Source organism: Bacillus sp. LL01 (genome assembly GCF_001037965.1).
In genome coordinates, this window is the sequence record NZ_LFEL01000003.1 from 517,274 (window position 1) to 574,944 (window position 57,671).

General features: G+C 41.4%; 62 protein-coding genes (2 of these 62 running past the window's edge). All 62 read left to right on the forward strand.

Annotated features, from left to right (window positions below):
* On the forward strand, window positions 1–200 hold the 3' portion of the coding sequence (gene rpsP, locus AB685_RS12090; RefSeq protein WP_047970845.1) for a 30S ribosomal protein S16. It extends 73 nt beyond the left edge of the window; the window shows 200 of its 273 coding nt (coding positions 74–273); its start codon lies off the left edge, out of view; it ends in the stop codon at window positions 198–200.
* An 8-nt stretch (window positions 201–208) separates the two neighbouring features.
* Entirely contained in the window at window positions 209–439 is a 231-nt protein-coding gene (locus AB685_RS12095) for a KH domain-containing protein (protein ID WP_047970846.1), read from the forward strand.
* 110 nt (window positions 440–549) lie between these two features.
* A complete protein-coding gene (locus AB685_RS31700; protein ID WP_047970847.1) occupies window positions 550–759 on the forward strand; it encodes a hypothetical protein in 210 nt (69 codons plus the stop codon).
* Window positions 760–792: 33 nt separating this feature from the next.
* On the forward strand, window positions 793–1,311 hold the full coding sequence (rimM, locus tag AB685_RS12105) for a ribosome maturation factor RimM (protein ID WP_047970848.1): 519 nt from the start codon (window positions 793–795) through the stop codon (window positions 1,309–1,311).
* A 1-nt stretch (window position 1,312) separates the two neighbouring features.
* Window positions 1,313–2,062, forward strand: coding sequence for a tRNA (guanosine(37)-N1)-methyltransferase TrmD (gene trmD / locus AB685_RS12110; protein WP_047970849.1), 750 nt, complete (start codon window positions 1,313–1,315; stop codon window positions 2,060–2,062).
* Window positions 2,063–2,183: 121 nt separating this feature from the next.
* Window positions 2,184–2,528 carry a 50S ribosomal protein L19 gene (rplS, locus tag AB685_RS12115; RefSeq protein WP_047970850.1) on the forward strand — a complete coding sequence of 115 codons (345 nt, stop codon included), beginning with the start codon at window positions 2,184–2,186 and terminating at the stop codon, window positions 2,526–2,528.
* 244 nt (window positions 2,529–2,772) lie between these two features.
* Window positions 2,773–3,324 carry a signal peptidase I gene (lepB, locus tag AB685_RS12120; RefSeq protein WP_047970851.1) on the forward strand — a complete coding sequence of 184 codons (552 nt, stop codon included), beginning with the start codon at window positions 2,773–2,775 and terminating at the stop codon, window positions 3,322–3,324.
* Window positions 3,325–3,386: 62 nt separating this feature from the next.
* Window positions 3,387–4,247: a ribosome biogenesis GTPase YlqF gene (gene ylqF, locus AB685_RS12125; protein ID WP_047970852.1), complete on the forward strand. Its 861-nt coding sequence runs from the start codon at window positions 3,387–3,389 to the stop codon at window positions 4,245–4,247.
* 54 nt (window positions 4,248–4,301) lie between these two features.
* Window positions 4,302–5,072 (forward strand): ribonuclease HII, encoded by a 771-nt coding sequence (locus AB685_RS12130; RefSeq protein ID WP_047970853.1) that lies wholly within the window; start codon window positions 4,302–4,304, stop codon window positions 5,070–5,072.
* 15 nt (window positions 5,073–5,087) lie between these two features.
* The gene (locus AB685_RS12135; protein ID WP_047970854.1) at window positions 5,088–6,413 is read left to right on the forward strand and encodes a hypothetical protein; all 1,326 of its coding nucleotides are present in this window, start codon (window positions 5,088–5,090) and stop codon (window positions 6,411–6,413) included.
* Window positions 6,410–6,706 carry an EscU/YscU/HrcU family type III secretion system export apparatus switch protein gene (locus AB685_RS12140; protein WP_047970855.1) on the forward strand — a complete coding sequence of 99 codons (297 nt, stop codon included), beginning with the start codon at window positions 6,410–6,412 and terminating at the stop codon, window positions 6,704–6,706. The genes AB685_RS12135 and AB685_RS12140 overlap by 4 nt, the downstream gene beginning before the upstream one ends.
* 226 nt (window positions 6,707–6,932) lie before the next feature.
* A complete protein-coding gene (gene sucC, locus AB685_RS12145) occupies window positions 6,933–8,093 on the forward strand; it encodes an ADP-forming succinate--CoA ligase subunit beta (RefSeq protein WP_047970856.1) in 1,161 nt (386 codons plus the stop codon).
* An 18-nt stretch (window positions 8,094–8,111) separates the two neighbouring features.
* Window positions 8,112–9,014 (forward strand): succinate--CoA ligase subunit alpha, encoded by a 903-nt coding sequence (gene sucD, locus AB685_RS12150; RefSeq protein ID WP_047970857.1) that lies wholly within the window; start codon window positions 8,112–8,114, stop codon window positions 9,012–9,014.
* A 90-nt stretch (window positions 9,015–9,104) separates the two neighbouring features.
* A complete protein-coding gene (gene dprA, locus AB685_RS12155; protein WP_047970858.1) occupies window positions 9,105–9,986 on the forward strand; it encodes a DNA-processing protein DprA in 882 nt (293 codons plus the stop codon).
* 508 nt (window positions 9,987–10,494) lie between these two features.
* On the forward strand, window positions 10,495–12,573 hold the full coding sequence (gene topA, locus AB685_RS12160) for a type I DNA topoisomerase (protein ID WP_047970859.1): 2,079 nt from the start codon (window positions 10,495–10,497) through the stop codon (window positions 12,571–12,573).
* A gap of 172 nt (window positions 12,574–12,745) precedes the next feature.
* Window positions 12,746–14,047 carry an FADH(2)-oxidizing methylenetetrahydrofolate--tRNA-(uracil(54)-C(5))-methyltransferase TrmFO gene (gene trmFO, locus AB685_RS12165; protein WP_047970860.1) on the forward strand — a complete coding sequence of 434 codons (1,302 nt, stop codon included), beginning with the start codon at window positions 12,746–12,748 and terminating at the stop codon, window positions 14,045–14,047.
* 64 nt (window positions 14,048–14,111) lie between these two features.
* Window positions 14,112–15,020: a tyrosine recombinase XerC gene (gene xerC, locus AB685_RS12170; RefSeq protein WP_047970861.1), complete on the forward strand. Its 909-nt coding sequence runs from the start codon at window positions 14,112–14,114 to the stop codon at window positions 15,018–15,020.
* A 21-nt stretch (window positions 15,021–15,041) separates the two neighbouring features.
* Window positions 15,042–15,584, forward strand: a complete 543-nt coding sequence (hslV, locus tag AB685_RS12175; RefSeq protein WP_047970862.1) for an ATP-dependent protease subunit HslV — start codon at window positions 15,042–15,044, stop codon at window positions 15,582–15,584.
* Window positions 15,585–15,601: 17 nt separating this feature from the next.
* Entirely contained in the window at window positions 15,602–17,002 is a 1,401-nt protein-coding gene (gene hslU / locus AB685_RS12180; RefSeq protein WP_047970863.1) for an HslU--HslV peptidase ATPase subunit, read from the forward strand.
* 24 nt (window positions 17,003–17,026) lie between these two features.
* Window positions 17,027–17,806, forward strand: a complete 780-nt coding sequence (codY, locus tag AB685_RS12185; protein WP_047970864.1) for a GTP-sensing pleiotropic transcriptional regulator CodY — start codon at window positions 17,027–17,029, stop codon at window positions 17,804–17,806.
* Between the two features lie 265 nt (window positions 17,807–18,071).
* The gene (gene flgB, locus AB685_RS12190; RefSeq protein WP_047970865.1) at window positions 18,072–18,461 is read left to right on the forward strand and encodes a flagellar basal body rod protein FlgB; all 390 of its coding nucleotides are present in this window, start codon (window positions 18,072–18,074) and stop codon (window positions 18,459–18,461) included.
* Window positions 18,461–18,913 (forward strand): flagellar basal body rod protein FlgC, encoded by a 453-nt coding sequence (gene flgC, locus AB685_RS12195; RefSeq protein WP_047970866.1) that lies wholly within the window; start codon window positions 18,461–18,463, stop codon window positions 18,911–18,913. The genes flgB and flgC overlap by 1 nt, the downstream gene beginning before the upstream one ends.
* A 15-nt stretch (window positions 18,914–18,928) precedes the next feature.
* Complete coding sequence (gene fliE / locus AB685_RS12200; protein WP_047970867.1) at window positions 18,929–19,225, forward strand: flagellar hook-basal body complex protein FliE; 297 nt, start codon at window positions 18,929–18,931, stop codon at window positions 19,223–19,225.
* A 114-nt stretch (window positions 19,226–19,339) separates the two neighbouring features.
* Window positions 19,340–20,932 carry a flagellar basal-body MS-ring/collar protein FliF gene (fliF, locus tag AB685_RS12205; protein WP_047970868.1) on the forward strand — a complete coding sequence of 531 codons (1,593 nt, stop codon included), beginning with the start codon at window positions 19,340–19,342 and terminating at the stop codon, window positions 20,930–20,932.
* 21 nt (window positions 20,933–20,953) lie between these two features.
* Window positions 20,954–21,973 carry a flagellar motor switch protein FliG gene (gene fliG / locus AB685_RS12210; protein WP_047970869.1) on the forward strand — a complete coding sequence of 340 codons (1,020 nt, stop codon included), beginning with the start codon at window positions 20,954–20,956 and terminating at the stop codon, window positions 21,971–21,973.
* The gene (gene fliH / locus AB685_RS12215) at window positions 21,966–22,742 is read left to right on the forward strand and encodes a flagellar assembly protein FliH (protein ID WP_047970870.1); all 777 of its coding nucleotides are present in this window, start codon (window positions 21,966–21,968) and stop codon (window positions 22,740–22,742) included. Before fliG ends, fliH begins: the two co-directional genes overlap by 8 nt.
* Entirely contained in the window at window positions 22,742–24,052 is a 1,311-nt protein-coding gene (gene fliI / locus AB685_RS12220; protein WP_047970971.1) for a flagellar protein export ATPase FliI, read from the forward strand. Before fliH ends, fliI begins: the two co-directional genes overlap by 1 nt.
* 9 nt (window positions 24,053–24,061) lie before the next feature.
* Window positions 24,062–24,511 (forward strand): flagellar export protein FliJ, encoded by a 450-nt coding sequence (fliJ, locus tag AB685_RS12225; RefSeq protein ID WP_047970871.1) that lies wholly within the window; start codon window positions 24,062–24,064, stop codon window positions 24,509–24,511.
* Window positions 24,512–24,518: 7 nt separating this feature from the next.
* A complete protein-coding gene (locus tag AB685_RS12230; protein ID WP_047970872.1) occupies window positions 24,519–25,097 on the forward strand; it encodes a hypothetical protein in 579 nt (192 codons plus the stop codon).
* A 14-nt stretch (window positions 25,098–25,111) separates the two neighbouring features.
* Window positions 25,112–26,290: a flagellar hook-length control protein FliK gene (locus AB685_RS12235; RefSeq protein ID WP_047970873.1), complete on the forward strand. Its 1,179-nt coding sequence runs from the start codon at window positions 25,112–25,114 to the stop codon at window positions 26,288–26,290.
* Complete coding sequence (flgD, locus tag AB685_RS12240; RefSeq protein ID WP_047970874.1) at window positions 26,287–26,940, forward strand: flagellar hook assembly protein FlgD; 654 nt, start codon at window positions 26,287–26,289, stop codon at window positions 26,938–26,940. Before AB685_RS12235 ends, flgD begins: the two co-directional genes overlap by 4 nt.
* Before the next feature lie 31 nt (window positions 26,941–26,971).
* A complete protein-coding gene (locus tag AB685_RS12245; protein ID WP_047970875.1) occupies window positions 26,972–28,453 on the forward strand; it encodes a flagellar hook-basal body complex protein in 1,482 nt (493 codons plus the stop codon).
* A gap of 38 nt (window positions 28,454–28,491) precedes the next feature.
* A complete protein-coding gene (locus AB685_RS12250) occupies window positions 28,492–28,710 on the forward strand; it encodes a flagellar FlbD family protein (protein ID WP_047970876.1) in 219 nt (72 codons plus the stop codon).
* The gene (fliL, locus tag AB685_RS12255; protein WP_047970877.1) at window positions 28,697–29,128 is read left to right on the forward strand and encodes a flagellar basal body-associated protein FliL; all 432 of its coding nucleotides are present in this window, start codon (window positions 28,697–28,699) and stop codon (window positions 29,126–29,128) included. Before AB685_RS12250 ends, fliL begins: the two co-directional genes overlap by 14 nt.
* Window positions 29,129–29,164: 36 nt before the next feature.
* On the forward strand, window positions 29,165–30,163 hold the full coding sequence (gene fliM, locus AB685_RS12260; RefSeq protein WP_047970878.1) for a flagellar motor switch protein FliM: 999 nt from the start codon (window positions 29,165–29,167) through the stop codon (window positions 30,161–30,163).
* Window positions 30,153–31,379, forward strand: a complete 1,227-nt coding sequence (fliY, locus tag AB685_RS12265; RefSeq protein WP_047970879.1) for a flagellar motor switch phosphatase FliY — start codon at window positions 30,153–30,155, stop codon at window positions 31,377–31,379. Before fliM ends, fliY begins: the two co-directional genes overlap by 11 nt.
* Before the next feature lie 18 nt (window positions 31,380–31,397).
* Entirely contained in the window at window positions 31,398–31,760 is a 363-nt protein-coding gene (locus AB685_RS12270; protein WP_047970880.1) for a response regulator, read from the forward strand.
* Between the two features lie 11 nt (window positions 31,761–31,771).
* Window positions 31,772–32,443, forward strand: a complete 672-nt coding sequence (locus AB685_RS12275; RefSeq protein ID WP_047970881.1) for a flagellar biosynthetic protein FliO — start codon at window positions 31,772–31,774, stop codon at window positions 32,441–32,443.
* Complete coding sequence (fliP, locus tag AB685_RS12280) at window positions 32,440–33,105, forward strand: flagellar type III secretion system pore protein FliP (RefSeq protein ID WP_047970882.1); 666 nt, start codon at window positions 32,440–32,442, stop codon at window positions 33,103–33,105. The genes AB685_RS12275 and fliP overlap by 4 nt, the downstream gene beginning before the upstream one ends.
* 13 nt (window positions 33,106–33,118) lie before the next feature.
* Window positions 33,119–33,388 (forward strand): flagellar biosynthesis protein FliQ, encoded by a 270-nt coding sequence (gene fliQ, locus AB685_RS12285; RefSeq protein ID WP_010193366.1) that lies wholly within the window; start codon window positions 33,119–33,121, stop codon window positions 33,386–33,388.
* 4 nt (window positions 33,389–33,392) lie between these two features.
* Window positions 33,393–34,169 (forward strand): flagellar biosynthetic protein FliR, encoded by a 777-nt coding sequence (gene fliR / locus AB685_RS12290; protein ID WP_047970883.1) that lies wholly within the window; start codon window positions 33,393–33,395, stop codon window positions 34,167–34,169.
* A complete protein-coding gene (flhB, locus tag AB685_RS12295) occupies window positions 34,170–35,258 on the forward strand; it encodes a flagellar biosynthesis protein FlhB (protein ID WP_047970884.1) in 1,089 nt (362 codons plus the stop codon).
* Window positions 35,259–35,288: 30 nt separating this feature from the next.
* Window positions 35,289–37,328, forward strand: a complete 2,040-nt coding sequence (flhA, locus tag AB685_RS12300; RefSeq protein ID WP_047970885.1) for a flagellar biosynthesis protein FlhA — start codon at window positions 35,289–35,291, stop codon at window positions 37,326–37,328.
* Window positions 37,325–38,470: a flagellar biosynthesis protein FlhF gene (flhF, locus tag AB685_RS12305; protein WP_047970886.1), complete on the forward strand. Its 1,146-nt coding sequence runs from the start codon at window positions 37,325–37,327 to the stop codon at window positions 38,468–38,470. The genes flhA and flhF overlap by 4 nt, the downstream gene beginning before the upstream one ends.
* Window positions 38,467–39,342: a MinD/ParA family protein gene (locus tag AB685_RS12310; protein WP_047970887.1), complete on the forward strand. Its 876-nt coding sequence runs from the start codon at window positions 38,467–38,469 to the stop codon at window positions 39,340–39,342. The genes flhF and AB685_RS12310 overlap by 4 nt, the downstream gene beginning before the upstream one ends.
* Before the next feature lie 27 nt (window positions 39,343–39,369).
* On the forward strand, window positions 39,370–40,452 hold the full coding sequence (locus AB685_RS12315; RefSeq protein ID WP_047970888.1) for a chemotaxis response regulator protein-glutamate methylesterase: 1,083 nt from the start codon (window positions 39,370–39,372) through the stop codon (window positions 40,450–40,452).
* Between the two features lie 11 nt (window positions 40,453–40,463).
* Complete coding sequence (locus AB685_RS12320) at window positions 40,464–42,497, forward strand: chemotaxis protein CheA (protein WP_047970889.1); 2,034 nt, start codon at window positions 40,464–40,466, stop codon at window positions 42,495–42,497.
* 198 nt (window positions 42,498–42,695) lie between these two features.
* The gene (locus tag AB685_RS12325; RefSeq protein ID WP_047970890.1) at window positions 42,696–43,145 is read left to right on the forward strand and encodes a chemotaxis protein CheW; all 450 of its coding nucleotides are present in this window, start codon (window positions 42,696–42,698) and stop codon (window positions 43,143–43,145) included.
* Window positions 43,146–43,155: 10 nt separating this feature from the next.
* The gene (locus AB685_RS12330; RefSeq protein WP_047970891.1) at window positions 43,156–43,782 is read left to right on the forward strand and encodes a chemotaxis protein CheC; all 627 of its coding nucleotides are present in this window, start codon (window positions 43,156–43,158) and stop codon (window positions 43,780–43,782) included.
* Window positions 43,782–44,282: a chemotaxis protein CheD gene (locus tag AB685_RS12335; protein ID WP_047970892.1), complete on the forward strand. Its 501-nt coding sequence runs from the start codon at window positions 43,782–43,784 to the stop codon at window positions 44,280–44,282. The genes AB685_RS12330 and AB685_RS12335 overlap by 1 nt, the downstream gene beginning before the upstream one ends.
* Window positions 44,283–44,319: 37 nt before the next feature.
* Window positions 44,320–45,084, forward strand: a complete 765-nt coding sequence (locus AB685_RS12340; protein ID WP_047970893.1) for a FliA/WhiG family RNA polymerase sigma factor — start codon at window positions 44,320–44,322, stop codon at window positions 45,082–45,084.
* 67 nt (window positions 45,085–45,151) lie between these two features.
* Window positions 45,152–45,625 (forward strand): hypothetical protein, encoded by a 474-nt coding sequence (locus AB685_RS12345; protein ID WP_047970894.1) that lies wholly within the window; start codon window positions 45,152–45,154, stop codon window positions 45,623–45,625.
* 157 nt (window positions 45,626–45,782) lie between these two features.
* A complete protein-coding gene (rpsB, locus tag AB685_RS12350) occupies window positions 45,783–46,490 on the forward strand; it encodes a 30S ribosomal protein S2 (RefSeq protein WP_047970895.1) in 708 nt (235 codons plus the stop codon).
* Window positions 46,491–46,750: 260 nt separating this feature from the next.
* Window positions 46,751–47,632 carry a translation elongation factor Ts gene (tsf, locus tag AB685_RS12355; protein ID WP_047970896.1) on the forward strand — a complete coding sequence of 294 codons (882 nt, stop codon included), beginning with the start codon at window positions 46,751–46,753 and terminating at the stop codon, window positions 47,630–47,632.
* Between the two features lie 150 nt (window positions 47,633–47,782).
* On the forward strand, window positions 47,783–48,505 hold the full coding sequence (gene pyrH / locus AB685_RS12360; RefSeq protein WP_047970897.1) for a UMP kinase: 723 nt from the start codon (window positions 47,783–47,785) through the stop codon (window positions 48,503–48,505).
* A gap of 2 nt (window positions 48,506–48,507) precedes the next feature.
* Window positions 48,508–49,065, forward strand: coding sequence for a ribosome recycling factor (gene frr / locus AB685_RS12365; protein ID WP_047970898.1), 558 nt, complete (start codon window positions 48,508–48,510; stop codon window positions 49,063–49,065).
* A gap of 130 nt (window positions 49,066–49,195) precedes the next feature.
* Window positions 49,196–49,969, forward strand: a complete 774-nt coding sequence (locus tag AB685_RS12370) for an isoprenyl transferase (RefSeq protein WP_047970899.1) — start codon at window positions 49,196–49,198, stop codon at window positions 49,967–49,969.
* A gap of 18 nt (window positions 49,970–49,987) precedes the next feature.
* A complete protein-coding gene (locus tag AB685_RS12375) occupies window positions 49,988–50,779 on the forward strand; it encodes a phosphatidate cytidylyltransferase (protein ID WP_047970900.1) in 792 nt (263 codons plus the stop codon).
* A 43-nt stretch (window positions 50,780–50,822) separates the two neighbouring features.
* Window positions 50,823–51,974: a 1-deoxy-D-xylulose-5-phosphate reductoisomerase gene (gene dxr, locus AB685_RS12380; protein WP_047970972.1), complete on the forward strand. Its 1,152-nt coding sequence runs from the start codon at window positions 50,823–50,825 to the stop codon at window positions 51,972–51,974.
* 13 nt (window positions 51,975–51,987) lie between these two features.
* Entirely contained in the window at window positions 51,988–53,247 is a 1,260-nt protein-coding gene (rseP, locus tag AB685_RS12385; RefSeq protein WP_047970901.1) for an RIP metalloprotease RseP, read from the forward strand.
* Between the two features lie 553 nt (window positions 53,248–53,800).
* On the forward strand, window positions 53,801–55,489 hold the full coding sequence (locus AB685_RS12390; protein ID WP_047970902.1) for a proline--tRNA ligase: 1,689 nt from the start codon (window positions 53,801–53,803) through the stop codon (window positions 55,487–55,489).
* 102 nt (window positions 55,490–55,591) lie between these two features.
* Window positions 55,592–57,671 carry the start of a PolC-type DNA polymerase III gene (locus AB685_RS12395; protein WP_047970903.1) on the forward strand. It continues 2,258 nt past the right edge of the window, so 2,080 of the gene's 4,338 nt are visible here — the first part of the coding sequence; it begins with the start codon at window positions 55,592–55,594; its stop codon lies off the right edge, out of view.

Here is a 57,671-nt window from a genome sequence, read left to right on the forward strand (position 1 = left end):
CTCGTTCTCCTCGTGATGGACGTTTCATTGAAACAGTTGGAACTTACAACCCTGTATTACAACCAGCTGAAGTTAAAATCAATGAAGAACTAGCTCTTAAATGGTTACAAGATGGCGCAAAGCCTTCTGACACAGTTCGTAACCTTTTCTCTAACGAAGGCATTATGGAAAAATACCACAATGCTAAATTAGGCAAGTAAGAGGCAAAATGACAGAATTAATCCAAACAATTGTGACGTCGTTGGTAGATCATCCAGAAAATGTAGTGGTTACGGAAAAGGAAACAGGTAATGCTGTCACGTACCAACTTACTGTGCATCAAGATGATTTAGGGAAAGTGATCGGCAAGCAGGGTAGAATTGCTAAAGCAATCAGGACAGTCTTGTTCGCTGCTGCCTCTCACGAGAATAAACGAGTGCAATTAGAGATTATGGAGTAGGGGAGGCTTTAGAGCTTCCCTTTTTCTTATGGTTGAACGGTGTTTGGGAATGTGCAGCTTCACGTCAAAATAGGGTACTTGATTGTCTGTCTTCGTGTCTATTCCCTATAATGGATACAACACATCAGTTGATTGAAGTGGAAGGCGCGAAGACTCCTGTGGGAGGAAGGGACAAGGGAGACCCCGCAAGGCTCCCGGACCGCCCACTGGAAAGCGAAGCGCCTGGAACTGAAATCAACCGCTTTAAGACAACCATGGAAAGAATAGAAAAGAAAAGAAGATTTAAGGGTATCCGTCAAGGGTACTCTATTGATACATAGAAAAGATAAATGCTGCGCGTGGAGGTGCAAGATATGTCAAAGTGGTTTAACGTTGGAAAGCTTGTCAACACACATGGTATCAAAGGCGAAGTGCGTGTTGTTTCCAGAACCGATTTTCCGGACGAGCGTTATAAAAAAGGAAATCTCCTTTATCTATTTTTACCGAATGAGAAAGAACCAGTGGAAGTGAAAGTGGCATCAAGACGTGTACACAAGTCTTTCGATCTTCTCACGTTTGAAGGCTACCATAATGTAAATGAAGTGGATAAATTTAAGGGTGCAATTGTCAAAGTTCCAGAAGATCAGCTTGGTGATCTGGAAGAAGGTGAATATTATTTCCATGAAATCGTAGGCTGCAAAGTTATTTTGCAAGAGGGCATGGAAGAGCTGGGAATGGTAAAGGAAGTATTGACCCCAGGTGCAAATGATGTGTGGGTTGTCCAGGTGAAAAAGGGTAAAGATATTTTAATCCCTTATATAGACCAAGTAGTGAAAAAAGTGGATGTTAAGGAAAAAACAATCATTATAGAGCCGTTAGAAGGGCTGTTCTAAAATGAAGATCGATATTCTATCCATTTTTCCTGAAATGTTTAAAGGGGTGCTAGAATCTTCAATTTTGAAGAAAGCGTCGGATAAGGGTGCTGTTGAATACAGTGTGACCGACTTCAGAACGTTTGCAGACAACAAACATAGGACAGTCGATGACTATCCATACGGAGGAGGGGCAGGGATGGTGTTAAAGGCCCAGCCCATCTTTGATGCCGTTTCTTTCCTTACAGAAGGCCAGCCCCCTGCCAAGAAACCAAGGGTTATCCTCATGTGTCCTCAAGGCGAACGTTACACGCAGAAAAAAGCGGAGGAGCTTGCAAAAGAAGAGCATCTAATTTTCATCTGTGGTCATTATGAAGGATATGATGAACGGATTAGAGAGAATGTTGTCACAGATGAGATATCTATAGGTGATTATGTTCTCACTGGTGGTGAGTTGGCATCGATGGTGATTGTGGACAGTGTGGTCCGATTATTGCCAGATGTGTTGGGGAAGGCTGCATCCCATGAACAGGACAGCTTCAGTACTGGTCTTCTAGAACACCCCCACTATACAAGACCGGCTGATTTTCGCGGGATGAAAGTTCCGAATATTTTACTATCAGGGAATCATGCCCATATCGATGAATGGCGGACAAAAGAGTCGCTGAAAAGGACATGGAGCAGAAGGCCCGATCTATTGGATGAATTCCCGTTGACCGAAGAACAACAAATGTGGCTGGAAGAGATAAAAAAAGAGGATAAGTCGTATTGATTTTTTTTATCCAATATGCTATTATATTCTTTGTGACTTAGCTATTGCTATGTCTAAAAACGATGTTCCGCTGCATCAAACAAGTATGGTATGAGCATCTGTGGAAAAGGAGCAGAAAACTATGCAAAAATTAATTCAAGATATTACTCAAGAACAGTTGAAGACTGATCTTCCTTCTTTCCGTCCTGGTGACACTGTACGTGTTAACGTTAGGGTTGTAGAGGGTACTCGTGAGCGTATTCAGGTGTACGAAGGAGTAGTAATCAAACGTCGTGGCGGCGGAATCAGCGAAACATTCACAGTTCGTAAGATTTCTTACGGAGTTGGTGTTGAGCGTGCATTCCCACTTCATTCCCCTAAAGTTGAGGGTATTGATGTTGTTCGTCGTGGTAAAGTACGTCGTGCGAAACTTTACTACCTACGTGCATTACGTGGTAAAAAAGCGCGTATTAAAGAGATTCGATAATCAATGGGGGAGCTTGGAGACAAGCTCTCTTTTTTAATAGGCTCTTTTCTCAAACAGCAAAGATAATATCTGTTGATATAAAAATACGAAAAAACAACAATTTTTACGAAAACAGCCCTTTGATAAAAACATAAAAAAGGTTATTAATTTTCCATCTAGAAAAACTAAGTATATAATAGAAGTAATGATACATATAGATTCTCGGTTTTACGAGAAACATAATGGAAATGGCGGAGGAACCAATATGGCACGTTCTAAAAATGAGCTGTGGGAATGGATCAAAGCTTTGGCTATCGCGGTAATTCTTGCAGCAGCAATTCGTTACTTCTTTTTTGCACCGATTGTGGTGGATGGTGACTCGATGTTGCCGACCCTTCATAATCAGGACAGAATGATTGTAAACAAAATTGGCTATAAAATAGGTGACCCTGAGCGATTTGATATTGTCGTCTTTCATGCCACAGTGGATAAAGACTATATCAAGCGTGTCATCGGCTTGCCTGGTGACGAAGTCGAGTATCGGGATGATGTTCTTTATATTAACGGAAAAGCGTATGATGAGCCGTATTTGGATGCCTATAAAGCACAATATCCAGATGGGCCTTTAACAGAAGATTTTACGTTGGAAGAAAAAACAGGTCACAAAGTGGTCCCAGACGGGCACATCTTTGTATTGGGCGATAACCGCAGATTTAGTAAAGATGGTCGTCATATCGGAACCGTACCGCAAGAAGAAGTATTGGGTAAGACTAATGTCGTCTATTGGCCGATATCAGATTTAAGAATGGTAAAGTAAGGTGCTTAATCACAGTTTTTTACAATAAACGTTTTTTGCAAGGACTTCAGGAGGCAATATTCATGACAATACAGTGGTTTCCAGGGCACATGGCAAAAGCCCGCAGACAGGTGACAGAAAAGCTTAAATTAATTGATATCGTCTACGAATTAGTGGATGCACGAATTCCTGTTTCATCCCGGAATCCGATGATAGACGAAATAATTTCTAATAAACCAAGAATTATTTTATTGAACAAAGCGGATATGGCGGATGCAAAAGTGACGAGGGAGTGGCTGGAGTATTTTAATCTGCCTGGCTCCACCACCACAAAAGCGATTGCAATTGATTCGCAGACAGGTAAAGGGATACAGCAGATTGCAACATTATCAAAAGAACTTCTAAAAGAGAAGTTCGATAAAATGCAATCCCGAGGAATCAGACCAAGAGCAATCAGGGCGTTGATAGTCGGTATTCCGAACGTAGGGAAATCCACGCTGATCAACAGACTTGCCAAGAAAAACATTGCTCAAACAGGAGATAGACCCGGTGTGACGAAAGCTCAACAATGGGTGAAAGTTGGTAAGGAACTTGAATTGCTTGATACACCCGGAATTCTTTGGCCAAAATTTGAGGATCAGGTAGTTGGTTACCGCTTAGCTACGACAGGTGCCATCAAAGACACGATTATTAACCTTCAGGATATTGCTGTATTCGCTTTAAGATTCCTGACGGACGCATACCCGGAACGGTTGAAGGAACGATATGGACTGGAGGAGATTCCGGAAGATATTGTAGAACTTTTTGACGCGATAGGTTCCAAGCGAGGATGTAAGATGAGCGGGGGTCTGATTGATTATGATAAGACCGCTGAACTTATTATACGGGAAATTCGTTCTGAGAAGCTGGGGAAACTCAGTTTGGAAAAACCGGAAAAACTTTAGAAAAAGGCTGTCTATTGTGCAGCCTTTTTCTTTTGGGGAAATGGAGTTAAAAACATGGAAAAGAAGTCGATAAAAGATATAGAGAGAATGTTAGCTGAAATTGAAAGTGAAAATGATCCGTTTATCCTGTCTATTAAAGAGGACAAGCGAAAGGGTGTTCAGACGCTTCTAAAGAGATGGGGAAAGAGAAGACTGGAACAACATCAACTTCTGGAACAGTTTAAAGAGATGCAAAAATATGAACGTTCCCTTTGGACTAGAGGCTGTCAGCTTATTGCTGGCATTGATGAAGTGGGGCGCGGTCCTTTGGCTGGGCCAGTGGTTGCCGCAGCGGTCATTCTTCCTGAAGATTTCCATCTGCCCGGCTTGACTGACTCCAAGAAACTCAGTCCCCTGAAAAGGAAGCACTTTCTACATTATATAAAAGAGCATGCTATCAGCTTTGGGATAGGAGTGGTGGATTCTAAGAGGATCGATCAAATCAATATTTATGAAGCAACAAAGTTTGCGATGGTGGAAGCAGTGAAGAATCTCCACCATACACCTGACCATCTGCTAATTGATGCGATGAAGTTGGATCTCCCCATAGAGCAGACATCCATCATAAAAGGGGATTCGACAAGCATATCCATTGCTGCAGCATCTGTGTTGGCAAAAGAGACCAGGGATACATATATGAAGAACCTTGCTCGAGAATTTCCTCATTACGGCTTTGACAAAAACATGGGATACGGTACACAGGAGCATCTTATCGCTTTGCAAGAGGTAGGGGTGACTCGTGAACACCGTCAATCATTCTCACCTGTTAAGGAAATGGTTGACTAATTAAAGGAGATAGCGATGAACATCTGGCAATTGATCCAGTCTAAAGTTCCTGAGTCGATGTTAGGAAAGACATCCATCGATATACAAGCGAAAACACTAGGAAGGGTATTTCAAGCAATGGTAACGGAGCAGCTTAATGGTGCTCTTTTTTCCATTCAAAAGGGTTCAGTTTCTTCCCAGGCTACCATCCATGGGAAAGTGGAGGTTGGGAAGGAATATATATTTGAGGTTAAGAAGGGACCGGCAGGAGTTTTTTTAACACCTACTGATAAAATGTCTGCTGTTAACCGGTTACTTCCTTCTCCAAAAGAAAAAAACACTGCTGAAACACCTACATCGAGACCATTGCAAACATCACCCCCCTTACAAACGACACAGGAGCGCATTCAGGCAATGGTTACTACAAAAGGGGATAGTATTCCTGCCGCCGCTGTAAAGGAACTTGTAGGCATGATAGATCGCCTTCCCGCTTCTGAAAAGGAGACGGCAATGGAAATAGTGAAAGTGCTGGTTCACCGGACAGGAATCACTAGTGCCCCTGAAAAGCTCCAAATGATGCTTTCAGGGTTTTCCGATAAAGAAACGGTTTTACAGTCGCTTTCAAAAGTGGAAGCAAGTATTCAAAAGGATACTCTACCAACACCAGTCCAACAGAAACTCTTAGAGATCATTCATCAGATGCAGCAGCCTCAAACGCTCCATACAAAAGATGAGGCCCTGCAGTTTATCAGGCAGGCCGTATCCTTAATCGGGCTGGATTTCGAAAAAAGTCTAAGTGACTTGATACGGCAGGGTCAGCCCTTATCGGAGGGGAAATTGGAACAGTTGAAACCTTTACTGATGAATTATTTGCAACAAGTAGATTCACCTGAAGAAAAATCTGCGATTACGCAGCTAATTTCAAGATTGACAGGCTTCCAGTTGTTTTCAAGAGAAGAGGGGAACCTTCACCACTTATTTTTACCAATCCCTATTAACACGCATGATGAAGCGAAGGAATGGTATGTCCATATAAGTTCTAAGAAAAAGGATGAGATGCTCGATCCGGATTATTGCCGTGTCGTGCTTCTGTTAGATCTGCCTGTATTTTCTTCCGTCATGGTGGATGTGTTAGTTCAACAGAAAGTGGTCAGTCTATCTCTTCATCATTCTTATCCGGGAATGGATCCATTGATCCAAAGAAGTGCATCACTTCTTAAAAAAAGCCTGTCTGTAAAAGGATTCACTCTAAGCGCTGTTAAAGCAGAATGCAATTTGCAGGAAGAAAGTAAAAGGATCCCTTTGGATTTTATAAGGGCCATTCTGACTCCTATCGAGAAAGGTTTTGATATTAAAATATGACCACGGATCAAGGTAAGAGAAAAAAAGCAGTTGCTTTAAAGTATGACCAGGCAAAAACAGTTGCGCCGATTGTTAAGGCAAAAGGAGCAGGTATTATTGCAGAAAATATAATGGAAGAGGCAAAAAAACATAATATTCCCGTCCAAGAAGACGGGGCGCTTTTGGAGATTCTGATGGAACTTGAGCTGAATGAAACAATACCTGAAGAGTTATATGAGGTGGTAGCAGAGGTCCTGGCATATGTTTACAACCTCCATGAAGAAGCGGAAAAGAATGTGAAAAAACCCACGTGAAAGTTTTTCAGCATAATGAAAGAAGATTGAATTATCTGTTAAATTAATGTTATTTTTACGTTATTAGGTGGTTTTGTCGACAAAATTAGATGTCAAACTATTAATTTTTTGAAAATAGTATAATATTTTTGCAGAAAGGTAGACATTTGATGGTTCATTTAATAAAATGAAAGCGCAGTCTAATTTTAAATAATGTTCTGTTATACATAAGATAGGAGGATGGGAAATGAATATCCATGAATATCAAGGAAAAGAGATCCTCAGAAAATACGGGGTAGCTGTTCCGAATGGCCGTGTTGCATTTAATGTTGAAGAAGCAGTGGACGCAGCGAAAGAACTAGGAACACAAGTTTGTGTAGTAAAAGCACAAATTCACGCAGGTGGTCGTGGAAAAGCTGGTGGAGTTAAAGTTGCAAAGAACCTGGATGAAGTTCGCGAATACGCAAATGAAATCCTGGGAAAAACTTTAATTACTCATCAAACTGGCCCAGAAGGCAAAGAAGTAAAACGCTTACTTATTGAAGAAGGATGCGACATTAAAAAAGAATACTATATCGGTCTTGTATTAGATCGAGCTACTTCTCGTGTCGTGTTAATGGCATCAGAAGAAGGTGGAACGGAAATTGAAGAAGTGGCAGAGCAAACGCCTGAAAAAATCTTCAAAGAAGTGGTGGATCCTGTTGTTGGTCTAACTGGCTTCCAAGCTCGCCGCATTGCATTTAACATCAACATCCCGAAAGAATTGGTAGGACAAGCAGTTAAATTCATGATGAGTCTGTACACAGCTTTCGTGGAAAAGGACTGCTCTATTGCAGAAATTAATCCACTAGTTGTAACAGGTGACGCGAAGGTTATGGCGCTAGATGCAAAGCTTAACTTTGATGCCAATGCTCTATACCGACATAAGGACATCTTGGAATATCGTGATCTAGAAGAAGAAGATGCAAAAGAAATTGAAGCGTCCAAATATGACCTAAGCTACATCTCACTTGATGGTAATATCGGATGTATGGTAAATGGTGCTGGACTTGCAATGGCGACGATGGATATTATCAAGCATTACGGCGGAGACCCCGCTAACTTCCTGGACGTTGGGGGCGGTGCAACTGCTGAGAAAGTAACAGAGGCTTTCAAGATTATCCTTTCTGATGATAATGTAAAAGGAATTTTCGTTAACATTTTCGGTGGAATTATGAAGTGTGACATCATTGCTAATGGTGTTGTGGAAGCAGCGAAACAAGTAGGACTTGAAGTACCTCTAGTTGTACGTTTGGAAGGTACGAACGTTGACTTAGGAAAACAGATCTTACGTGAGTCTGGCTTAAACATCGTTGCAGCAGAATCCATGGCTGATGGTGCACAAAAAATAGTAGCGCAAGTAGGATAAGAAAGGCAGGGGACATTCATGAGTGTATTCATTAATAAAGATACAAAAGTAATCGTACAAGGTATTACCGGCTCCACAGCGTTGTTCCATACAAAACAGATGCTAGAGTATGGTACACAAATCGTTGCTGGTGTAACACCAGGTAAGGGTGGCACTGAGGTTGAAGGTGTACCTGTGTTCAATACGGTAGAAGAAGCTGTTAATGCCACTGGTGCAAACGCATCTGTCATTTATGTTCCTGCTCCATTTGCAGCAGATGCAATCTTGGAAGCAGTAGACGCAGAGCTAGACTTGGCAATTTGTATTACAGAGCATATTCCTGTACTTGATATGGTAAAAGTGAAGCGTTATATGGAAGGGAAAAAGACCCGCTTAGTTGGTCCTAACTGCCCTGGTGTCATCACTCCGGATGAGTGCAAGATTGGTATCATGCCTGGGTATATCCATACTAAAGGACATGTAGGAGTAGTTTCCCGCTCCGGTACGCTTACTTATGAAGCGGTGCACCAACTTACCCAAGAGGGTATCGGTCAATCTACAGCAGTAGGTATCGGTGGAGACCCTGTCAACGGTACAGATTTCATTGATGTGTTGAAAGCATTCAATGAAGATGAAGATACGTATGCTGTTATCATGATCGGTGAAATCGGTGGAACTGCAGAAGAAGAAGCAGCTCTATGGGTTAAAGAGAACATGACAAAACCTGTAGTAGGGTTCATCGGCGGCCGTACTGCACCTCCAGGTAAACGTATGGGTCACGCAGGAGCGATCATCTCAGGTGGTAAAGGTACTGCAGATGAGAAAATCCGCGTAATGAACGAGTGTGGCATTGAAGTAGCTGATACTCCATCCGTAATGGGTGAGACACTAATCAAAGTGATCAAGGAGCAAGGCATTTACGAAAAATGTAAAACACACTAATTTATATAGGAAAGGGGATAGTCCAGTAGGCTATCCCCATTTCTGTTTGAGAATAGAGCCTTAAATTAACGAAAGAGGTGCATCCATTATATGCAGGTGACGAAAGATAGATTGATAACCCTTCACCACTGTCCACAGGTAAGCAGTAAGAATTTAAGAAAACTTCTGAGACGAGACCCCACGCTTGAACATCTTTTTGTGTACACCCCATCAGAAATTGCTTCATTTTTCTCCACTACTCAAAAACAAGCAGACGCAATCCATCATTATATTCGAAAAAATAACCTCTCTAAACTCCATTCCATATACAAGGAACAAAACATTCAACTAACTACCATTTTAGATAAAGAGTATCCCCCCCTGTTAAAAGAAATTTACGATCCCCCACTTGTTTTGTATCTTAAAGGGGATAAAACACTCTTAAAAACACGGATGTTGGGTGTGGTAGGAGCCAGAATGATGTCTTCCTATGGAAGGCAAACATTACAAAAAATACTTCCTCCACTTCTTCATGAAAAATTTACTATAGTTAGCGGGTTGGCAAAAGGTGTGGATGTACATGCTCATCGGTTAGCGATGGATGGGGGAGGTCAGACAATCGCAGTACTTGGAAGCGGAATATTTAACATTTATCCGAAGGAACACAAGGAAATAGCAGATTTAATAACCTCAAAACATCTCCTTCTTTCCGAATATCCTCCATTTTCAGCTCCGACAAGATGGAATTTCCCCCAAAGAAATCGCATTATCAGTGGACTAAGTGAAGGGGTCTTGGTGGTTGAAGCGAAAGAGAAGAGTGGTTCCCTCATAACAGCCGATCAAGCGATGGAGCAAGGCAGAGAGGTGTTTGCCGTACCGGGATCGATACTTTCAGATACATCAAAAGGAACAAATTCTTTAATCCAGCAAGGGGCTAAGCTGGTTGGAGAGGCAAATGATATTCTAGAAGAATTGAATGGATATAGATCATAAATTAAAGGAATTTTCAAATAAATTTCAGTAAAATGACAAAAATCTTTCACTTTTTTTAGCGAATTTTTGAATTTTACTTTACAAATCAATATATGTCTATATTATTATAGGGTACAATGTTATTGCGAATTGTACCTTTTTCCTGTTCCCTTACTATACCGTTTCGGAAATTTCGAGTAATGACCAAAGTGACTGATTACCGCATAATTATAATACAGTCACGATAAAAGTTATCAAAGTAAAGTATATTAAGAAGAATCTGTGTCTACATATAATACATAAGGATAGCCATCATGTTTATGTAGTAGGAAACTAGGAAAATAGAATAACATGTGAACTGCCCTGTTTGACAAACGGTAACATAATATTTGATAATGGTGAAGATTTCTAATGAGAATTTTATATAAACCTAAACCTTACACAAAATTGAACATAGAAGCTAAAAACTTTGAGAAAACTCTACATACTGTTTTTTCTAAGAATTTACCCTCTTGAGGAGGATTATTGAATGTCAGATTACTTAGTGATTGTGGAATCACCAGCTAAAGCGAAAACTATTGAACGATATTTAGGAAAAAAATATAAAGTGAAAGCATCCATGGGACATGTGAGAGATCTCCCTAAAAGCCAAATGGGTGTGAATGTGGACCATGAGTTTGAGCCGAAGTACATTACCATCCGAGGTAAAGGTCCAGTGCTGAAAGAACTCAAGACAGCTGCCAAAAAAGCGAAGAAAATCTTTCTCGCGGCTGACCCGGATCGCGAAGGGGAAGCGATTGCTTGGCATCTTGCCCACAGTCTTGATATTGATATTACTTCCGACTGCAGAGTTGTTTTCAACGAGATAACCAAAGACGCCATCAAAGAATCATTCAAGCATCCAAGGCCGATCAATCTTGATGTAGTTGATGCCCAACAAGCCAGAAGAATCCTCGACCGTCTTGTTGGTTACAATATCAGTCCTTTATTATGGAAGAAAGTGAAAAAAGGATTAAGTGCAGGACGTGTTCAATCCGTCGCCGTCCGTCTGGTTATCGAAAGAGAACAGGAAATAAATGCTTTCGTCCCGGAAGAATACTGGTCCATCAAGAGTACATTCCTTACAGGAAAATCAAAGGAATTTGAAGCAAGTTTCTATGGTATAGATGGAAAGAAAACAGAACTGAATTCCGAGGAGGAAGTAAAAGACGTACTCGGGAAGCTCAATGGCAATGCGTTTGAAGTGAAAAGTGTAACGAAAAAGGAGCGGAAACGAAATCCTGCCCTTCCTTTCATTACCTCTTCCCTGCAACAGGAAGCGGCACGTAAGCTGAATTTCCGAGCAAAGAAAACAATGATGATGGCCCAACAGCTTTACGAGGGAATCGAGCTTGGAAAAGAAGGAACGGTCGGTCTCATTACCTATATGCGTACAGATTCGACTCGTATATCAGAAACGGCAAAAAAAGAAGCGGTTGAATATATTGAAAAAACCTACGGGAAACAATATGTCTCCACGGAGGAAAGAAAAGAGACGAAAAAGAGCAATGCTCAAGATGCCCATGAAGCCATTCGTCCAACCTCCACGATGAAAGATCCGCAATCCATCAAAGAATACTTGTCAAGAGATCAGTTTCGCTTATATAAACTGATTTGGGAGCGGTTCATTGCAAGTCAAATGTCTCCGGCAATCTTGGATACAGTAAGTGTGGACTTATTACAAAATGCAGTTCAATTCCGTGCGACCGGATCCACAGTCAAGTTCCCCGGTTTCATGAAAGTGTATGTGGAAGGTAATGACGATCAGCCAGAAGAAAAGGAAAACCTGCTTCCGCCATTGGTGAAGGGGGACACCGTCTTCTCGAAAGATATTGATCCAAAGCAGCATTTCACCCAACCACCACCAAGGTACACAGAGGCGAGACTCGTTCGGACTCTTGAAGAATTGGGGATAGGAAGACCATCAACTTATGCTCCAACGCTTGATACCATCCAAAAGCGTGGTTATGTGTCACTCGATAATAAACGATTTGTTCCAACGGAGCTAGGCCAGATTGTCATTCAACTTATTCTGGAGTTCTTCCCTGAGATCATTAATGTGGAATTTACAGCGAATCTGGAGACGAACCTTGATAATGTGGAAGATGGGAAAGTCAATTGGGTAAATATTATTGACGGATTCTATCACGAATTTGCAAAGCGTCTGGAAAAAGCGGAGCTAGAAATGCAGGAAATCGAGATCAAGGATGAACCTGCTGGTGAGGACTGCGAATTATGCGGACATGAAATGGTATTCAAAATGGGAAGGTACGGAAAGTTCATGGCATGCTCCAACTTTCCTGACTGCCGTAACACGAAACCGATTGTGAAAGATATCGGTGTACCTTGTCCCAAGTGTGAAAAAGGCAACATTGTGGAAAGAAAAAGTAAAAAGAAACGAATTTTCTATGGTTGTGACCAATACCCTTCCTGTGAGTTTCTCTCCTGGGATAAACCTATCGCCAGAAAATGTCCTAAGTGTGAATCTTTGATGGTGGAGAAGAAACTTAAAAAAGGTGTACAGGTACAGTGCGTAGAATGTGACTATAAAGAAGAACCACAGGGATAAGCTGTTTTATCCAATGTTTTAGGAAAACAGCCTGTATTTAAGTAGAGGGGACTGACACTTTATAGCTTGGGTCAGCCCTTTTTCCTTTGTAATCAATTTCGGGAGGAAGAGAAAACAACTCTTGGAAATGAATAATTCGAATTTATAACAACGTGTTTGGAGGAAACTAGCCATGACTACAATAGTAAATGTTATCGGAGCCGGTCTTGCCGGCAGTGAAGCTGCCTGGCAGCTAGCGAACAAAGGGGTTCAAGTTCATCTTTATGAAATGCGACCAGTAAAACAGACACCAGCTCATCATACAGATAAATTTGCAGAACTTGTATGTTCAAACTCGCTTCGTGCAAACAACCTAACAAATGCTGTCGGAGTATTGAAGGAAGAAATGCGGATGCTGGATTCTGTCATCATACGATCTGCAGATGATTGCGCAGTGCCAGCTGGTGGTGCGCTTGCAGTGGACAGGCATGAATTTGCGGCAAAAGTAACGGAACGTGTTAAAGAACATCCGAATGTAACCGTGTTTAATGAAGAGATGGAACAGATCCCAGAGGGGCCAACGATTATTGCAACCGGACCTCTGACGTCTAAGTCCCTATCGGACCAACTTCGTTCCCTGACAGGGGAAGAGTATTTGTACTTCTATGATGCTGCTGCACCGATCATTGAGAAAGACAGTATCAATATGGATATTGTCTATCTGAAATCCAGATATGATAAAGGTGAGGCGGCCTACTTGAACTGTCCGATGACAGAAGAGCAGTTCAATCGTTTTTATGATGCTTTGGTGGAGGCGGAAACGGTTCCTTTGAAAGAGTTCGAGAAGGAAGTCTTTTTTGAAGGGTGTATGCCGATTGAAGTAATGGCAAACCGTGGAAAGAAAACGATGTTGTTCGGTCCTCTAAAGCCTGTAGGGTTGGAAGATCCAAAAACGGACAAACGTCCATATGCTGTAGTACAACTTCGTCAGGACGATGCTGCAGGTACATTGTATAACATTGTTGGTTTTCAGACACATTTAAAATGGGGACCGCAAAAAGAAGTGATTCGATTGATTCCAGGTTTGGAGAATGCCGAGGTCGTCCGATATGGTGTGATGCACCGAAACACATTCATCAACTCACCTAATCTGCTAAAGCCTACCTATCAATTTAAAGCAAGGGAAAATCTGTTTTTTGCAGGACAAATGACAGGTGTGGAAGGTTATGTAGAGTCTGCAGCATCCGGTCTGATAGCCGGGCTGAATGCGGCTCGACTAGTTCAGGGATTAGAGCCACTTGTTTTTCCAAAAGAAACGGCGATGGGAAGTATGGCGAATTATATTACATCGACAAATTCTAAAAATTTCCAGCCTATGAATGCAAACTTCGGTCTATTTCCTGACCTTCCGAAAAAGATTAAGAACAAACAAGAACGCAATGAAGCTCATGCTAGGAGAGCGCTGGAAACAATTCAGAATTTTGTAAAAAATTAATCAAATTAATTGCAAGGGCTACTAAATTGTGATAATATTTAGTAGCCCTTGTGAGGTGATAAGTATGCAAAATGTTAAAGTTCCGCTAATTTCTTTTCTAGAATATTTACAAATTGAGAAAAATTACTCAAAATATACTATTGTGTTTTATCAAAAGGATATTGAAGATTTTTTTGATTTTATGAAAGAGGAAGCCATTTCGAGCATTAATGAAGTCACTCATACAGAAGCACGTTTGTATTTAACCAAGCTACATCAGATGAAATATGCCAGAAAATCGGTTGCAAGAAAAACCTCAAGTCTGCGAAGCTTTTTTAAGTTTTTATTGAGGGAAGAAAAAATCGAACAGAACCCTTTTTCCATGGTTTCATTACCGAAACAGGAAAAGCGGCTACCGCAGTTCTTGTACAGTGAAGAGCTGGAGAAATTGTTTGCTGTTTCAGATCTTAATACACCCCTCGGGCAACGGAATCAAGCATTACTTGAGTTGCTCTATGCAACAGGTATTCGAATAAGTGAATGTTGTCACATAGAAGTGCAGGATATTGATTTTCAAGTAGGTACCATTCTTGTCACCGGAAAAGGAAACAAACAGCGTTATGTTCCTTTTGGAAGCTTTGCACAAGATGCTTTGAAGACCTATATGGAGGACGGGCGCAGGACATTGCTTGAAAAGCAGAAGACCCTAAATCCGACCAAGCATTTGTTCCTGAATTTTAGGGGCTGTGCAATTACACCGCGCGGGGTAAGAGTAGTTCTGAACGATATAGTGAAGCAGGCATGCACGACATTACATATCAGTCCTCACATGCTCCGACACACATTTGCAACACATATGTTAAACGAAGGGGCAGACCTGCGTGTGGTGCAGGAACTGCTTGGACATGCGAGCCTTTCATCTACCCAGATTTACACACATGTGACAAAAGAACATCTGCAAAAGACGTATAATCAATTTCATCCTCGTGCATGAGGATCGAATGGAGGATAAACAATGTCATCTTTTCATGCTACCACCATATTTGCAGTCCAACATAATGGACAGAGTGCGATGTCGGGTGACGGTCAAGTTACATTCGGAAACGCGGTTGTTATGAAGCATACAGCCCGAAAGGTTCGTAAGCTTTTTAACGGAAGGATCTTGGCTGGCTTTGCTGGATCCGTAGCCGATGCATTCACTTTGTTCGAAATGTTCGAGGCGAAGCTTGAGGAGTATAACGGGAATATCCAACGCTCTGCCGTCGAGCTTGCCAAAGAATGGCGGAGTGACAAAGTGCTGCGGAAATTGGAAGCGATGTTGATTGTAATGGATGAATCCAGCATGTTATTGGTATCAGGGACGGGAGAAGTGATTGAACCCGATGATGGGATACTGGCGATAGGTTCAGGTGGAAACTATGCACTTTCAGCAGGCCGTGCTTTAAAGAGATATGCAGGAGAGCACATGACGGCACGTGAAATTGCTAAGGCTTCCCTGGAAACGGCAGGAGAGATTTGCGTTTACACGAATGACAATATCATTGTAGAAGAACTATAGAAAAGGCGGTTGTTGACATGAGTACAAATTTGACCCCTAGGCAAATAGTGGAAATGCTTGATCAATATATTGTAGGCCAGACAAATGCTAAAAAAGCTGTTGCTGTCGCATTAAGAAACAGATACAGAAGAAGCATGCTGAAAGGCAGCCTCCGTGATGAAGTGGTACCTAAGAACATCCTGATGATCGGTCCGACTGGTGTTGGGAAGACGGAAATTGCCCGCAGGATCGCTAAACTTGTAGGTGCTCCATTCATCAAGGTCGAAGCAACGAAGTTTACGGAAGTCGGGTACGTCGGTCGTGATGTGGAATCAATGGTCCGTGATTTGGTGGAAACGTCTGTACGTCTTGTGAAAGAAGAAAAGATGGCAAGCGTCAAAGATGTAGCTCTGGAAAATGCGAACAAACGAATTGTGGAACTATTAGTACCAGGCAAGCAAAAAAACACCTCCTACAAAAACCCCTTGGAAATGTTCTTTGGAGGAAATGCTTCTTCCAATGAATCGGAGGAGCAGGAAAAGCAAGAAGAGGTTTCTATTAAAGAGCAAAGAAGAAGGTTTGCACACCAACTAGCATTGGGAGAGTTGGAAGACCGATATGTAACTGTGGAAGTGGAAGAGCAGCAAGGATCCATGTTTGACATGCTTCAAGGGTCGGGTATGGAACAAATGGGCATGAACATGCAGGACGCCCTAAGCAACCTTATGCCGAAGAAAAAGAAAAAGAGGAAGCTAACCGTACGGGAGGCAAGACCCGTGCTAACCCATGAAGAAGCACAAAAGCTGATTGATATGGATGAAGTCACGCAGGATGCCATTAACCGTGCGGAACAGAGTGGAATTATTTTCATTGATGAAATCGATAAAATAGCCAAAAAGAACAGCGGTTCTTCTGCCGATGTTTCCCGAGAAGGTGTACAACGTGATATTCTGCCGATCGTGGAAGGTTCCACAGTCGTCACCAAATATGGGCAGGTGAAAACGGATCATGTCCTTTTCATTTCCGCTGGTGCTTTTCATATTGCAAAGCCATCCGACCTTATCCCTGAACTTCAAGGGCGTTTTCCGATTCGTGTTGAATTGACAAAACTCTCCATTGAAGACTTTGTAAGGATTTTGGTAGAACCAGATAACGCATTACTAAAACAATACACGGCATTATTAGAAACAGAAGGTATAAAAGTCGAATTTTCTGACGATGCTATTCGTAAAATAGCCGAAGTTGCGTTTCAGGTGAACCAGGATACAGATAATATCGGTGCACGTCGCCTGCATACAATTCTCGAGAAACTGCTTGAGGATCTATCCTTTGAAGCGCCTGATATCAACCTTGAGAAAATTGTCATAACACCACAGTATGTGGACGAAAAATTAGGGAACATCGTAAAAAACAAAGATTTAAGCCAATTTATATTATAGAAGTAGATTCTAGGAGGAAATAAAATGCCATTATTACAAAAAACAAGAACAATCAATGCAATGCTGCAAAAAGCAGCTGGAAAACCGGTTAACTTCAAGGAGATGTCAGAAACCCTTTGCAACGTCATTGAAGCCAATGTATTTGTACTATCCCGCCGTGGAAAACTATTGGGCTACTCCATCAACCAGCAAATTGAGAACGAACGTATGATCAAGATGCTAGAAGACCGTCAATTCCCTGAGGAATACACAAAGAACCTGTTCAATGTTTCTGAAACATCCTCCAACTTGGATGTGGAAAGTGAATATACTGCTTTCCCTATAGAGAACAAAGAATTGTTCAAATCAGGTCTAACAACTATCGTACCGATTATCGGTGGTGGTGAGCGCCTTGGTACTCTAATCCTTGCTCGTCTGCAAGAGCCATTCTCTGATGATGATTTGATCATGGCGGAGTACGGTGCGACAGTAGTAGGGATGGAAATCCTTCGTGAGAAAGGGGAAGAAATTGAGGAAGAAGCTAGAAGCAAAGCTGTTGTGCAAATGGCAATCAGCTCCCTTTCATATAGTGAGCTTGAAGCAATCGAGCATATTTTTGAAGAGCTTGATGGAAAAGAAGGACTGCTTGTAGCAAGTAAAATTGCCGATAGAGTGGGGATAACCCGTTCTGTTATCGTTAATGCTCTCCGTAAACTGGAAAGTGCAGGAGTTATCGAATCCCGTTCACTGGGAATGAAAGGTACTTACATTAAAGTACTTAACGATAAATTCTTGTTCGAACTATCCAAATTGAAATCACACTAAATATAAATTTAAAAGAAAGGGTCCGACTTGAGACTGCGATTTTAGCAGTGGAGTCGGACCTTTTTTTGTTGATTTAATGAGCATTTATATACTAAAAACCCTTAATAGGTATTTATGCCTATTAGTAAAATGAGTCAAATTGACGATTTTTTTTAACAATTGACACATAGACATATGTGTTCCCTTAATTTACAATTAAAATATACATACATATTTCGACAAACTTATATAATTCGCTACAAAAGATTTATTTATGGGGGTACTAATGAAGATTTTTTCGACATCAATCGTGGCTTTGGAAAAAGGAATACAGTATTCAGGAAATAAGCATAAAGCGATATCACACAATATCGCAAATGTAGATACACCAAATTTCAAACGTAAAGATGTTAGACCCAACTTTGGTGAGACTTTCCAGAGAGCACTTCAATCAAATAGGACAGATATCAGACATAGGGAATTCTCGGGGATTACCAACGATTCTTTCAGAATAAACAAAACGGCTCATTCCTACTCGCATAATGGGAATAATGTCGATATCGATAAAGAAATGTCAGACTTGGCTGAAAATCAAATATATTATTACACTTTAATTGATCAGATGAATGGGAAGTTTCAATCCTTGCAATCCGTGATTAAAGGAGGCAGAGCATAATGTCAATGTTTAAAAGCATGAATATCTCTGCATCGGCACTTACTGCTCAAAGGCTTAGAATGGATGTCATCTCTTCGAATATGGCAAACGTCGACTCGACACGAGGGGAATATCGAAATGGGCAGTGGGAGCCGTATAAGAGAAAGCTGGTAGAAACTGCACCGAAGGAAAACAGTTTCCAATCCTTTTTACAGAAAGCTTCTGGAACAGGTAATGGAATCGGAAGCGGAGTAAAGGTTACAAGTATAAAAGAAGATGACGCACCTTTCCGGCTAGTATTTGACCCTGAGCATCCAGATGCCAATGAAGAGGGATATGTACAGTTGCCGAATGTTGACCCATTAAAGGAAATGGTGGACCTTATGGGTGCATCAAGATCATACGAAGCCAATGTAACGGTTTTCAATGCCTCTAAAGGCATCATGATGAAAACGTTGGAGCTTGGAAAATAAGTGGAGGCCTTATAGATGATTACAAAAGTAGCTAATTCTAATCAGATGTTTCAGAATCTAAACAGTGTTCAGAAAACCAGCGGTGATGTTCATCAGCAATTTTCATCATATTTAAAAAATGCAATAAACGAAGTGAACAATTCACAGGTTGCATCCAATCAGATAACAACAAAGTTGGTCAACAATGAAGGCGTGGAACTCCACGACGTCTTGATTGCCCAACAGAAAGCAAGTGTAGCGATGCAACTTACGATGGAAGTCAGAAACAAGGGTGTAGAAGCATATCAGGAAGTAATGAGAATGCAAGTATAAGTAATGGATAGGTTCTTGATAAACTCACATATGCGTTTTTAACAGATAGAAAAATAAATGCGGTTATTTACTGCATTACCTTGCTGCAAGATAATAACCGGGGGAATTGACGTAATGAAAGAGAGATTACTAGAGATAAAAAATAAAACTACTTCCTTTTGGAGTAATAGAACCAATGCTCAAAAGACGGGTATGGTCAGTACGGTTATCGTATCCTTCTTTGCTGTAGCAGCTATTGTATATTTTTTAACCAAGACAGATATGGCACCTCTCTACAAAGATTTGACCGTACAGGAAACCGGACAGATTAAAGAGGTATTGGATGGAAGAGGAATACAGTCACAGATTACCGATAACGGGACCGCCATTTTGGTCCCACAGCAAGCGGTAGATTCGCTGAAAGTGGAATTGGCGGCAGAGGGCCTTCCGAAAAGTGGAAGTATTGACTATAGTTTTTTTGGAGAAAGATCTGGCTTTGGAATGACAGACAACGAATTCCGGATCATGAAGCTGGATGCGATGCAAACGGAATTGGCCAATTTGGTTAAAAGTATTGAAGGTGTGAAAGGTGCTCAGGTAATGTTGAGTCTTCCTGAAGAGGGTGTCTTTGTCAGAGAAGCAACCCAAGAGGCATCGGCTTCGATTGTTATTGATAATGAACCTGGATATCAGTTTGATCAGAATCATGTTAATGCACTCTATCATCTCGTATCCAAAAGCATTCCAAATCTTTCTACAGATAATATCGTCATCATGAACCAAAACTTTGAGTACTTTGACTTGAAAAATAATCAAAATACTGGAAATTCATTCGATGTATCGACACAGCTACAATTGAAGAAAGAGATTGAAAGAGATATTCAAAGACAAGTTCAGCAAATGTTAGGCATGATGATGGGATATAACAAAGTGGTTGTGTCCGTCACAACCGATATTGATTTCACACAAGAAGCAAGAGAAGAGAATACTGTAACTCCTGTTGATCCTGAAAACATGGAGGGTATTGCGGTAAGTGTCGAACGGATTACGGAAACCTATACAGGCAGTGAAGACGCTGCAGGTGGGGTGCCGGGAGCAGGGGAAGCGGACATCCCAGCTTATGTAGCCGGCGGTGGGGCCGGTAGTGGTGATTATGAAAGAATGGAAGAAAGAATCAACAATGAGGTCAATAGAATAAGATCTGAAATTGTAGAAAGTCCATATAAAGTAAGAGACCTTGGAATTCAAGTAATGGTGGAGCCGCCGGTAGCGGATGATCCATTATCCATCCAGGCCAATACGGTTGAGGATATTAGACAAATATTAAGTACAATCGTGAGAACGACAATTGATAAAAACATGTTGGGGGAAGACCCTCAACAGGCCAATATTGATGAGAAAATTGTTGTTTCTGTCCAACAGTTCAATGGAAAAGTGGACATGGAAGAAATGAAAGAATCAATCATTCCGACGTGGGTATATGTAGCCGCTGGAATTCTGCTTGCTGTTATACTTCTTCTACTCTTCCTACTCTTAAGAAGAGGCAAAAAGGACGAAGAAGAAGAAGAGGAAGTACTTGTGGAAGAGGAAACTGTCCAAATTAATGTACCTGATATAAACAATGGAAAAGATTCAGAAAGCACTGCGCGTAGAAAGCAACTTGAAAAAATGGCAAAAGAAAAGCCGGATGAATTTGCGAAACTGTTACGCTCATGGCTGTCGGAATAAAGGGGAAAGGGGGAGCTATAAATGGCAAAAGCAAGTCAGGCAAAAGCATTCACGAATAAGCAGAAAGCGGCCATCTTATTAATCTCGCTTGGTCCGGATGTTTCGGCTTCCGTGTACAAGCATCTATCAGAAGATGAAATCGAGAAACTGACACTAGAAATTAGTGGAGTTCGAACGGTGGACTCCCACATTAAAGAGGACGTTCTCGAAGAGTTCCATCAGATTGCACTTGCCCAGGATTATATATCACAGGGTGGTATAAGCTACGCAAAAACAGTACTAGAAAAAGCCTTAGGGAAAGATCAGGCATCGGCAATCATCACTCGCCTCACCTCGTCCCTGCAGGTTAAGCCATTTGATTTTGCAAGGAAGGCGGATGCTTCTCAAATCCTTAATTTCATACAGAATGAACATCCACAAACGATTGCTCTTGTCTTGTCCTACCTTGAACCGACCAAGTCGGGTCAGATATTATCCGAATTGCCGCAAGAACTTCAGGCAGATATCGCCAAAAGGATAGCGGTTATGGACAGTACCTCACCGGAAATCATTAATGAGGTCGAGCAGATACTCGAACGGAAGCTTTCGACAACTGTTACAAGAGATTATACAAACACAGGCGGGATTGATTCTGTTGTAGATGTTTTAAACCAGGTGGACCGAAGTACTGAAAGAACGATTCTGGACTCCTTGGAAATTCAAGATCCGGAATTGGCGGAAGAAATCAAAAAACGCATGTTTGTTTTCGAAGATATCGTAACGTTGGATAACATGGCGATTCAAAGAGTCATCCGTGATGTGGAAAATGAAGACATGATGCTTGCATTGAAGGTAGCAAGTGAAGAAGTGAAAGAGATTGTCTTTAAAAACATGTCCAAGCGAATGGTGGAAACCATGAAGGACGATATGGAATACATGGGGCCTGTGCGCTTGAAAGATGTAGAAGAGTCTCAATCTCGTATTGTGGGCATTATCAGGAAGCTCGAAGAAGCAGGAGAAATTGTTATCGCGCGCGGTGGAGGAGATGACATCATTGTCTAAGTTGATTAAATCCTCCTATCTGAATGAAGCAAAAACAGGATCCGTTGCCATAAAGGTCGCCCCGATCTTTTCAAGAAAGCAGACGGAAGCGCAAATGGAGATTGGTATCGGTCATAATATTGAATATATCAATCAGACAATTGCCAAGGCAAAGCAGGAAGCTGTTGAAATCGTCGCAGAGGCAAACCAAAAAAGAGAATTTGCTCTCAAGGAAATGGATGAAGATAAAAGGGTATGGGAAATTGAGAAAGAATCATGGAAGCAACAAGCATATGCTCAAGGTCAAGAACTAGGCTATCAAGACGGTAAAAAGGAAGCGCACTCCCAATATGAAGAAAGGTTGGCGGAAGCGCAACAAATCATCGACCTTGCCAAAGAGGAGCATCAGAAAAAACTTGATAGCTCCATTGAATCCATTGTCTTGTTAAGTATAAAAGTCGCAGAGAAAATCCTCGGACATACACTAGAATCTGATTCATCTTTTTTTACGAAATTAGTGCAAACCGCTCTGAAAGAAGTCAAAGAGAAAGATGAAATAAGGATTTATGTTAGCCCTAAACAATACCCATATTTCATACAAAATAAACAGCTTTTACAAAATATTATTAACAGTCAATATGACCTTGCGATATACCCTGAAGCGGTTCTTGCCGACGATGGGTGCTGGATTGATTCTTCTGCAGGAAGAATGGAAGTTTCGGTACAGACACAATTGGTGGAAATTAAAGAGCATCTACTTCAATTGGTGAGAACGGAGTCTTCGAAATGATCACGGTGGAAGAGTTGTTGGAAGAGATAGATGGCATGAATCCCTACAGGCGTTATGGAAAAGTGAAAAGGGTAATCGGCCTCATGATTGAATCAAAAGGGCCGGAAAGTTCCATTGGAGATATGTGTAATATTATCATCAATAAAAAGAAAAATAGAATTGTCCAGGCGGAAGTTGTTGGATTCAGGGATGAACATGTTATTTTGATGCCCTTTACAGACATTCAGGACATTGGCCCGGGATGTATGGTGGAAGCGACCAATAATCCCTTGGAAATCACAATTGGCGAAGAACTTAGAGGCAAAGTCCTTGATGCACTCGGAAAGCCGTTAGATCCTGGTGAAGAATTACCAAGGGGGCTAGGAAAATACCCGACAGATCAAGCACCGCCTAATCCAATGACAAGACCATCGATCACTGAAGAGTTGGAGGTAGGGGTGAAAGTCATAGACGGATTACTGACAGTCGGTAAAGGACAAAGAGTTGGAATATTTGCCGGCAGTGGAGTTGGAAAAAGTACTCTTCTTGGAATGATAGCCAGAAATACACATGCCGACCTAAATGTGATCGCACTTATCGGAGAGCGTGGCAGAGAAGTTCGCGATTTTATCGAACGTGATCTCGGTCCGGAAGGGTTGAAGCGCTCCATTGTCATTGTGGCAACATCCGATCAGCCCGCTCTGATGCGGATTAAAGGGGCTTACACAGCAACTGCCATATCCGAATATTTCAGGGATCTTGGGTATAACGTGATGCTTATGATGGACTCTGTAACCAGGGTGGCTATGGCTCAGCGCGAAGTAGGTTTGGCTGTTGGCGAACCTCCGACAACAAAAGGGTACACCCCTTCCGTTTTTTCTATGCTTCCGAAATTGTTGGAAAGAACCGGCACCAATCAACATGGCTCCATCACTGCTTTTTACACGGTGCTTGTAGATGGAGATGACATGAATGAACCGATTGCAGATACAGTTCGGGGAATTTTGGATGGGCATTTTGTACTCGACCGAGACCTTGCGAACAAAGGACAATATCCAGCAATAAACGTTTTGAAGAGCGTAAGTCGTGTAATGAATAATATTGTGGATTCCGAACACAAAAGAGCTGCAGAATTCTTGAGAGAAAAACTCTCGAAGTATTATCAGGCAGAAGATCTTATCAATATTGGCGCATATAAACGAGGAAGCTCGAGGGAAATTGATGATGCCATTCAGACCTATCCGGCCATCATTAAATATTTGAAGCAGGAAGTAGAAGAAAAATGGGGATTTGCTGACACAAAAGCAGAACTTTCAAATCTTATGAAGTAGGTGTAAGACATGGCCGTAAGAAAAGGGCGTCTGGAAAAAATACTGGTTGTGAAAAAAGCCGAAAAAGAGCAAGCAAGTTCTGAATACCAACAGGCGATTTCCCAATTCGAAACCGAAGGGCAAGCATTATACGATCTATTAAAGAAAAAAGAAGTATTGGAACAGAGCTTACAGACTAACCTTCAGGTTGGGATTCCTATCGAGAGCCTTAAGCAGCAACAATTTTTTATGGGAAACCTGGAAAAAAACTTGCTTCATCAGCAGAAGAAAGTCAGTCATGCCAGAGCTTTTATGAACTTGAAAGAGGAAAAGTTAAAGGAACAATCTATGGAATGCAAAAAATACGAAGTGTTGGATGACAAAGAAAAGAAATTTTGGAAGCAAAATGATTTAAAAGTGGAGGCAACGTTTATAGACGAACTCTCCATTCTTCAATATTCGCAACACACGAATAGGTGAGAAAAACATGAAAAAAGAAAATCAAACAGAAGAAATAGAAGGAAAATACTCCTTTATGCAAAAACTGTTGTACCTGTTTATCATTCCACTTCTTTTCACGGTTGTCATTGTACTAGGCTATCTAACATATGAAGGAAGAAATGTTTTTGAAGTAGCCCAATCGTTCCTGCCAGATAGAGAAGAAGTTAGTACTTCTGAGAAAGCGAGTATGGAAGAAGAGACTTCCACACCACAAGATATAAAAGATATTGGGAGCTCCCCTCAAGAAGTCGTTCTTTTGGAAAGGCAAATAAATGAAAAGCAGAGGGAAATCACCAAGCTGGTTTCTGAGCTTGAACTGGCAAATAAAAGAATATCTGATCTGGAACAACAAAAACAGGAGGTAAAAACCTCAACAAAAGAGTTGGCTAAACTTTATGAAGGAATGTCAACGAAAAAAGCGGCTCAAATCATTTTGGAAATGGAAGAAGAGATGGCACTCCTTATTTTAAATGAAATTAGCACGTCCAAAACATCGTCGATACTTGGACAACTGGAACCAAAGCAGGCTGCAAGGTTTACTGAACTACTAGCCAATAATGAATAGGTTTATAGAAAGGGATGAAAAAAGTGAACTTTTTTGTTACTGGTGAAGCCCATGTCAGTCATGCAGGTCAGGTGATGAAAACGGATGGAAATGGGAAAAAAGACCAGATTCCCCAAGAAACATCCGAAAGCTTCCGTTCTGCGTTGTCGAATAGTCTCGTTGCTTTGCTTTCGCTACACTCTCAGGAAAAAGTGGGAAGTGCGGAAGGCGAAGCGATGAGCATTGTGCACTCTGTTGAGACTCAGTTACAGGAAATGGATGAAATTCTTTCAATGCAGCTTTCAATGTTAAATGATCTTCAAGAAATGGAAGAACTACCTGAAGGCTATTATGGTTTGTTAGAGGATGTTATGGCGATGGTGACATTACTTGCTGATTTTACCCAACCTGTCCAGGAGAAAACCGAACAACTAATTAAACCTTTCCAGCAACTGTCGGAGAGAGTTATGGTGTTCATGCAAGCCTACTTTGGAGAAAAAGAGAACAGAGTAGAAAAACCTCTGGCTAATAAGGAGCACTCGAACCTGAACCTGAAAGAACTTATGAGTATGATAGAGAAAAAACTAGAAAAGATGATACCTGTTGAGCATACTAGGACCAACCTTAACATGGAGAATGGGACAACTCGTCTATCTGTTAATGTTCCTGCAATTGAACCGGTTCTTCATAATGGACCAGTTACGATGAATATGCTGCAACTTCCTAAGCAGGCAACCATCCAATGGGTCATTGATACAACATCCAATGAGGCTGCCCGTGAACAGCTAATGCAAAAACTTGAAGGAATCCTGGCGAAAACATCCGCAAGACTTGTTAATGGAAACCAGTCCATGACAATCAGGTTGGCACCGGAGCACCTAGGAACGTTACATATTAAACTGCAGGAAACACAACATGGATTAGTGACAAAGCTTATCGTGCATTCCAAGGCGGCTGCATCCCTCTTAGAAAGTGGGCTGGGTGCTCTGAAACAGACTTTGGTTCAAGCAAATGTGAATATGGACAAGATTGAAGTTGTTTTTCAGGACCAGGACCAAAAATTCACTCAGCAGCACAAAGGAACAAATGAGGAAGATGGCCATCCAGAGCAATCCTTTAAGCAGTACAAAAACAATGAAGATGACAAACAATCATTTGAAGATGTGTTGCTAGAAGAGATGGAAATAAATAGCACTGTAGGGGAGATTACATGACAAATTCTATATCGTCTGATCTTTATATCAAGAATCGTCCTGTTGAAGCATCTAAAGAAAGAAATGTAATGGGAAAAGACGATTTCCTTCGCTTACTGATTGCACAACTGCAGAACCAGGATCCGCTTAATCCGATGGAAGACAGGGAATTCATTGCGCAGATGGCAAACTTTTCCTCCCTTGAACAGATGGCAAATTTGAACAAAAGTATGGAAGGGTTTATTAACACACAAAACAAAATGAACGTACTTTCTCTTCAGCAATACCTTGGTTCAAACCTTCAGTGGCAGCATACGTATTTTGTTGAAGACGAACCGTTTGTTGAAACGAAAAATGGAATAGTTGAAAGCATTTCCATGCAAGATGGAAAAGCAAGGCTTGTGATGGATGATGGTAGTGAGATAGCGGTTGAGCAAATCATGAAAGTGAATCAGTCTGGAGATCATCCCCAAACTGGAAATACTTCCCTTTTAAATGCAAGTCATCTAATAGGGAAAAAGATATCCATCACCTTTGATGGGGACATGTTCGAGAACTTAACCGTCAATTCTGTCTTGATGAAAGATGGGAAAACACACCTTACTGTAACGGATGCACGACTGTCAGATGAAAAAATACCTATGGATGCCATCACAAAAATTACACAGTGAAACAGCTTTATATAAATGAGGGGGAAAGAGCATGCTACGTTCCATGTATTCAAGTATCGGTGCACTAAGAAACTTTCAAACTAAATTAGATGTAATTGGAAACAACATTGCGAATGTCAATACGTATGGCTTTAAAAAGGGAAGAGCCACTTTTCAGGAGATGATGGTACAGCAATTATCGGGTGCAAGTGGGCCTGCAGCAGGAAAGGGTGGAGTCAATGCGAAGCAAATCGGTCTGGGCTCCATGATCGGTTCAATTGATACCATCCAAACTCAAGGGTCCCTGCAAACTACGGCAAGACCACTTGATTTAGCGCTTTCAGGGGATGGATTTTTCGCAGTAGCCTCCATTGCAGATGTTACAAGAGTAAATGTTGATAGTGATACTGCCTATGGTGACAACAAGATATTGGGTGGAGCCATTAACAACGCGGTTGCAATGAACTATACCCGATCAGGGAATTTCTATCTTGATAATAATGGTTACATTGTCAATTCAAACGGGATGTATTTGATTGGTGAGACCGGAGAAAAAAGGATTCCTAACGATAACATAGTCGCTGCATCGAATGCAGCATTGAATACTGGTGAAATATTCTTCGATGAGTACAGAGACTTCAGGAACGATACAAACAAGTTTCTAGATCTTTCAATGAAATTCCTTGAGGCCCAACGGACGTTCGAAGATGCACTAAAAGCGGACCAGGAATCAGGTGGTACAGATCCTCAGTTGGCTGCTGCGGCAACAGCTGCCCAAACAGCACGCAATAATGCAGCTGATCAGTTCAACGATTTCTATACGAATGTTTATACCGGTGAAACAACTGCTTTCATTGATTCAGCAAGAAATTTAAACGACGGAATTGATAGTTTCATAGATGAAACAGGTGAAATTGTCTATAGACTGCTAGATCCAGTTGTACAGAATTACAATGGAAATATACCGACTGCAGCAGCAGCCAATATCAATGACCTTTCGAATCTTGTAAGCCATGCACAGTCAGTAAAGACCAACCTTGATACTGCCTATAAAACATTCGAAAACTTTGTAGCAAAAGCTGAAATGGTCCAACAGCCTACATGGACTGACTCATTAAGCGGAAGTGCGGGTCTGATTCAAATACCGCCTAATGCAAGAAGCTTCAGTATTTCCGGTGATGGAAAAGTAAACTTCATCGATCAGTTTGGCGATTTGAAAGTGGCTGGACAACTGATGTTGGCGAAATTCCCTAATGATGCAGGATTGGAGCGGATCGGAGAAAACCTTTTCCAGCAATCGAACAACTCAGGGACAATGGATAAGAATGGGGACGGGATTCAGCTAGCGGAAATGTTCAGACCAGGTGATGACGGTGCTGCTGCCATCATTTCTGGTACTCTTGAAATGTCCAATGTCGACCTATCCGAAGAGTTCACCGAGATGATAACTGCACAAAGAGGATTCCAAGCGAACACTAGAATCATCACGACATCGGATGAAATTTTACAGGAACTTGTCAATCTGAAACGTTAAGGAGGGAGGGCTAAGTTTAACCGCTTAGCCCAACTACAATGATAAAGTTGACCAAGCTGAATGGGAAGTCGTTTGCAGTCAATGTTTGGCTGATTGAACAGGTAGAGGAAACTCCAGATACGATGATTACCTTAAATAACGGGAAAAAAGTGATAGTAAAAGAGAGAATGCAGGAAGTGGTTCTGCTATGCAAAGAGTTTTTTGCTCACATGCATCATGGAACACATTTGGAGGGTAAAGAAGATGTTTCGCAATAAACTACTCAATGCCATGATTATCATCCTTCTTACCATATCAATTTTAGGTGTAATAGCCTTGGTTACAATGGATGGATTATATGCAGATGAAACAGCGGGAGAGCCCACCATTGATGAAATAATTAAATACTCTGTTGATTTTGAGGAGATAACAACAAATCTTGAAAGCGGAGGTTATATCCGGTTGAAGATGAAAGTCCAAACAGATAGCAAGAAGGCGACATCAGAACTATTGAAACGAGATTTCCAAGTGCAAAACATTGTGATTCACGAAATTGCCACCAAGTCGGCTTCAGACTTTGAGGGTGGAAAAGGTCTATCGCAGCTGGAAGAGGATATTCAACAAAAAATCAATGAAGTGATGCAGGATGGAGAAATCGTGAAAGTCTATACAACCTCCTTTCTCCTTCAAAATTAACACCGAGAGATCCATGGAAAATAGGAGGTGGTGGATTTGTCTACAGAAGTAATGTCACAAAGTGAAATCGACGCGCTTCTTTCAGCCCTTTCAACAGGCGAAATGAACGCCGAGGAACTGAAAAGGGAAAATCAGGAGAAAAAAGTGAAGATCTATGACTTTAAACGGGCTCTTCGATTTTCCAAAGATCAAATAAGAAACTTGACAAGGATACATGAAAACTTTGCTAGGTTATTAACTACCTATTTCTCAGCTCAACTCCGGACCTACATACAAATCAATGTGGCATCTGTCGATCAGCTACCTTATGAAGAGTTCATTCGGTCTATACCGAAAATGACCATTCTGAATGTATTTGAAGTGACCCCACTTGAAGGAAGAGTAGTGCTTGAAATAAATCCTACAATTGCATATGCCATGCTTGATAGACAACTCGGCGGTAAAGGGTCAGGTGTCAACAAAGTGGACAGCTTAACAGAAATTGAGACCAGACTGATGACCACCCTCTTTGAAGGGGCAATTGAAAACTTCGGGGAAGCGTGGGATTCAGTGATTGAGATTCAACCCTTTTTGTCGGATTTAGAAGTGAATCCTCAATTTCTTCAGTTGGTTTCCCCGAACGAAACAGTAATAGTCATTTCCATGAATATTACAATCGGTGAAGTGACAGGGATGATTAATATCTGCATTCCACATGTCGTATTGGAACCGGTCATTCCGAAATTATCTGCGCACTACTGGATGGAAGATAAGAACAAAGTCCGCCAAGATCATGAAGTGGAAACCTTAGAAAAAGTTGTAAGGGCAACTACTCTAACGGTAACAGCAGAATTGGGGAATTCGGAAATATCTTTTTCAGACCTTTTGAACATTAGTATTGGGGATGTACTTCCTTTGCACCAGAAAATAGATGAGCCGATATATGTCAAAGTGGATAAAAAGCCTAGTTTTTATGCTCAGGTGGGTCAGGTGAAGAAAAACATGGCCGTACAGATTATAGAAAAAATTAAGGAGGGTTACGAGGATGATGAGTGATGGAATGTTATCTCAAGATGAGATAGATGCCTTGCTTCGAGGAACAGATAGCAGCGATGAGGAACCCCTCTTTATTGATCATAAAATAGAAGAATATCTATCTACATTAGAACAAGATGCACTTGGTGAAATTGGGAATATATCATTTGGAAGTTCGGCAACTGCATTATCAACTTTGTTGAATCAAAAAGTCCAAATTACAACACCTAAAGTCACATTAGTGGAAAAGAAGCGATTGGAAAGTGAGTTCCCTGATCCGTATGTCGCCATACGTGTAAGTTATACGGAAGGTTTCAGTGGATCAAACATTCTGGTGGTGGAACAAAAGGATGCAGCCATCATTGCAGATTTGATGCTTGGAGGGACAGGGGAAAACCCTCAATCTGACTTTGACGAAATACACCTGAGTGCGGTCCATGAAGCGATGAATCAGATGATGGGTTCAGCAGCCACTTCCATGTCTACTGTATTCGCAAAGAAGATAGATATTTCTCCACCATCTGTGATGCTGATCGATTTCAAAGCAGGTGATGGTGCTGCAGAAATGCCTGAAGATGAATTACTGATCAAAGTGGCATTTTCAATTAAAATCGGAAGTTTGATCGATTCATCTATCATGCAGATTCTTCCGTATCCTTTTGCCAAAAAGCTGGTGGAAGAGCTGTTGCATCATAACGACGACTCAGATCAAATTCCAGTAACGAAAAAGCAAGAGGCAGAAGCTGTGAAGAACCAAACTGCAGCGGCAATCTATGAAGAGCATAACCAAGTAGCTCCTACTTCACAGTACCACCAAGAAGGGGAGCATGTATCATATGACAACGCTCCTACAAGAGAGCATGCTTATGCTGGTGGCCAAGCAAGATCTAACGCTTCTTCTAAACAGCAGCCTTCTGTGAATGTACAGCCTGCCGTTTTCTCCAACTTTGAAACAACAGCTGTGGAAGATTCTGAACCGAATAACTTGAGTATGCTCTTGGATATACCTCTTCAAGTTACTGTAGAACTTGGAAGAACAAAGCGTGCTGTCAAAGATATCCTAGAATTGTCAACAGGCTCCATTATTGAACTGGACAAACTTGCTGGGGAACCGGTTGATATTCTTGTCAATAACAAACTTATCGCACAAGGCGAAGTGGTAGTGATTGACGAGAGTTTTGGAGTAAGAGTAACAGATATTGTAAGTCAAACAGATAGAATCAGAAAACTTCGATAGATCCTAGGAGGAATTGACATGAGTAAAAGAATTTTAATAGTAGACGATGCCGCATTTATGAGAATGATGATTAAAGATATCCTTACCAAAAATGGATATGAGGTTGTAGGAGAAGCTGCAGATGGGGTACAGGCAGTCGAAAAATTCAAGGAGCACCATCCTGACCTGGTTACAATGGACATTACCATGCCTGAAATGGATGGAATCACTGCTTTAAAAGAAATAAAGGCGATTAATCCAAATGCAAAAGTTATCATGTGTTCTGCGATGGGGCAGCAAGCAATGGTAATTGATGCAATCCAGGCAGGTGCGAAAGACTTCATCGTAAAACCATTCCAAGCGGATCGAGTTATTGAAGCTATCCACAAAACTCTTTCGTAGAGGTGTCAGTTTTGTATGCTAACAAGATAATACGTATTTTACTAGTGGTGATTTTTCTGTTTGTATTGCCCATTTCAGGCAATGCAAACGAAAAAGAAGGTCTGAATGACAGCGTATATAACCAATTACAGGACCAAGAACCACAATCTGATCAGTCTGACAGGGACACGGACACTCCTTCTCAAGAAGAACAAGTTATATTGGAGCAAAAACCGCCCTCTGTGTCCATTTTTGACTTCGTAAAAATGATCTTTGCGCTGCTTTTTGTGTTGGCACTCCTTTACGGTGCATTAAAGCTTATTAACAGCAGGAATAAAATGGACAGCGGACGGTCGGTTGAGAATATTGGAGGAACAAATCTAGGAAACAATAAGTCTCTTCAACTCGTTAAGGTGGGAAACAGTGTATTGGTTGTTGGTGTGGGAGACTCCATCAATCTTCTCAAGGAAATCACGGATGAAGAGGAACGAGAACAACTGATTCAATCCTACCGGGATCGTTCAGAGAATATGACTATCAATTCCGATAAGATATCAGGTTTGGTGAAAAAGTTCAAAGAAACGAAGAAAACAAAGAACCACTCAGCATTTTCCACTCTTTTACAAGATCAGCTAGGTCAACTCTCAAAAGATCGCCAAAAGAAGATGAACGAGATGGATGATAAGAAGGGGCATGGACAATGACGGAATTTATGGAACTTTTCAGTGGAAATGAAGCATCCACAGTCTCCACGTCTGTACAGCTTCTATTATTATTGACTGTTTTTTCACTTGCACCAGCCATTCTGATTCTGATGACGAGTTTTACACGGATAATTATTGTCCTTTCCTTTGTGAGGACGTCGCTGGCAACCCAATCAATGCCTCCAAACCAGGTCTTAATAGGACTTGCATTGTTTTTGACTTTTTTTATAATGGCACCAACCTTCGCACAAGTGAATGACCAAGCGCTTCAGCCCCTCTTCAACGAGGAAATCACGTTGGATGAAGCGTATGAGCAGGCAAGTATACCGTTAAAGGAATTTATGAGCAAACATACGAGACAAAAGGATTTGGCTCTTTTTATCGATTATGCTGGGATGGAGAGACCTGAAAGCATTGAGGATATCCCTCTAACAGTTCTTGTTCCTGCATTTGCGATCAGTGAATTGAAAACGGCCTTTCAAATCGGCTTCATGATTTTCATTCCGTTTCTTGTCATCGATATGGTTGTGGCAAGTGTGCTGATGAGTATGGGGATGATGATGCTTCCACCAGTGATGATCTCATTGCCGTTTAAGATTCTGTTGTTTGTGTTGGTGGATGGTTGGTATCTGATTGTGAAATCTTTATTGCAAACATTTTGAATGAGGTGTAAAAATGAGCCCGGAATTTGTAATATCAATGGCAGAACGAGGAGTATATACTATCCTTTTGATCAGCGCACCTCTTCTGATACTGGCTTTAGTTGTGGGCTTAATCGTAAGTATTTTTCAAGCAACCACCCAGATCCAAGAGCAGACGCTTGCTTTTATTCCGAAAATTGTAGCGGTGTTGGTGGGATTGGTTGTATTTGGTCCATGGATGCTATCCAACATGCTTTCCTACGCCTTGGAAATTTTCAATAATATTCACCGGTATGTGAGTTAGTCTCATGCTGGAATGGATGAACTATTTTCCGGCGTTTTTATTGGTGTTGACTAGAATTACCGCGTTTTTTGTGACGCTTCCACTCTTTTCTTATCGGAATGTTCCTTCCACTTTTAAAGTGGGTTTTGGATTTTTCTTTGCGCTTGTCATGTCTTTTTCGTTGGACCTGCCGATCATAGGAATTGATGGGGCATATATCCTGTTGGTAATGAAAGAGTTGATGGTGGGCTTGCTGATTGGCCTTGTCGCTTATATGGTACTGACAGCCATCCAGATTGCAGGTGGATTCATTGACTTTCAAATGGGATTTGCGATTGCAAATGTCATTGATCCTCAAACAGGAGTGCAAAGTCCCATTATCGGACAATTCTTCTATATGTTCGCTATGCTGCTTCTCTTGGCTGTAAACGGCCACCATTTGATGATGGATGGAATCTTTTACAGCTATGAATTTATTTCCATTACGCAGGCTTGGTTGCCGCTTGGGGATGAAGGGCTTTTCGAATTTGTCCTAAAAACAGTCAATTCCATGTTTATTATTGCACTTCAACTTGCCATACCCATTGTGGGAGTCCTTTTTTTAGTGGATGTCGCATTAGGTATAGTTGCCCGGACAGTTCCCCAATTAAATGTGTTTGTTGTTGGGCTTCCTTTGAAGATTGGCGTAAGTTTTACTACCATCATTTTTTCTTTGACCATACTTTTTACGCTTTTTTATAAACTCTTTGAATTGATGCTACATACGATGAGAGGTTTAATGGAGTTGCTTGGAGGTTTCTAGATGACAAAATGGGTGAGGTTGGACCTACAATATTTCTCCGGTGAAAAAACGGAGAAAGCCACACCAAAAAAGAAGCAGGATACAAGGAAGAAAGGCCAGGTTGCAAAAAGTGCAGATGTTAATACCGCCTTTGTGTTAATAGCAGTATTCCTATGTTTGCTTGCCATCGGTCCGTGGATGAAAGGTGAGATTATGACACTGTTTGTTCAGTCCTTTCAAATTTATATGTTGGAGGAAGTGACAATCGACAGAGTGCATATGATTTTCTTGGAGCTGATCATGCAGTTGATTTGGATAATCGGCCCGATTATGCTAGCTGCCATCTTGGGTGCAATCATAGCAAACTATCTTCAGGTAGGGCCTTTGTTTTCAACGGAAGCTATTCATATGAAACTTAACAAGCTCGACCCCATTCAAGGGTTCAAACGGATCTATTCGGTTCGTGCCATCGTTGAATTTGTTAAATCAATGCTGAAAATCGTCTTTGTCGGAATCATCACCTTTTCCATTCTCTGGATGAGCCTTGAAGAAATCCTGATCCTTTCGCAAAAAAACATTCACGAGGCATTTGCTTTTTTAGGAGCCCTGACTGTTCGGATGGGTCTTTTTGCAGGTGGAGCATTGCTGTTTTTGTCCATTTTTGATTACTTTTATCAGAAATTCGACTACGAGAAAAACATCAGAATGTCCAAGCATGATGTGAAGGATGAGTACAAAAAGGCGGAAGGGGACCCGCTTATCAAATCCAAAATCAAGCAGAAGCAACGTGAAATGGCGATGCAGCGCATGATGCAGGATGTGCCACAGGCCGATGTCATCATAACAAATCCAACTCACTATGCCATTGCGTTGAAATATGATGAAACAAAAGGTGATGCACCAATTGTTCTTGCAAAAGGTGTAGATTTTATTGCTAAAAAAATTAAAGATAAGGCAAAGGAACATAATGTCGTTACAGTAGAGAATAAACCGCTTGCTAGAGCACTTTATAGCCAGGCTGAAATAGGAAACGCCATTCCGGAAGAATTCTTCCAGGCGGTTGCAGAAATTTTGGCATATGTCTATCGGTTGCAAAATCACGTGAAATGATAGGTGAAAGAAAAGGAGAGATAGTAATCTATGTCAATAAGAGATTTATCCGTTTTACTTAGTGTCATCCTAATTATTGCCATGCTAATTATTCCTTTTTATCCTTGGATGCTAAGTATTTTTATCATTATTAATATCTCCCTTGCACTGATTGTCCTTTTGACAACCATGAATATTCAGGAGCCATTGCAATTCGCCATTTTCCCTTCCTTGCTTTTACTACTGACACTGTATCGATTAGGTCTAAACGTTTCTACGACAAGATCCATTCTTAGTGAAGGTACTGCGGGTACTGTTGTAGAAACGTTTGGAACATTCGTGGTTGGTGGAAATGTGGTAGTTGGACTTGTAGTCTTTATCATCTTGGTGGTTATTCAGTTCGTTGTTATTACCAAGGGTGCTGAACGTGTTTCGGAGGTTGCTGCCCGCTTCACATTGGATGCCATGCCTGGAAAACAGATGAGTATTGATGCAGATCTGAACGCAGGAATGATTTCCGAACAGGCTGCAAAAGAAAGGCGCGAGAAGATTGCCAAAGAAGCTGACTTCTATGGAGCCATGGACGGGGCAAGTAAATTTGTAAAAGGGGATGCCATTGCTGGAATCATTATCGTCTTCATCAATGTCATTTTCGGTATTGTCATCGGGATGGCACAGATGGGATTAAGTTTTGGAGAGTCGGCTCAGAAGTTCACCTTGCTTACTGTAGGGGACGGGATTGTTTCTCAGATTCCAGCTTTATTGATTGCTACAGCAACAGGTATTGTCGTAACTAGAGCGGCATCAGAGGGTAATCTTGGTGGAGATATCACGAGACAGCTATTTGCTTATCCGCAAATGCTTTATGTCGCAGGGATAACCATTCTGCTCTTGGGCATTGCCACTCCGATTGGACCATTGCTCACAGCACCTGTTGCAACTCTTATCATTGTAGGAGCGTATATGATTGGCAAGAAGCAGAAAGAGGATGTGTATGTGGAAGAGGAGACGGAGGAGGAAGTGGTTACCGACGAACTCCGTAGTCCGGACAGTGTCGTAAACTTGTTATCAGTAGATCCGGTTGAATTCGAATTCGGGTATGGGTTGATACCGTTGGCTGACTCTAAGCAAGGTGGCGACTTGCTCGACAGAATTGTCATGATTAGGCGTCAACTTGCCCTTGAGCTTGGTTTAGTCATCCCGGTCGTCCGCATCCGTGATAATATTCAGCTTCAGCCTAACGAATACCGTTTGAAAATCAAAGGCAATGAAGTGGCAAAAGGGGAACTGCTGCTCGATCACTATCTGGCAATGAGCCCTGGTATGGAGGAAGACAGTATCGAAGGTATCGATACGATTGAACCTTCATTTGGGTTGCCTGCAAAATGGATAAGTGATGATATGAAAGATGAAGCGGAGATGTACGGATATACGGTGGTAGATCCTCCATCTGTTGTATCCACACATATAACGGAGAAAATGAAACAGCATGCTTATGAACTTCTTGGAAGACAAGAAACGAAACAGCTGGTGGATCATCTGAAAGAAAGCACTCCAATCCTGGTGGAGGAAGTAACACCATCTCCACTATCTATCGGTGATGTCCAAAAGGTGCTGGCCAAGCTGTTAAAGGAAAATGTTTCGATACGTAATCTTCCGATTATTTTCGAAACTTTGGCAGACTATGGGAAAATGTCGGCGGATACCGACCTGTTGACAGAATATGTGAGGCAGGCTCTAAGCAAACAGATCACCAATCAATATGTAGTAGGCAACGAATCCTTTAAGGTAGTTACTTTGGCAGGAAGAGTGGAAAAGCTCATAGCGGATCATATTCAGCAAACTGAACACGGCAACTTTTTATCACTGGATCCCAATGTATCCATGGAAATTGTCCAAAAGGTGGGAGAGCAGATGGAACAGTTCTCGGTCTATGAACAGACACCAATCCTTTTATGTTCCCCTGCGGTAAGGATGTACGTCAAGCAGTTGTTGGATAGATATCTCCCGCAGGTCCCTGTTCTATCCTACAATGAATTGGAAGCAAGCATAGAAGTGCAAAGCATAGGGGTGGTGAATGTGGAAGGATGAAAGTGAAAAAATACAAGGCGGAGAATATACAGGAAGCCATGCAGCTGGTCCGGATGGAGTTAGGGGATGAAGCTGTCATTCTCAACTCCAAAGCCGTGAAAACAACTAAATTCTTTGGTCTTTTTTCAAAAAATAGTGTGGAAGTGATTGCGGCTGTCGATGAAGATATGCCAAAGCCAATCGTAAATACAAAGTATGATGATTTATATAACGTCAGAGAATTAAAAGTGCATCCGATTGATAATCAAAGTCCTCGTCAAAAATTGGAACAAGACCAGGTGTTGGACAGTATCCAGGAAATGAAAAAAATGATGAAGAGTATGACAAAGGGAAATCATAGAGACCCTGCCCTTCCAGATTTTTTTCATCAACTGGAAGAAAAGTTGGCTCAAAGCGACATTGGTGTGACCTATTCTGAAGAGATAATGGAAAATGTCTACCTTAAATGGCTTGAAAAGAAATCGTTGAATTTTAAATCGGTGTTAGAACTGATTGAAAAGGAGTTATTTCACTCATTAGAAGGTATCAGTTTTGAGGAGAACACTTTTAAGAAGAAATTTGTCTGCCTGGTTGGGCCGACAGGTGTAGGGAAGACGACAACACTTGCAAAGCTTGCTGCAAACGCCTCTCTGAAGCAGGGGAAATCGATCGGTTTCATCACAACGGACACCTACCGGATCGCGGCAATCGAGCAATTAAAAACGTATGCAAACATACTAGAAGCACCTATTGAGGTATGCTATTCGGCCGAGGATTTTAAATCTGCTAAAGCCAACTTTGCTAACTTGGATGTCGTATTTATTGATACGGCCGGCCGAAATTTTCTTAATGGACAATTTGTGGACGAGTTGAAAGAAGTTCTGGATTTTCAAGAGGAAATGACAACCTTTCTAGTATTATCCCTTACATCCAAACTTGCTGACATGAAGAAAATCATCGACCAGTTCTGGAATGTGGGAATACATAAGTTCATTTTCACCAAAAAAGATGAAACCACTTCATGCACTGCCATGTACAGTATTTCGAGAATGTACAAAAAAGGGACAGCATTTGTGACGGATGGTCAAAATGTACCGGAGGATCTTATCCCATATTCGAGAGAGCTGATGGTGAGCTCAGTTGTTGAGGAATTACAAGAATGAATGATCAAGCAAGATTACTAAGAGAACAAGTGATCCAAGCAAGGGAGACGCAACTCTCTACAAACAAAAAAGAAGCAAAGGCCATTGCGGTCATGAGCGGAAAAGGTGGAGTGGGAAAGTCGAATTGGTCCCTTAACTTTTCTTTGACTCTTCAGAAGAAAGGCTACAAAGTTTTATTGTTTGATATGGATATCGGGATGGCCAATATTGATATTTTATTGGGGACCACACAAAGATATAGCATCATCCACCTGTTTGAATCAGGTCTCACCATGGATGAAATCATTCAAAATGGACCAGAAGGCTTATCGTATATTGCAGGTGGTTCAGGGCTGAAGGATATTTTTCATTTCAATGAACAGAAACGTAATCACTTCCTTTCCCAACTCCAAGAGCTTTCTTATCAATATGACTATATACTCTTTGATATGGGAGCGGGCATAACAACTGATACTCTTCAATTGATCTTGTCCTGCAATGAAATTTTCCTTGTTACCACTTGTGAGCCTACTGCGATGACAGATGCATACTCTGCCCTGAAATTTATCCACAACCATGATCAGGGCATCCCTTTTCAACTGATCATCAATCGAGCTATGAATCCGGATCATGCCAAATTGACTGCTGACAGACTTCAATCCGTCACGCAACAATTTCTGCAAAAGGACCTTTTGCACTTGGGTTTCATACCTGACGATAAACATGTCTCTTTGGCTGTAATGGAACAGACGCCTTTTGTAATTAAATACCCCACAAGCAAAGCAAGTAAGGCAATCGAGAATCTAACTGCCAGGTATCTGAATGAAAGCAACTCTTTTACCATCAAGAACAATTACACATTTATGACAAAGCTGCGTCGACTGTTTCGTTAGCTTGAAAGGGAGAGGAAGACGTTTAATATGAAAAAAGTGAAAGTTCTAATAACAGATGATTCCATCTTCATGCGAAAGTTGTTATCGGATCTACTGGAGAAGCATCCACTGATTGAGGTGGTGGCAACCGCGAAAAATGGGATAGAGGCATTGGAAAAAATTCATGAGTATTCACCTGATGTGGTCACGTTGGATGTAGAGATGCCTCGAATGAATGGGTTGCAAGCTTTGAAAAAAATAATGGAAGATCACCCAGTACCAACTATCATGCTTTCCAGTACAACTTCAGAAGGGTCTTTGAACACGATCATTGCCATGGAACAGGGAGCAGTGGATTTTGTAGCCAAGCCATCAGGTGCAATATCACTGGACATTCACAAAGTAAAAGAAGAATTGATAAAGAAAATTCTTCTTGCATCCAAGTCAAACTTAGCGTCTTTTAAGCTTGAAAGCAAAAAAGCAGAAAAAACACTGTCCCCTAAAAAGAAATATAGTAAAATAGACCTATTGGAAAAACCTAGCAACATTATCGGTTCGGTAGTTTGTATAGGTACATCTACCGGTGGACCAAGGGCTCTGCAAACCTTACTAACAAAACTTCCGAAGTCTTTTCCGGCTCCTGTTTTTATCGTACAGCATATGCCAAGGCATTTTACAAAATCACTGGCAAACCGGCTGGATACCATGAGCGAAATAAGCGTGGTGGAAGCAGTGCACAATCAAAGAGTCGAAGAAGGAACAGCATATATTGCACCTGGAGATTTCCATATGGAAGTAGTAAAAAAAGGCGGGAAGATGATAATACAACTTCATGATTCCCCTCCGCTTAAAGGTCATCGCCCATCTGTAGACACATTGTTTTCTTCCATCAGCAATTTAGAAAACTATCAAAAGATTGCGGTAATCCTTACAGGAATGGGCAGTGATGGCTCTGAAGGTCTAAAGCATTTGAAGGAAAAGGGAGTGGAGGGTTCTCTAGCCCTTGCCGAATCAGAGGATTCTTCTATTGTGTTCGGAATGCCGAGAGCTGCAATACAGACAGGTTTTGTAGATGAAGTGCTTCATTTAGACGATGTTGCGCAAAGGATTCAACAATACATATTGTCATAGGGGTGCAATGAATGGACTTAAACCAATATTTAGATATTTTTTTAGAAGAGAGCAAGGAGCATTTGCAAACAATCAATAATCAACTTTTAGAGTTGGAGAAACAGCCTGCCAACATTGAAATTGTAAACGAAATCTTTCGGTCAGCTCACACCCTTAAAGGAATGTCCGCAACAATGGGATATGAAGACCTTGCCAGTTTGACTCACCAAATGGAGAATGTACTTGATCTTATCCGTAATAGTAAATTGAATGTTACTTCAAACCTTTTGGATATTGTTTTTCGTTCTGTTGAATACCTGGAAGAAATGGTCATTTCCATTTCCAATGGTGGAGACGGTAAAAAAGATGTGAAAGAAGTGGTAGCCCTTCTTATCAAAATTGAGAAAGGGGAAGATTATTCTCCTCAAGCATCCTCTGAGGTGAAACCTGGGGCTGAAAACACGTACGACTCCTATGAACTTACCATATTGCAACAATCTGAGGAACAGGGCTACTTTCCGTATGAGGTTACCGTCACTCTCAGACAGGACTGCCTCCTAAAGGCTGCCAGAGTATTCATGGTGTTTGAGGTAGTGGAAGGGATTGGGGAAGTAATTAAATCCAACCCGTCCGTGGATATGCTAGAAGAGGAGAAATTTGACCACAGCTTCCAAATTACGATGGTGGCGAAAGAAGATGAAAAAAGCATAGAAGCTAAAATTATGAAAGTTTCGGAACTTGATTTTGTAAAAATAAAAAAGCTGGATACTAAATCCCTATCAAGTGCCGAATCAGATAGCCAAGCTGAAAATGCAGTCCACGAGGTTTTGTCTGCACAAGAAGAAGCAGCTACAGCAGTTGCCACGATAGAGAAAAAGGAAGAAAAGGTCAGTAACTCCAAAGGATCTGCCATTTCCAATAAAACTATCCGGGTAAGCATCGAGCGTCTCGACGGTTTGATGAATCTCTTTGAAGAACTTGTAATCGATAGAGGGAGACTTGAACAGATCTCCAAGGATCTTAATGAAACGGAACTGATTGAAACGGTGGAAAGAATGTCGCGGATATCCAATGACCTTCAGAACATCATTTTGAACATGCGGATGGTTCAAATCGAAACGGTCTTTAACCGTTTCCCTAGAATGGTAAGGCAATTAGCCAGAGATTTGGGTAAAAAAGTGGATATCGATATCTTAGGGGCCGAAACGGAGCTTGATAGGACTGTGATGGATGAAATAGGCGATCCTTTGGTCCATCTATTACGTAACGCAATAGACCATGGTATCGAAACTCCTGACGTGCGAATGGCAAAAGGTAAGACGGAGGAAGGTAAAATCACGCTGAAGGCATACCATAGCGGGAATCATGTTTTTATTGAAATCTTGGATAATGGCGCAGGTATATCCAGAGTGAAGGTGCTCAATAAGGCGATGAGCAAAGGGATCATTTCGCAACAGGACGCAGAAAGGCTGAGCGATCAGGAAGTGTATCAATTAATTCTATCGTCCGGTTTCTCCACTGCAGAAGTTATTTCCGACATATCTGGTCGTGGAGTTGGTCTTGACGTAGTGAAAAACACCATCGAGTCACTGGGAGGAAGAATCACTATTGATTCAGTGGAAGGGGCCGGAACGACATTTTCCATCCAACTTCCGTTAACTCTTTCAATCATTTCCGTTTTATTGACAGAGATTGAAAATGAAAAATATGCCATTCCCTTATCTTCTATCATTGAAACTGCCATCATAAAGAAGGAAGAGATTCTAACGGCACATAACCAGGAAGTAATCGATTTTAGAGGAAAAATAGTACCGGTAATATATTTGGACAAAGTGTTCCAGGTTGAAAAATTGAAAGAAAACAAACCAGATTTTTATTCTCTTGTTCTCGTTAAAAAAGGAGAGAAAATAGCAGCACTGGTTGTGGACTCTTTTATTGGCCAGCAGGAAGTCGTCCTTAAAGCATTAGGGCAATATCTCAGCTCCACCTTTGCTATAAGCGGCGCAACAATCCTAGGAGATGGCCAAGTTGCACTTATTATAGATTGTAATGCCTTGATAAAATAACTTGGTTAAATGATTTTGTTGATTTTAGCAATAGTATAGCTGTTGATTGGTACGGATGGCGAAGACTCCAGCGGGGGAGTAGCGACAATCTTGAGACCCCGCAGGGCAAAGCCCGAGGAGGCTCAAGGTCGCCCCGCGGAAAGCGAAGGCATTGCGGAAATCAACAGCGGTGTTTAAAAAGATAGGAGGGGATTACAGATGCAGGAAACCGCACAAAAAATGAAGCTCATCATATTCGAACTCAAAGGCGAAGAATACGCCATCCCTGTTCAGCAAGTTCGTTCCATAGAAAAAATGATGCCAATTACGCGTGTACCAAATGTCCCACATCACATTAAAGGTGTTATAAATCTTAGAGGGGTCATCACTCCAATAGTGGATCTGCGTTCCCGTTTTGATTTGGAGGAAAAATCCCCGACAGAATCTTCCCGAATGATCATTACCGTTGTGGAAGATCTAGAGGTTGGATTTATTGTGGATGCAGCAAATGACGTAGTGGATATTACGAAAGACACAATAGAGCCTGCGCCGGATGTCATCGGGTCTGTTGAGAACAAGTATGTACAAGGTGTTGTGAAGATCGACAAAAGGCTCTTCGTATGTCTTGATCTGGATGAAGTTCTTCAGCTTGAAAAACTCAAAGGTTGAGGACAAAATAATGAATAATAAAGAGAAACTGAATGAACTGGATCTACTTAAAGAATTGGGAAACATAGGCGCAGGTAATGCTGCAACCGCGTTATCCCAGCTACTAAATAAAGAGATAAATATGAATGTTCCACTCGCAAGAATCGTTTCGTTTAACGAAATGATGGACCTTATGGGAGGGTCTGATAGGCCTGTTGCTGCTGTTTTCTTACGAATGGAAGGAGAGTTGTCGGGCAGTTTGTTTTTTGTTCTTTCAATTGATGATGCCACTAAACTGGTCAATCAACTGATACAAGGCACTGAGTTGAGCGAGAAAGACCTTCCTTTCCATGAACTTGGCCTTTCAGCTCTTCAAGAGGTTGGAAATATTATCTCAGCTCACTATTTGACTGCGTTATCAGAAAGTATCGGGTTAGCAGTAACACCTTCCGTCCCGCAGGTTACCATAGATATGGTGGGGGCCATAGTTGTAACGGGACTCTTAGAAATCTCCCAGGTCAGTGACCAATCCATTTTCATTGATACAGAATTGACTGAAACGACTGATAATCTAGTTGAGAAGACTAAAGGCCATTTTTTCCTCATTCCATATCCTGATTCGTTTGAGAAAATACTGGCAGCTCTGGGTGAAAAATAATGCTCGAATTAGAAACTGTCGTTAAAGTCGGTATTGCAGAAATGGGTATTGTGAAGGCACCGCGACTTATTCGCACTTCAGGTCTGGGGTCCTGTGTCGGGGTGGTAATTTATGATCTCTCTACAAAAATTGCGGGAATGGTCCATGTGATGCTGCCGGATTCAAGTCTGTCCCGACTGTCAGCCATAAATGTGGACAAATATGCAGATACGGGAATCGTGCACCTTGTGGACAACCTTCTTCTTAAGGGGATAAAGCCCTACAGCATGAAAGCCAAAATAGCAGGTGGAGCACAGATGTTTCAGTTCAGCAGCGCAAGCAGCGAAATGATGAGAATCGGCCCGAGAAATGTGGAAGCGGTGAAAGAAAAATTGTCAGCCTTGCATATTCCTCTGATTAGCGAAGATTGCGGGGGAAACAACGGGAGAACCATAGAGTTTAATCCGGAAAATGGAAAAATGATGATTAAAACAGTAAATAAAGGTATTCGTTACATCTAACTGCTTTCGGTCTTAGGATTATATAAGGAGGAAAGCCATGACTACTTCAACTTCAAAGAATGATTCCGTCTATTGGAATCTATGGAAAACAAAAAAAGATCCGGATGCCGGAGATTTTCTTGTAAGGAAATATATGCCTCTAGTTCAATACCATGTACAACGGATCTCTACCGGTCTTCCCAAAAGTGTAAAAAGGGAGGAATTGAAGAGCTTGGCATTTGTCGGGTTGTTTGATGCGATTGAAAAATTTGATCCTTCAAGAGATTTGAAGTTTGATACATACGCTTCTTTCAGAATCAGAGGATCGATCATAGATGGATTAAGAAAAGAAGATTGGCTCCCAAGAAGTGTAAGGGAGAAGGCTAAACGAATAGAGTCAACCTTGGAGAAACTTGAACAAAGCCTGATGAGGAATGCGACACTCGAGGAAGTGGCAGAGCACCTCGATATGCCTGAAGAAGATGTAGCAGCCATCCTGCACGAGGTGTTCTATTCCAATATCCTTTCCATGGATGAAATGCCCAAAGAGAACGATGAAGTTTCTCAAGGCGCCTTTGTTCTCAAGGACGAAAAGACGATATCTCCTGAGGAGGAACTGATCAAGTCCGAAGCGATTAATCAGCTTATCCATCAGATTGAAAATTTGACAGAGAATGAGCAAATTGTTATCAGTTTGTTCTATAAAGAAGAGTTGACACTAACAGAAATCGGACAGGTATTGGGACTTACCACATCCCGGATATCCCAAATTCATTCAAAAGCGATCTTCAAGTTAAGGAAACAATTGGAGCCCGCTTGGTAAACTGGAATCGTAGTCGGCTGTTGTATATTATAAACAGCCGGCAATTGTATAAAAGGGTCGTGAAAAAATGTTAATAATCTTTTCAATCGTGAATTTCGCATTAACACTCCTTGCGATTTTTTTTATTATTTTGCTTTTCATCAAATTTTCCAAAGTACAACAACTCGAGCAGGATTATCGCCGTCTGATTCAGGAAGCTGAGGACACAATCAGTAGCTATGTTATGGAATTAAAGGAAGAAAACAGTGCTTTTTTGAAAAGGTTGAATGAAAACACCCGCCAAAAAAATAGCGAAGTGATGGATAGATTTGATGAACGAGAAAGTGAGCTATCTGCGATTGATGTCAAGGAACTACTAGCACAAGAAAATGTCCAAGAAGCTGTTGAAGAACCAACCATCCAACAAAATGCATTTGAAGAGTGGAGCCTAAAAGATCAGGTGAAGTATTTGATTGATGAGGGGTTAACCTCTGAAGAAATCGCCAAAAAGCTCAATAAAGGTAAAACGGAAATAGAATTACTGTTGAAATTTCGACAATGAAATGGATTAAAAGCTTGATTGTGAAAAGTGATTGTGATATATTTATTTTCGGTGTTATAAATTCACACGTTTGCCGATCTGAGCATTGGTGCTGATTCGTCAGTTTTGCTTAGAGATGACGTAGACGGAGGAAAAAAACCATTAGGAGGAATATAACATGTCAGTAATTTCTATGAAACAATTATTAGAAGCTGGTGTACATTTCGGTCACCAAACTCGTCGCTGGAACCCAAAAATGAAGAAATATATCTTCACTGAGCGTAACGGCATCTACATCATCGACCTTCAAAAGACTGTTAAAAAGGTTGAAGAAGCTTACAACTTCGTGAAAGAACTTGCTGGTAACGGCGGAACAGTATTGTTCGTTGGTACTAAAAAGCAAGCTCAGGATTCTGTTAAAGAAGAAGCAGAACGTTCTGGAATGTATTATATTAACCAACGTTGGTTAGGTGGAACATTAACTAACTTTGAAACAATCCAAAAGCGTATCACTCGTCTTAAAGCAATCGAAAAGATGCAAGAAGACGGTACTTTCGAAGTGCTTCCTAAGAAAGAAGTTGTAATGTTGAAGAAAGAGCTTGATCGTCTTGAGAAATTCTTGGGCGGTATCAAGGACATGAAAGGTCTTCCTGATGCATTGTTCATCATCGATCCACGCAAAGAGCGTATCGCTGTTGCTGAAGCAAGAAAATTGAACATCCCTATCGTTGGTATCGTTGACACTAACTGTGATCCAGACGAAATTGATGTTGTAATTCCTGCAAACGACGATGCTATTCGCGCGGTTAAACTATTAACTGGTAAAATGGCAGACGCTATCTTAGAAGCTAAACAAGGCGAAGAGACAGCTACAACTACTGCATAATTTGATTTAAGAAAAAGCTCTTTTAAAGTATATTGTTGAAAACGAGTATCCTAGCTGGTGATTGGAGCACAGGGCGTAGACTCCTACGGGAGGCTCTGCAAGTGCTTCGTGGAAAGCGTAGCCCAGTGTGGAAATCACCAGCGGTGTTTAATAGAGCCTAAAGAAAAGGTGATAAGAGGGGAAAGCCTTTTATCACTTTTTTTTGGAAAATATGACGATCACAATGAAACAATTTACATATTCTAAGGAGGAATTTTACAATGGCTGTTACTGCTCAAATGGTAAAAGAATTACGCGAAAAAACTGGCGCTGGCATGATGGACTGCAAAAAAGCGTTAACTGAAACAAATGGTGACATGGAAAAAGCAATCGACTTCTTGCGTGAAAAAGGAATTGCAAAAGCTGCAAAGAAAACAGATCGTATTGCTGCTGAAGGTTTAACTGCAATCGTAACTAAAGGTAACGAAGCGGTTATTCTTGAAGTTAACTCCGAGACTGATTTCGTTGCGAAAAACGAAGGTTTCAAAACGCTTGTTAACGAGTTAGGTGAATTCCTTATCTCCAACAAGCCTGAGTCCGTTGAAGCAGCTCTTGAAGCTACAATGGACAACGGTGTTGCAGTTTCTGAACACATCAACTCTGCAATTGCTAAAATCGGTGAGAAATTGACTCTTCGTCGTTACACTATCGTGACAAAAACTGATGCAGATGCATTTGGTGCGTACTTGCATATGGGTGGACGTATCGGTGTATTAACACTTCTTGAAGGTACTACTGACGAAGCTACTGCGAAAGACGTTGCTATGCACATCGCTGCTATCAATCCTAAGTACATCACCCGTGACGAAGTTTCACAAGAAGAAGCTGATCGTGAGCGTAAAGTTCTTACTGAACAAGCATTAAACGAAGGTAAGCCAGAAAACATCGTAGCGAAAATGGTAGAAGGCCGCCTTGGTAAGTACTTCGAAGATATCTGCCTACTTGACCAAACTTTCGTTAAAAACCCTGATATGAAAGTACGTCAATTCGTTCAAAGCAAAGGTGCTACAGTTAAATCCTTTATCCGTTACGAAGTAGGAGAAGGAATCGAGAAGCGTCAAGACAACTTTGCTGAAGAAGTAATGAGCCAAGTTAAAAAATAAGAGGAAAAATGCTATATAAGAGGGGAACACATTTGTGTTCCTCTTTTTGAAAGGGTAGGTAAGGCTCCCAAGAGATCTCCCCTTTCAAAAAACTTTATCAAACAACAATCGATGAAGAAAATCTGAATCCTTTTATTAATGGAGGTTAATATGGCTCAAGCTAAATATAAACGAATCATACTTAAATTAAGCGGAGAAGCCCTTGCCGGTGAACAAGGCTTCGGCATTAATCCAACAGTTATTAAATCCGTCTCAAATCAAGTGAAAGAACTAACTGAACTTGGTGTGGAAGTGGCGGTAGTCGTAGGTGGAGGTAATATCTGGAGAGGGAAAGTCGGCAGTGAAATGGGTATGGATCGTGCATCAGCAGACTACATGGGGATGCTTGCAACTGTCATGAATTCCTTGGCACTACAAGACAGCCTGGAAAACTCCGGAGTTCAGACACGCGTACAAACATCAATCGAAATGCGCCAGGTTGCAGAACCCTACATAAGAAGAAAGGCGATCCGCCACTTGGAAAAGAAGCGCGTGGTCATCTTTGCAGCAGGAACAGGTAACCCTTATTTCTCTACTGACACAACTGCAGCATTACGTGCAGCTGAAATTGAAGCTGACGTCATTTTAATGGCGAAGAACAATGTAGATGGAGTGTACAGCGCAGACCCATCCATTGACGCAACAGCAACCAAGTATGATACATTATCTTATCTGGATGTTTTACGCGAAGGGCTGGCTGTTATGGATTCCACTGCGTCTTCCTTATGTATGGATAACGATATCCCGATTATCGTTTTCTCCATAATGGAAGAAGGAAATATCAAGCGTGTAGTATTAGGTGAAAATATCGGAACGATTGTGAGGGGGAAATAGTTATGGCAAGTCAAGTTATTGCTCAAACAAAAGACAGAATGGAAAAAGCTGTACAAGCATATTCCAGAGAATTGGCAACTATTCGTGCTGGTCGCGCAAGTGCGGCACTATTAGACAAAGTAACAGTTGATTATTACGGTGCTCCAACTCCGGTTAACCAATTGGCTTCCTTGAATGTGCCGGAAGCAAGACTTCTCGTGGTTCAACCTTATGATAAGTCTTCTTTAGGTGATATTGAAAAAGCAATCATTAAAGCGGACCTAGGTTTAAACCCATCCAATGATGGAACAGTTATCCGCATTTCCATTCCTGCGTTAACAGAAGAACGACGTAAGGATCTAGTGAAGCAGATCAAGAAAATTTCCGAAGAAGCAAAAGTGGGAATCCGCAATATTCGTCGTGATGGTAACGATGATCTGAAGAAATTGGAAAAGAACGGTGAGATCACCGAGGACGAGTTACGCGGCTATACGGATGACATCCAGAAGCAGACAGATGCGTATATCGCTAAGGTTGATTCCGTTACAAAAGAAAAAGAAAAAGAAATCATGGAAGTATAAGCGATTTACATGTAAAATAGAAAGATGGAAAGACCCTCTAATGTTTACAGGGGGTTTTTTTGTTAATACTGTTACTATAAATGGGTAGGGCCTGTCAGGTACATCTGTTTATTTTTAATGGAGGATTTTTATGCTGAAGAAAATACAAGAGTGGAGAGGCAAAGAAACCTCTAAATCGCTTAGCTTAAAAGAAGAAATCATGCAACACCCCATACCCGAGCATATCGCCGTCATTATGGACGGTAACGGGAGATGGGCAAAAAAACGTGCTCTACCAAGAGTGGCAGGACACCACGAAGGAATGAAAACTGTAAGAAAAATCACAAAAGCAGCCAATAGCCTAGGTGTGAAAGTACTGACCATGTATGCGTTCTCGACAGAAAACTGGAAGAGACCCAAATTGGAAGTGGACTTTCTCATGAAACTGCCAGAGGAATTTCTAGGGACATTTCTCCCTGAATTAATGGAAGAAAATGTTCAAGTCAGACTTATGGGAAATAAGTCAGATCTACCTGAGCACACTCTACGTGCGGTTGAAAATGCGATGGAGAAGACAAAGGATAATACTGGACTTATTCTCAACTTTGCTTTAAATTATGGTGGGCGTGATGAAATTCTGCGTGCGGTTAAGAATGTAGCTGCTGATATAAAAGATAGCACGCTTACATCCGAACAATTAACAGAAGAGATTTTCTCAGAATATCTTTTCAGCAATTTATTACCTGATCCAGATCTACTAATACGTACAAGCGGTGAAATAAGATTAAGCAACTTTATGTTATGGCAATTGGCATATGCAGAATTTTATTTTACAGATGTACTATGGCCTGACTTTAATGAAAACCACTTATATGAGGCTATTAATAGTTTTCAGATGCGCGGGCGAAGATTTGGTGGTATATAAGAAGGTGTTGGACATACAATGAAACAAAGAATTATAACAGCTGTTCTTGCAGCGGCAGTTTTTTTACCAATCGTAATCTATGGGAACATACCCTTTGTCATTTTTATCTATATCTTGGCATCTGTCGGTCTATTTGAAGCAATGAGAATGAAGCAGATGTCTTTGGCAAGTGTACCTGGTGTACTGTCATTGCTGCTTTTATGGATTCTCATGATCCCGTCTGAAATGGTTTCAACTGAAGCGATGATTTTGACCAAAATGGAGTTTCTGCTCCTTGTTGTACTGATGTTACTTTCTTACACTGTACTTTCAAAGAATAAATTCACGTTTGATGACGTTGGCTTTTTGCTGATATCAACGGTATATGTTGGGTTAGGATTCTATTATTTCATTGAGATCAGGGAACTTGCATTGGCGTATGTGTTTTTTGCCTTGTTCGTCATTTGGACAACGGACTCTGGTGCGTATTTTATAGGAAAATCAATGGGGAAAACAAAGCTATCGCCTGAAATCAGTCCGAATAAGACGGTAGAGGGTTCTATTGGCGGAGTAATATGTGCGGTTATTGTAGCAATCGCCTTTCAATTAATTGTCGGATTCGAGCATTCCATGCTTATAACTATACTTATAGCATGCCTATTATCCATTTTTGGACAAATTGGCGATTTGGTGGAATCGGCATTAAAAAGGCATTACAAAATCAAAGACTCTGGTTCCATTTTGCCAGGTCATGGTGGAATATTGGATCGCTTTGACAGCCTTCTTTTCGTATTACCGCTATTACATTTTATACATATCTTTCTTTTCTGACACATTTAATGGAAGAAGGTTTTGTTTGGAGAGGTGAGTGTTGGTGAGAAAAATTAGTTTGTTGGGAGCTTCTGGTTCGATAGGTGTACAAACTATAGAAGTAATCAGACAGCATAAGGATAAATTTCAGCTACTAGGCTTTAGTGTAGGTGGGAATGTTAGGATTGCGGAAGAGTTAATCAATGAATTTTCTCCTTTGCTAGTCTCCGTTCAATCTAAAGAGGACTGTGAAGCGTTGAAACTGCAATTCGCTTCTACAGAAACACGATTTGTTTATGGAGACGAAGGATTAATTGAAGTCTCAACCTTAAAAGAGGCGGATGTCCTGGTGAATGCCGTCATGGGAAGTGTAGGACTTGTTCCGACATTACATGCCATAGAAAGTAAAAAGGTAATTGCCCTCGCCAACAAGGAAACACTAGTTACAGCAGGCCATATCGTGATGGAGGCTGCTAAAAAGAACGATGTACCAATATTGCCGGTGGACAGTGAGCACTCAGCCATATATCAGTGCCTGCAAGGGGAAAAGGAAAAAAATATTGAATCCATCATACTTACAGCATCAGGCGGAAGTTTCCGTGATCGGACGAGACAACAATTAAAAGGTGTAACCAGGGAAGATGCTCTTAACCACCCAAACTGGTCAATGGGAGCTAAGATAACAATTGACTCTGCCACTATGATGAATAAGGGCTTGGAGGTAATAGAGGCCCACTGGCTGTTCGATATCCCTTATAATGATATCCAAGTGGTTCTTCATAGGGAAAGCGTCATCCACTCCATGGTAGAGTTTCATGATACGAGCGTTATTGCCCAGCTGGGAACGCCGGATATGAGGGTTCCCATCCAGTACGCACTGACGTATCCAGATCGGTTGCCCCATCCTACAGGGAAAAAGCTCAATTTTATGGAGATGGGAAAGCTGCACTTTGAAAAGATGGACTTTGATCGCTTTCGGTGCCTACAATATGCCTATGAGGCAGGTAAAGCCGGTGGTACAATGACGACCGTGCTAAATGCAGCAAATGAAGTTGCGGTAGATGCTTTCCTTAATGGTAGAATCGATTTTCTGACGATTGAAACATTTATTGAAAATGCAATGTCTAAACATACACTTCAGGTTAATCCAGACCTGGAAACCATTAAAGAAGTGGACTTGGAAACAAGGCAATATGTTCGTTCACTAATAGATTAGAGGTGGAAATCTAGTGAATACTGTTATCGCTTTTATAATCATTTTTGGAGTGCTCGTTTTTGTTCATGAACTTGGGCATCTTGTATTTGCTAAAAGAGCCGGCATACTTTGCAGAGAGTTTGCAATCGGGTTCGGTCCCAAAGTTTTTTCTTTCAAAAAGAATGAAACAGTTTACACAATAAGGCTCCTTCCGATAGGTGGCTTTGTTCGGATGGCTGGGGAAGACCCGGAAACCATTGAAATTAAACCAGGCTATCATATTGGTCTACTCTTTAACGCTAAAGGGGAAGTCAACAAGGTGGTTGTCAACAACAAAGACAAACATCCGGAAGCAAAAATCATCGAGGTCGAACACGCAGATCTTGAGAAGGACCTAGTTATCAGAGGTTATGAATTGAATGAAGAAGAAATATTGAAAGAGTACAAAGTAAGTGAAGAATCGTACTTTGTCATGGACGGGCAAGAAGTCCAGAACGCCCCATATAACAGGCAATTTGGTTCCAAAACACTGGGCCAGCGTACGATGGCGATTTTTGCTGGACCTATGATGAATTTCATATTAGCCTTCTTCATTTTTACTTTCCTAGGTATGGTACAAGGCTATCCGATCAATGAATCCGTAATTGGGGAACTGACGCCTGACGGAGCTGCACAAGCTGCCGGACTGCAACAAGGGGACAAAGTTGTGGAAATCAATGATACGGGAGTCTCAACCTGGGAAGAAGTGGTTAAAATAATTCAAGTCAATCCGGGTGAGGAACTTCAGTTTATGGTTGAAAGAGATGGCCAATCTGTAAACATTCCAATTACACCGAAATCAGAGACCATTGAAGGTGAAACCCGGGGAATTATCGGGGTCTACATGCCAATGGAGAAATCCTTCTGGGGCTCTTTCCCTAAAGCAGCTTCTGAAACCTATAATTGGTCCAAAGAGATTGTGGTAGGTTTAGGGAAGTTGATTACCGGACAGTTCTCGTTGGATATGTTATCCGGACCAGTGGGAATCTATAAATCGACTGAAGTCGTTGCGGAATCTGGTGTTTTCCTTCTGATGAGATGGGCAGCTGTCCTTAGCATCAACTTAGGAATCATCAATCTTCTGCCAATACCGGCATTAGACGGAGGAAGGCTTATGTTCTTCGCTGCAGAAGCGGTAAGAGGGAAGCCTGTCGACCGTCATAAGGAAGGACTTGTCCACTTTATCGGATTTGCGTTGCTTATGTTACTAATGCTTGTTGTAACATGGAATGACATTCAGAAATTCTTCCTGTAAAATAGAAACATAAGCACATGGACTTGCATCATGAAATGTGGTGCAAGTTTTCTTTCATTTTGGAATCTGTTATACACCGCTGTTGATTTCCGCACTGGGCTTCGCTTTCAGCGTGGCGCTTGGTGGAGCCTCCTCGGCAAGCCTGCGGGGTCTCCACTAAGCGCTACCTCCCGCCGGAGTCTTCGCCCTGTGCTCCAATCAACAGCTAAGATACCATCAATCATTTTGAAGGAATCTAGAGATTTTCCCCTGTTGACTGAAGTGCAAGGTGAGAGACTCCTGCGGGGAAGTAACGGTTGGTTGAGAACCCGCAACGGAGGGCACTGAAAAACTGAAAACGATTTGTTTTTAATGGTTTCTAGCTGTGGATTGGAGCAAATAGCGTAGACTCCTGCAGGGGAGTAGCGACAATCTTGAGACCCCGCAGGGCGCAGCCCGAGGAGGCTCAAGGTCGCCCCGCGGAAAGCGAACACCTGGAACGGAAGTCTACAGGGAGTTGAAAGTAATCCTAAAAAATACATAAATACTAAGAAATGGTTATGAGGTGTAGTAAATGAAACAAAGCAATATGCTAATACCAACACTAAGAGAAGTACCAGCAGACGCTGAAGTCAAAAGTCACCAGCTACTGCTTCGAGCAGGATATATCCGCCAAAACACGAGCGGTATTTACAGCTTTCTGCCACTTGGAAAAAAAGTGCTTAAAAAAGTGGAGGACATTGTAAGAGAAGAAATGGAGAATGCCGGTGCAGTGGAACTGCTGATGCCAGCCATGCAAGCCGCAGAACTTTGGCAGGAGTCAGGAAGATGGTATTCCTACGGTCCTGAATTAATGAGACTGAATGACCGTCACAACCGCGAGTTCGCGCTTGGGGCCACTCACGAGGAAGTAATAACTACACTTGTCAGAGATGAAGTGAAATCCTATAAAAAATTGCCTTTGTCTTTATATCAGATCCAAACTAAGTTCCGTGATGAAAAGCGTCCACGCTTCGGACTGCTAAGAGGACGCGAATTCCTCATGAAGGATGCCTATTCCTTCCACGCCAATGCGGAATCATTGGATGACACATATAATAAAATGTTTACAGCCTATTCTAATATTTTCACAAGGCTCGGATTGAATTTCCGTGCGGTCATTGCAGACTCTGGCGCAATGGGTGGAAAGGATACACATGAGTTCATGGTTCTTTCCGAAATCGGAGAAGATACGATTGCATACTCTACTGATTCCTCTTTTGCAGCTAATATTGAGATGGCTCCGGTAGTCGCGAACTATGAAAAGAAGTCGGAAGCAGTAAGGGAAAAAGAAAAGGTAGACACACCTAATCAAAAAACAATCGAAGAAGTGGCAAGCTTCTTGCAAATGGAAAAATCAGACCTGATCAAGTCCATTGTCTTTAAAGTAGATGAAAAATTTGTACTGGTGTTGGCACGAGGTGACCATGAAATAAATGATGTGAAGGTGAAAAACCTATACCAGGCATCTGTTGTTGAAACGGCCACAGCTGAAGAAGTCCAAAAAGTAATGGGTTGCTCTGTCGGTTCCTTAGGACCTATTGGTGTACCAGAATCTGTGGAGATTGTTGCAGATTCAGCACTAGAATATATGATCAATGCCGTAACAGGTGCAAATGAGGAAGGTGTTCATTATACAAACGTAAATCCTTCCAGAGACTTTGAAGTCGCTCAGTATGCTGACCTTCGTTTTATAGAGGAAGGAGACCTTTCTCCTGATGGACAAGGTATCATCAAGTTTGCAAAAGGTATCGAAGTGGGTCATATTTTCAAACTTGGTACTCGCTACAGTGAAGCGATGGGAGCAAACTTCCTTGATGAGAATGGAAGAAACCAACCGATGATCATGGGTTGTTATGGTATTGGTGTTTCCCGTGTACTCGCCGCTATAGTGGAGCAGTACCATGATGAAAATGGGATCGTCTGGCCTCAGGCAGTAACACCTTATGATGTTCATGTTATTCCTGTAAATATAAAAAATGAAGCACAAGCTTCGTTGGCAGAAGAAATTTATGCTGAGCTGAAAAATGCCGGTTTGGCTGTCCTGATGGATGACCGACAAGAACGTCCAGGTGTTAAATTCACAGATGCCGACTTGATTGGGCTGCCGGTTCGAGTAACAGTCGGTAAAAGAGCCGATGAAAAAGTAGTAGAAGTCAAGTGGAGAAAAACAGGGGACATGGAAGAGCTAACTGTGGAACAATTAGTACAAAAGCTACGTTGAAATGTAGTACAATAGAATTGAATACTAAACGAAGGTACCCCCATAATGGCGGTACCTTCCATTATGTCGATATAGAGAAAAAACGACCACTTATGATCAACTATGCAAGGGAAAGGGGACCAAACTTTGCTTGACCAGATGTCTCAAGAGAAAAAAGATAGATTCCGTTTATTGCTCCAGCAGCTCGAATTGACAAGTGATGATATTTTTCCTTACTTTGCAGAAGCTGGAATTGAAAAACTAACTGTAGAAAAAACAACAAAAAGATGGCACTTTCATTTTGTTTTGGAAAAAATTCTACCGGCAAAAGTATATGACCTTTTTTATGAGAAGCTGACAAAAAGTTTTGCACATATCGCAAATGTTTCCTTTACATTGTCCGTACAGGACCGATCGTTTGAGAATTCCTATATAGCGGAATACTGGCCAAATTGCCTTAGAGAGCTTCAAGGATGCTCACCGCCTCTATTAATGCTTTTAAACGGACAAGTTCCGACTCTCCAGGGAAACAAGCTGATGCTAAAAGCAAGAAATGAAGCAGAAGCAATTGCTGTAAAGAGAAAGCTTAGTACAACTATTTGTTCTTCCTATGAAGGCTTTGGATTTCCGACATTCATTTTAGATACAAGTCTTTCCCATTCAGAGGAAGAGTATCAGCAGTTTGTGGAACAAAAGGAACAAGAAGATAAAGAGAAAGCCTTGGCCGCAGTTACGGAAATGCAGAAAAAGGATAGTTCAAAGGATGAAAATGCTGTAAGTGGTCCGGTCATGATTGGATATAACATTAAAGATGATGCTGAAATCAAGACCTTGGCTGAGATTGTGGAAGAGGAAAGACGTGTAGCGGTACAGGGATATGTATTCGATGCAGAGACGAAAGAACTTCGTAGTGGAAGAACGTTATTAACCTTTAAAATCACCGACTATACGAATTCCATCATGGTGAAAATGTTTTCAAGGGATAAAGAGGATGTCCCTCTTTTACAAGCGATTAAAAAAGGTATGTGGCTGAAGGTAAGAGGAAGCATTCAGAATGATACTTTCGTTCGTGACCTCGTCATGATGGCAAATGACATTAACGAGTTTAATGGTAAGGAGATAATTGACACAGCACCTGAAGGAGAAAAAAGGGTGGAATTGCACTTACACACCCCTATGAGTACCATGGATGCCGTCAGTTCCATATCCTCTTTAGTGGCACAAGCGAAAAAATGGGGTCATGAAGCCATTGCCGTGACAGACCACGCTGTTGCACAGGCTTACCCTGAAGCGTATGCAGCCGGGAAAAAGAACGGTGTAAAAATACTGTATGGTTTAGAAGCCAATTTGGTGGATGATGGTGTACCTATCGCCTACAATCCTGCACACCGTAATCTTGCAGAGGATACCTATGTTGTATTTGACGTTGAGACAACAGGGTTATCCGCCATGTACGATACGATCATCGAGCTTGCGGCAGTTAAGATTAAAGGTGGAGAGATCATTGACAGGTTTGAATCATTCGCAAATCCGCACCACTCGCTATCCGCCACTACTATCAACCTGACAGGCATTACAGATGATATGGTAAGAAACGCGCCGGAAATTGGGGATGTGTTGAAGGATTTTTCCGAGTGGATGCAAGATGATATTCTTGTGGCGCATAATGCAAGCTTTGATATGGGATTCTTAAATATCGGCTTCCAACGGATAGGACTGGGTAAAGCGAGAAACCCGGTCATTGATACGCTTGAATTGGGGCGCCTGCTCTTTCCAACATTAAAAAATCACAGGTTGAATACCCTATGTAAAAAGTTCGATATCGAATTGACCCAACATCACAGAGCAATCTATGACGCTGAGGCAACCGGATATCTACTGGTAAAAATGTTAAAGGATGCATTGGAAAAAGGGATCACCTACCACGATGAAATGAATGAGCATTCCGGAACAACGGATGCATACAAGCGGGCGAGACCATCTCATGTTACCTTGCTTGCAGTAAATGAAACAGGCCTTAAAAACCTGTTTAAAATCGTATCGATTTCTCATATGAACTACTTTTTCCGTGTTCCAAGGATTCCGAGATCCCAGCTTCAGAAGCTTCGGGAAGGCATCATTGTTGGTACGGCCTGTGATAAGGGTGAGGTCTTTGAAGGCATGATGCAAAAGGCACCCGATGAAGTCGAAGGAATCGCGGAAT

What these genes read in the sequence shown, in the direction of transcription:
- AB685_RS12095 (WP_047970846.1), top strand. Translation starts at nt 209, where the DNA reads ATGACAGAATTAATCCAAACAATTGTGACGTCGTTGGTAGATCATCCA.
- AB685_RS31700 (WP_047970847.1), top strand. Translation starts at nt 550, where the DNA reads ATGGATACAACACATCAGTTGATTGAAGTGGAAGGCGCGAAGACTCCT.
- rimM (WP_047970848.1), top strand. Translation starts at nt 793, where the DNA reads ATGTCAAAGTGGTTTAACGTTGGAAAGCTTGTCAACACACATGGTATC.
- trmD (WP_047970849.1), top strand. Translation starts at nt 1,313, where the DNA reads ATGAAGATCGATATTCTATCCATTTTTCCTGAAATGTTTAAAGGGGTG.
- rplS (WP_047970850.1), top strand. Translation starts at nt 2,184, where the DNA reads ATGCAAAAATTAATTCAAGATATTACTCAAGAACAGTTGAAGACTGAT.
- lepB (WP_047970851.1), top strand. Translation starts at nt 2,773, where the DNA reads ATGGCACGTTCTAAAAATGAGCTGTGGGAATGGATCAAAGCTTTGGCT.
- ylqF (WP_047970852.1), top strand. Translation starts at nt 3,387, where the DNA reads ATGACAATACAGTGGTTTCCAGGGCACATGGCAAAAGCCCGCAGACAG.
- AB685_RS12130 (WP_047970853.1), top strand. Translation starts at nt 4,302, where the DNA reads ATGGAAAAGAAGTCGATAAAAGATATAGAGAGAATGTTAGCTGAAATT.
- AB685_RS12135 (WP_047970854.1), top strand. Translation starts at nt 5,088, where the DNA reads ATGAACATCTGGCAATTGATCCAGTCTAAAGTTCCTGAGTCGATGTTA.
- AB685_RS12140 (WP_047970855.1), top strand. Translation starts at nt 6,410, where the DNA reads ATGACCACGGATCAAGGTAAGAGAAAAAAAGCAGTTGCTTTAAAGTAT.
- sucC (WP_047970856.1), top strand. Translation starts at nt 6,933, where the DNA reads ATGAATATCCATGAATATCAAGGAAAAGAGATCCTCAGAAAATACGGG.
- sucD (WP_047970857.1), top strand. Translation starts at nt 8,112, where the DNA reads ATGAGTGTATTCATTAATAAAGATACAAAAGTAATCGTACAAGGTATT.
- dprA (WP_047970858.1), top strand. Translation starts at nt 9,105, where the DNA reads ATGCAGGTGACGAAAGATAGATTGATAACCCTTCACCACTGTCCACAG.
- topA (WP_047970859.1), top strand. Translation starts at nt 10,495, where the DNA reads ATGTCAGATTACTTAGTGATTGTGGAATCACCAGCTAAAGCGAAAACT.
- trmFO (WP_047970860.1), top strand. Translation starts at nt 12,746, where the DNA reads ATGACTACAATAGTAAATGTTATCGGAGCCGGTCTTGCCGGCAGTGAA.
- xerC (WP_047970861.1), top strand. Translation starts at nt 14,112, where the DNA reads ATGCAAAATGTTAAAGTTCCGCTAATTTCTTTTCTAGAATATTTACAA.
- hslV (WP_047970862.1), top strand. Translation starts at nt 15,042, where the DNA reads ATGTCATCTTTTCATGCTACCACCATATTTGCAGTCCAACATAATGGA.
- hslU (WP_047970863.1), top strand. Translation starts at nt 15,602, where the DNA reads ATGAGTACAAATTTGACCCCTAGGCAAATAGTGGAAATGCTTGATCAA.
- codY (WP_047970864.1), top strand. Translation starts at nt 17,027, where the DNA reads ATGCCATTATTACAAAAAACAAGAACAATCAATGCAATGCTGCAAAAA.
- flgB (WP_047970865.1), top strand. Translation starts at nt 18,072, where the DNA reads ATGAAGATTTTTTCGACATCAATCGTGGCTTTGGAAAAAGGAATACAG.
- flgC (WP_047970866.1), top strand. Translation starts at nt 18,461, where the DNA reads ATGTCAATGTTTAAAAGCATGAATATCTCTGCATCGGCACTTACTGCT.
- fliE (WP_047970867.1), top strand. Translation starts at nt 18,929, where the DNA reads ATGATTACAAAAGTAGCTAATTCTAATCAGATGTTTCAGAATCTAAAC.
- fliF (WP_047970868.1), top strand. Translation starts at nt 19,340, where the DNA reads ATGAAAGAGAGATTACTAGAGATAAAAAATAAAACTACTTCCTTTTGG.
- fliG (WP_047970869.1), top strand. Translation starts at nt 20,954, where the DNA reads ATGGCAAAAGCAAGTCAGGCAAAAGCATTCACGAATAAGCAGAAAGCG.
- fliJ (WP_047970871.1), top strand. Translation starts at nt 24,062, where the DNA reads ATGGCCGTAAGAAAAGGGCGTCTGGAAAAAATACTGGTTGTGAAAAAA.
- AB685_RS12230 (WP_047970872.1), top strand. Translation starts at nt 24,519, where the DNA reads ATGAAAAAAGAAAATCAAACAGAAGAAATAGAAGGAAAATACTCCTTT.
- AB685_RS12235 (WP_047970873.1), top strand. Translation starts at nt 25,112, where the DNA reads ATGAAAAAAGTGAACTTTTTTGTTACTGGTGAAGCCCATGTCAGTCAT.
- flgD (WP_047970874.1), top strand. Translation starts at nt 26,287, where the DNA reads ATGACAAATTCTATATCGTCTGATCTTTATATCAAGAATCGTCCTGTT.
- AB685_RS12245 (WP_047970875.1), top strand. Translation starts at nt 26,972, where the DNA reads ATGCTACGTTCCATGTATTCAAGTATCGGTGCACTAAGAAACTTTCAA.
- AB685_RS12250 (WP_047970876.1), top strand. Translation starts at nt 28,492, where the DNA reads ATGATAAAGTTGACCAAGCTGAATGGGAAGTCGTTTGCAGTCAATGTT.
- fliL (WP_047970877.1), top strand. Translation starts at nt 28,697, where the DNA reads ATGTTTCGCAATAAACTACTCAATGCCATGATTATCATCCTTCTTACC.
- fliY (WP_047970879.1), top strand. Translation starts at nt 30,153, where the DNA reads ATGATGAGTGATGGAATGTTATCTCAAGATGAGATAGATGCCTTGCTT.
- AB685_RS12270 (WP_047970880.1), top strand. Translation starts at nt 31,398, where the DNA reads ATGAGTAAAAGAATTTTAATAGTAGACGATGCCGCATTTATGAGAATG.
- fliP (WP_047970882.1), top strand. Translation starts at nt 32,440, where the DNA reads ATGACGGAATTTATGGAACTTTTCAGTGGAAATGAAGCATCCACAGTC.
- fliQ (WP_010193366.1), top strand. Translation starts at nt 33,119, where the DNA reads ATGAGCCCGGAATTTGTAATATCAATGGCAGAACGAGGAGTATATACT.
- fliR (WP_047970883.1), top strand. Translation starts at nt 33,393, where the DNA reads ATGCTGGAATGGATGAACTATTTTCCGGCGTTTTTATTGGTGTTGACT.
- flhB (WP_047970884.1), top strand. Translation starts at nt 34,170, where the DNA reads ATGACAAAATGGGTGAGGTTGGACCTACAATATTTCTCCGGTGAAAAA.
- flhA (WP_047970885.1), top strand. Translation starts at nt 35,289, where the DNA reads ATGTCAATAAGAGATTTATCCGTTTTACTTAGTGTCATCCTAATTATT.
- flhF (WP_047970886.1), top strand. Translation starts at nt 37,325, where the DNA reads ATGAAAGTGAAAAAATACAAGGCGGAGAATATACAGGAAGCCATGCAG.
- AB685_RS12310 (WP_047970887.1), top strand. Translation starts at nt 38,467, where the DNA reads ATGAATGATCAAGCAAGATTACTAAGAGAACAAGTGATCCAAGCAAGG.
- AB685_RS12315 (WP_047970888.1), top strand. Translation starts at nt 39,370, where the DNA reads ATGAAAAAAGTGAAAGTTCTAATAACAGATGATTCCATCTTCATGCGA.
- AB685_RS12320 (WP_047970889.1), top strand. Translation starts at nt 40,464, where the DNA reads ATGGACTTAAACCAATATTTAGATATTTTTTTAGAAGAGAGCAAGGAG.
- AB685_RS12325 (WP_047970890.1), top strand. Translation starts at nt 42,696, where the DNA reads ATGCAGGAAACCGCACAAAAAATGAAGCTCATCATATTCGAACTCAAA.
- AB685_RS12330 (WP_047970891.1), top strand. Translation starts at nt 43,156, where the DNA reads ATGAATAATAAAGAGAAACTGAATGAACTGGATCTACTTAAAGAATTG.
- AB685_RS12335 (WP_047970892.1), top strand. Translation starts at nt 43,782, where the DNA reads ATGCTCGAATTAGAAACTGTCGTTAAAGTCGGTATTGCAGAAATGGGT.
- AB685_RS12340 (WP_047970893.1), top strand. Translation starts at nt 44,320, where the DNA reads ATGACTACTTCAACTTCAAAGAATGATTCCGTCTATTGGAATCTATGG.
- AB685_RS12345 (WP_047970894.1), top strand. Translation starts at nt 45,152, where the DNA reads ATGTTAATAATCTTTTCAATCGTGAATTTCGCATTAACACTCCTTGCG.
- rpsB (WP_047970895.1), top strand. Translation starts at nt 45,783, where the DNA reads ATGTCAGTAATTTCTATGAAACAATTATTAGAAGCTGGTGTACATTTC.
- tsf (WP_047970896.1), top strand. Translation starts at nt 46,751, where the DNA reads ATGGCTGTTACTGCTCAAATGGTAAAAGAATTACGCGAAAAAACTGGC.
- pyrH (WP_047970897.1), top strand. Translation starts at nt 47,783, where the DNA reads ATGGCTCAAGCTAAATATAAACGAATCATACTTAAATTAAGCGGAGAA.
- frr (WP_047970898.1), top strand. Translation starts at nt 48,508, where the DNA reads ATGGCAAGTCAAGTTATTGCTCAAACAAAAGACAGAATGGAAAAAGCT.
- AB685_RS12370 (WP_047970899.1), top strand. Translation starts at nt 49,196, where the DNA reads ATGCTGAAGAAAATACAAGAGTGGAGAGGCAAAGAAACCTCTAAATCG.
- AB685_RS12375 (WP_047970900.1), top strand. Translation starts at nt 49,988, where the DNA reads ATGAAACAAAGAATTATAACAGCTGTTCTTGCAGCGGCAGTTTTTTTA.
- AB685_RS12390 (WP_047970902.1), top strand. Translation starts at nt 53,801, where the DNA reads ATGAAACAAAGCAATATGCTAATACCAACACTAAGAGAAGTACCAGCA.